Genomic DNA, 47988 nt, shown 5'->3' with positions numbered 1-47988 from the left:
GGGCGCGCCCCCCCCCCCCCCGGCCCCCCCCGGGGGGGGGGGGGCGGCGGGCCCCGGGCCCCCCCCCCCCCCCCCGGGGCGCCCCCCCCCCCCGGGGGGGCGGGGGGGGGGCCCCACGGCGGTCATCGGATCAGCTCCGGTCGGCGGTCTGCCCGGCTGACGTGCGACCGAGCGACGCGTCGATCATCTCGTCACGCGGGACGACCTTGACGCGCGCGCGGCCGTGCGGCTCGCCGAGGGCGATCTCGTGCGCGTCCAGCCGGTGCCACCCCTCGAGGTCCGTGAACTCCACGCCACGCTCGCGCAGCAACCTCGGGATCGCCTCCGGGGACGGGTCCTCCGGGGTCCACCAGCTCGCCTGGTCCCCCACGATGTGCTGCACGGTCTCCATCGCGTCCGACTTCGTGTGACCGATGAGCCCGACGGGGCCGCGCTTGATCCAGCCGGTCGCGTAGACGCCGGGGATCTGGTCGTTGTCGTCGTCGAGGACCTTGCCCTCGTGGTTCGGGATGACGCCGTGCCGCTCGTCGAACGGCACACCGGGGAGCTCGGACCCGAAGTACCCGACCGCGCGGTAGGCCGCCTGGATCGGGATCTCCCGGATCTCGCCGGTGCCCTCGACGCCGCCCTGCCCGTTCGGGCGGGTGCGCTCGTAGCGGATCGCGGTCAGCTTGCCGTCCTCGCCGACGAACTCGAGCGGCTTCGCGTAGAAGTGCAGGTGCAGCCGACGGCTGGCGGTGCCGGGCTCGCGCTTCCGCCACTGCTCGAGGACACGGTTGATGACCATGACCTGCTTGTTCGTCTGGATCGCCGTGAGCGACGCCTCGTCGTGGTCGAAGTCCTCGTCGTACACGACCATGTCGACGTCCGGCACCTCGCCCAGCTCGCGGAGTTCGAGCGGGGTGAACTTCACCTGCGCAGGGCCGCGGCGGCCGAAGACGTGGACGTCGGTGACCGGCGATGCCTTGAGTCCCTCGTAGACGTTGTCCGGGATCTCGGTCGGCAGCAGGTCGTCGGCGTGCTTGGCGAGGATGCGCGACACGTCGAGGGCGACGTTGCCGTTGCCGATGACCGCGACGCTCTCCGCGGTGAGCGGCCAGGTGCGCGGCACGTCTGGGTGGCCGTCGAACCAGCTGACGAAGTCGGCGGCACCGTACGAGCCCTCGAGGTCGACGCCGGGGATGTCGAGGTCGGCGTCCTTGATGGCACCGGTCGAGAACACGACCGCGTTGTAGTGCTTCTTGAGGTCGTCGAGGGTGATGTCCTCGCCGAAGCGGACGTTGCCGAAGATGCGGATGTCGCCGCGGTCGAGCACGTCGCGGAGTGCGTTCACGATCCCCTTGATGCGGGGGTGGTCCGGTGCGACGCCGTAGCGGACCAGGCCGTACGGCGCCGGCAGCTGCTCGAAGAGGTCGATCGACACGTCGTACGCGTGCGCTTCCCGCAGGAGGATGTCCGCGGCGTAGATGCCGGCGGGGCCGGCGCCGACGATGGCGAGGCGGAGGGTGGGCACTGATCGTCTCCAGTTTCGTTCGGGTGGGGTGCTCCCGTGGGCGTGTGGTCGGCTCGGCTAGTGCGTGCGGTCCACGACCGACTCGGCGAACCGGGTGAGGGCGCGCTTCACGACGCCGTCCGGCAGCGGTGCGAGGGCCACCACGGCTTCGTCCGCCCACTGGCCGGCCAGCGCGCGGGTCGCCGCGGTCGCCTCGTGGTCGCGGAGTGCCGCGACGGCCGACAGGTACGCGTCGGTGGTGACCGCGTCGTCCGGAGCTCCGGTGACGTCGCGCTCGATCCGCTCGACGAGCTCGGCAGCGCCGCCGTCGGTCGCGGCTCGGCGGCGGAGCTGCAGCAGCGGCAGGGTGTCGACGCCCGCGCGGAGGTCGTTGCCGGCGATCTTGCCGGTCTTGTCCTTCGCCGGGGCGAGGTCGATGACGTCGTCCACGAGCTGGAACGCGACGCCGACCTTCTCACCGAACGTTCCGACGGCGTCGAGGTAGGCGCGGTCCGCACCGGAGAACAGCACGCCGGCGCGGGCGGCGGTCGCGATGAGGGAGCCGGTCTTGTCGCTGAGGACCTGGATGTAGTGCTCGAGCGGGTCGTCGTCCGGCTGGGGGCCGGTGGTCTCGTGGAGCTGGCCCATGCACAGGCGCTGGAACGTCTCCGCCTGCATCCGGATGCCCTCCGGCCCGAGGTCCGCCGTGATGAGGCTGGCCCGGGCGAAGAGCAGGTCACCGGTGAGGATCGCGACGTTGTTGCCGTAGGTGACGTGGGCTGCCGGGACCCCGCGGCGCACCGGGGCCTCGTCCATGACGTCGTCGTGGTACAGCGAGGCGAGGTGGGTCGTCTCGACGCTCACCGCCGCCTTCACGACGTGGTCGGTCACCCCGTTGCCGAGCTGCGCGATGAGCAGCGTCAGCGTCGGCCGGATCCGCTTGCCCCCGGCCGAGAGCAGGTAGCGGCTGGTCGTGTCCGCGAGGGTGTCGGCGGAGCGCATCGCGTCCTCGAGCCCCTGCTCGACGAGCTCGAGCCCGTCGTCGACCGCGGTGATGAACCGACGCTCCGCCGGACTGGCGAACATCCGCTCGCCGATGCCGAGCGACGCTCGGAGACTCGGTGCTCGGCGTGCGACCGGGACGCTCGGGTTCAAGTGCTGCTCCGTGTTTCGGGGAAGTCCGTCTGGGTGGGGGCCGGTCAGCTGTCGGTCGGCTCGACGCTCGGCTGCTCGCCGGTCGCCTGGTGCTCACGACGGGCCTTCGCGCGCCGCGCGACGGACTCTCGGACCGTCCCCGCGACGGGCTTGCGTCCGCGGTGCAGTGCGACGATACCGGCCGTGAGGTTGCGGTAGGCCACCATCGTGAAGCCGACACCACGGAGCCACTGGCTGAGGACCTGCTGGTCCGGCCACGCCTCGATCGACTCGGCGAGGTACTTGTACGCCGCCGGGTTGCTGCTCGAGAGCTTCGCGATACCGGGCAGGACACGCTTGAGGTAGGTGCCGTACCCGAAGCGCAGGGCGGCGAGCGGCGGCGTGGAGAACTCGCAGATGACGACGCGGCCGCCGGGCTTCAGGACGCGGAGCATCTCGGTGAGCGCCTGCATCGGGTCGTTGACGTTGCGCAGGCCGAACGAGATCGTGACGGCGTCGAACGTGTCGTCCTCGAAGGGCAGGTGCTCCGCGTCGCCCTCGACGAAGGTGATCTCGGGGTGGCGCTCACGACCGACGGCGATCATGCCGGCGGAGAGGTCGAGCGCCGTGACGTCTGCACCCTTCTTGGCGAACGCCGCAGCGCTCGTGCCCGTCCCCGCGGCGATGTCGAGCACGCGCTCACCTGGTTGGGGGTCGACGGCGCGCACGGTCGCCACCCGCCAGAGCGGGGCGTTGCCGGCGGAGAGGATGTCGTTGGTGAGGTCGTACTTCTCCGCGACGTCGTCGAACATGGCCGCCACCTCGTCCGGCCGCTTGTGCATGTCCGCTCTACTCACCCGACCAATCCTAGAGGTCCGTCCCGTGCGTTCCCGGGACACGCGGCGCGGCGTTCTCCTCCATCCGGCGCGCGTACGATCGTCCCGTGACCCGAACCGCCACGGCGGCCCCGCCGCTCACGGTCTCGACCCGGATCCTCGACGACCCGGGCGCCGTGCTCCGCCACACGCTCCCCGACACCCCGCTCGCCTTCGTGCGCAACGGTGACGGCATCGTCGGCATCGGCGAGGCGCTCCGGTTCGAGTTCACCGGGCCGTCCAGGATGCGCGACGCGGCGGAGGCATGGAAGACCATCGCCGAGCGCGCGGTGGTCGACGACCCGGTGCAGCTCCGCGGGTCCGGTCTCGTCGCGTTCGGCGCGTTCGCGTTCGCCGACGACTCGGCCGCGACCAGCGTGCTGATCGTGCCGCGCGTCGTCGTCGGACGCCGCCGGGGCAAGGCCTGGCTGACCGCGATCGACACCACGGCAGACCCCGCTCCCCTGGCGTTCACCAGGACCTCGGTGCCCGTCCCGCACGTGGGACCACACCTGTCCGTCACGTTCTCCCCCGGGCGCATCGACGAGGACGCCTACGCCGCATCGGTCGCCGAGGCCGTCCGTCGGATCACCGCCGGCGATGCGCAGAAGGTCGTCCTCGCTCGGGACCTCGTCGGCTCGCTGCCCCCGGGTGCCGACCGCCGTGCCCTCCTCCTCGACCTCGCCGACACCTACCCGCAGTGCGTCACGTTCGCCGTGGACGGCCTCGTGGGAGCCACGCCGGAGACCCTCGCCCGCACCGACGGCACGCGGCTCACCGCCCGGGTGCTCGCCGGCAGCGCGGCACGCGGCACCGACGCCGTGTCGGACCGCGCCGCCGCCGAGGCCCTGGCATCGAGCGCGAAGGACGTCTCCGAGCACGCGTTCGCGATCAGGAGCCTCGTCGACGCGCTCCGCCCGCTCGCCACGGACCTGCGGGTCGACCCGGAGCCGTTCCGTCTGCAGCTGCCGAATCTGTGGCACCTCGCGAGCGACGTCCAGGCGACGCTGCCCGTCGGGACGACGTCGCTCGACATCGCCGACGCGCTGCACCCGACTGCCGCCGTCGCCGGGACCCCGACCGACGTGGCCGTCCGGCTCGTGGCCGAGCTCGAAGGCGTCGACCGCGGCCGCTACGCCGGGCCCGTCGGCTGGCTGGGCGCGTCGGGCGACGGCGAGTGGATGCTGGCGCTCCGGAGCGCGGAGATCGACCACGACGGCGCCGTGCGGGCATGGGCCGGCGCGGGCATCGTCGGTGAGTCAGACCCGGCGCGCGAGGTCGCCGAGACCGCGCTGAAGTTCCGCCCGATCCGCGACGCGCTGGCGTAGGGGCCTCTCCCCGACTCGGAACGACAGGATCGCTGTCGTACGACAACGGCGCTGTCGCTCCCACGCGCGCGCAACAGTTGCGCGCGCGTGGTTGCGACAGAGTTGCTGTCGTACGACAGCGACTCCGTCGCTCGTTGTGGACGCAACGAACGCGCGGTGCGGCCCCCGGCCCTGGTCGCGACCAGCGCCGGACTGGAGGCTCGGTGCCGGACGCGCGCCGAGCCTCCAGTCCGGTGGTCGGGACGCGCCCGCCGGCGGGAGCGATCCGAGGCTCAGTCGGCCAGCGGCACCTCGATGACCACCCGCTCGGCGGGGTCGGTGAGCACCTGCTCGAGGTCCCCCCACGTCGCGGCACGGCGGTACTCCCACCCGAGCCCCCTGACGACCTGCTCGACGTCGACGTGCTGCGGGGTCGTCATCATCCGGCGCATGTCCGCCGCCGGGGTGGTCTCGGCGACCTCGAGCCCGCGGAAGATCGCCCCGCCGGAGTCGTTGCCGACGACGACCTGCACGCGGCTGGTGCGTTCCTCGGTCCCGGTGACGAACGCCCCGAGGTCGTGCAGGAACGTCAGGTCCCCGAGGAGCACGCGGGTCGTCCCGCCGGCTGCCTGCGTCTGCTCGAGCGCAGCGGCGATCCCGAGCGCGGTGGACACCGTGCCGTCGATGCCGGCGAGACCGCGGTTGGCGTGCACGCGGATCTTCTTGCCGGGGACGCGACCGTCGGCCACGCGGATGATCTGGGACGCGCCGAGGACCAGCCGGTCGTGCGGCCAGGTCACGCCCCACACGGCGTCGGCGAGCATCGCCCGGTCGACCGGGCGGCGGCGCAGTGCGACTTCGTCGCGGAGGAACCGGTTGCGTTCGGCGCGGTCCTCCGACCGCTTCGCGTCCAGGTCCGGCCCGGCGTCGCCGTCGCCGAGCGCTGCACGGCTCGCGGCCACCCAGCGGCCCACCCACGCGCGGTGTTCCGGACGGGTCCGGCCCGTGACGGTGACGTCGGACACCAGCCGGGAGGCTCGGCTCGGGTCGTACGCGTCGGCTCCGGCCCCGCGGACGGTCACCACCTCGACGTCGTCGCGCTGCAGGAGCGCCGGGACCTCGCGGCTGAGCGTCGGGTGGCCGAGCACGACGGCACGGCGGACCCGGCCGCCGAACTCCGGGTCGCGCAGCAGCTCGCGGTAGGTCACGGCCAGGTTCCGCCCGAAGCGCGCTCCGCTCGACACCTCGGCCAGCAACGGCGCACCGAGCTCCCATGCCACGCGTTCGGCGTCCTCGCCGGCGTCGTGCCCGGCGATCACGACGGTCGCGGGCTCGTCGTCCGGCGTGAGCTCCACGGCGCCGAGCCCGGTGTGGACGCGGCGGGTGGCGAACCCGAGGTCGATCTCGTCCTCCGGGACACCCTCGACGTCGGTGAGCGTCGCGGAGAGCGGTTCGCGGAAGGCGACGTCCAGCTGCACGGGCCCTGGCTGCCCGGTGTCTCCCGACGCCGCGGCGACGGTCTCGCGGACGGTGCTCCGGATGGTGTCGCGGGTGCTGTCGTCGACGCCGTGCTGCGTCGGGGCCTCGACCTCGCGGACGAACGAGACCGCATGCGCGAAGATGCCGGACTGGACGGTGGTCTGGTTGCTGCCGATCCCGCGGAGTTCGGCCGGACGGTCGGCGGACACGACGATCATCGGCACGCCGGAATGGTGCGCTTCGAGCACGGCGGGGTGCAGGTTGGCGACGGCGGTGCCGGACGTGGTGACCACGAGCGCGGGACGACCGGTTTCGACGGCGAGCCCCAGCGCGACGAACCCGGCCGTCCGCTCGTCGAGTCGCACGTGCACGGTGATGCCGCCGGCACGTTCGAGGGCGACCGCCGCGAGGGCGAGCGCCTGGGATCGGGATCCGGGGCTCACGACGACGTCGGTGACGCCGGCGCGGGCGAACTCCTGCAGGAGGGCGAGGGCGAAGTCGGACGCCGGACTGCCGGAGCCCCGCGGCACGCCGTCAGCGATCGGTGCGGCCGTCGTCGTCGGTGTCGTGGAACTGCTCTTCGAGGTTGCGGAGGGTCGCGTCGTCCTGGTCCTTGTCCGTGCGGGGCCGCTCGGGAGTCTGCTCACCGAGGAAGTCCGGGTCGTCTTCGGGACCACGGTACCGGGCGACACGCTCCGGAGCCGCCGGGGCCCTGCCGAGCAGGAACCAGAGGACGCCGCCGAGGACCGGCAGGATGACGATCAGCAGGATCCAGAGTCCGCGCCCGAGGGACCGGATGCGGTGCTTCGGCATCGTGGCGCAGTCGATGAGCGTGTAGACCGTGAACGCCACGGCGGCGACGACGACGACGAGCCACAAGCGGACCATGCCGAGGAGTGTAGGTGCCCAGGCTGTGACCGACCTCACGGTTCGCGAGTCCGTAGACTTGCCGGGTGAAAGCGTGGCTCGTCTACACCCTCGCCCGTCTCGGGATCTTCGCGGCGGCGCTCGTCGTCCTGTTCGTGATCGGTCTCCCGTGGTACTGGGCGACGATCGGTGCGGCGCTCATCGGCCTGCTCGTCTCGTACATCGCGCTGCCGAAGCTCCGCTCGGAGGTCACCACCAGCATGGCGAACCGACGCGGCCGTCCGGAGCGGGACGCCGACTCGGACTTCGAGGACGACTTCGTCTCGGCGTCCGACACCGACGTGGACGCCCCGGTGTCGGACGCCGACCGTCACGCGGAGCGCCGCGCGCACCCCACCGACTGACCCGTTCCGCCCCGGCCTGCGGCTACGGCTGCAGCGCGAGCGTGACGCCGAGCACGACGCCGTAGGCCAACGATCCGAACGACGACAGCTGCAGCGCGGTGATGAGCTCGCGCGGCTTGCGGGACGACACCCCGATCGCGAGTGCCGGCAGCGCCAGCAGCAGCGAGAAGTACGTGAAGCCGGTCCGGAAGTACAGCAGCACGAACCAGATGAGCAGCACGTACGGCAGCAGCAGGAACAGGCCGTAGAGCACGCGGGCGATCGGCAGTCCGACGGTGACCGCCAGGGTCCGCTTGCCGGCGAGCCGGTCCTCGTCGATGTCACGGATGTTGTTGACCATCAGGACGGCGCAGGCGAAGAACCCGGCGGCGACGGCCGCTGCCCAGCCACTCGCGGTGACCCGGCCGATGAGCACGTACTCGGTCCCGAGCACGGCGACGAGACCGAAGAAGACGAAGACGAAGACCTCGCCGAGCGCGTTGTACCCGTACGGCTTCTTGCCGCCGGTGTAGAACCACGCGGCGACGATCGCTGCGGCGCCGACGATCAGCAGCCACCAGAGCTGGGTGAGGACCACGATGACGATGCCGGCGACGGCGGCGAGCCCGAAGAACGTCAGGGCGACCGTGAGCACCGTGCGGGGCTTGGCGAGGCCGGCGCCCGTGAGCCGGGCGGGGCCCACGCGGAACTCGTCGGTCCCGCGGACGCCGTCCGAGTAGTCGTTGCTGTAGTTCACGCCGATCTGCAGGAACAGGGCGACGAGGAGCGCGAGCACGGCGATGGTGAGGTGGCCGTCCTTCGCGAGGAAGGCGCCGAAGTCACCGGCGATGCCGCTGTCGACGAAGCCCACCGTGGTGCCGAGCACGACCGGGACGACACCGAGCGTCAGGGTGCGGAGCCGTGCCCCGCCGATCCAGTCGCGTGCGGTCGCGCGACCGCGGGTCCGTGCCGGGGCGGCCGCCTTGGCCGGGTTGCCCGACCTGCCCTGCTTGTGCGTCTCGTTCTTCGCTCGTGCCACGACCGTCAATCCTATTCGTGGGAGCTATCGATCGGCGACGAGTGCTCGGATCGCCCGCCGGTCGGGCTTGCCGGACGCGAGCATCGGCACGCGGTCGACGACCACGACCTCGGCGGGCCTCGCCGCGCGTCCGAGTGCCGCACCGACGTGGGCACGGACCGTGTCGAGGTCGAGCGGTGTCGCCGTCACGACGACGGGGACCTCGCCCCACTCCCCCGAGTCCCGACGGGTGACCACCGCGGCGTCCTGCCCGGGGAGCTCCCGGACGTGACGCTCGACCAGTCCGAGCGGGACCTTCTCGCCGCCCGAGATGATCACGTCGTCGAGCCGGCCGAGCACTCGGACCCGGCCGTCGTCGAGCGTCGCCGCGTCGCCCGTGCGGTACCACCGGAGCCCGTCACGCTCGACGAACGTCGCCGCGGTCCGGTCCGCGTCGCCGAGGTACCCCTCCGCGAGCATGGGGCCGTGCAGCAGGAGCTCGCCGTCGACGAGCTCCGTGCGGACGGTGCCGAACGGCTGTCCGTCGTAGACGCAACCGCCACTCGTCTCGCTCGCGCCGTACGTGGTGACGACGTGCACACCGGCCGCCACCGCGCGTTCCCGCAGCGGTCCCGGGGTCGACTGACCGCCGACGAGGACCGCGTCGAACCCCGCCAGCGCTGCCGTCGCACGAGGGTCGTCGAGCACGCGGGCGAGCTGGACCGGCACGAGCGACGTGTACCGACGCGGTGCAGCCGGACCGGTCGCGAGCCGATCGGCGGCGTCCGCGAACGCCCCGGCCTCGAAGTGCCCGGGAGCGACGACCGACGGGGTCGTGCCCGCCGCGATCGACCGCGTGAGCACGTTGAGGCCGGCGATGTAGTGGGTCGGCAGCGCGAGCACCCACCCGCCGGGTCCACCGAGGGCGGCGTCGGCTGCGGCCGCGCCAGCGAGGAGCGCCTCGGAGGACAGCGCCACACGTTTGCCGGTGCCGGTGGAACCGCTCGTCTCGACGACGAGGGCGACCCGCTGCTCGACGTCAGCCGGAGCCGGGGTCGGCAGGGCGGGAACGCCCTCGGCGACGGGGAGCAGTGCGGGACCGCCGGCGAGGGCAGCCTCCAGGCCGCGCAGCACGGTCAGCGGGTCCGACGCGTCGAGCCGGACCAGGGGGCGGGGCATCAGGGACGCCGCATCAGTAGTGCCAGGGGAAGGACGTCCACTCGGGCGCGCGCTTCTCGAGGAACGAGTCGCGGCCCTCGACGGCCTCGTCGGTGCCGTAGGCGAGGCGGGTGGCCTCGCCGGCGAAGACCTGCTGGCCGACCATGCCGTCGTCGACCGCGTTGAAGGCGTACTTGAGCATCCGGATCGCCGTCGGGGACTTGCCGAGGATGATCTCGCCCCAGCGGATCGCCTCGCGCTCGAGGTCGGCGTGCGGCACGACGGCGTTCACGGCGCCCATCTCGTACGCGCGCTGTGCCGAGTACTCCTGCGCCAGGAAGAACACCTCTCGCGCGAACTTCTGGCCGATCTGCTTGGCGTAGTAGGCGCTGCCGTACCCGCCGTCGAACGACCCGACGTCGGCATCGGTCTGCTTGAACTTCCCGTGCTCGGCGCTCGCGATCGTCAGGTCGCAGATGGCGTGCAACGAGTGACCGCCGCCGGCCGCCCACCCGGGGACCACGGCGATGACGACCTTCGGCATCATGCGGATCAGTCGCTGGACCTCGAGGATGTGCAGCCGACCCATCGACGCCTGGGCTGCTGCCGGGTCCACGCCCTCCGGCGGGGCGCCCTCGTCACCGACGTACTGGTAGCCGCTGCGACCGCGGATGCGCTGGTCACCGCCGGAGCAGAACGCCCAGCCGCCGTCCTTCGGGCTCGGGCCGTTGCCGGTGAGCAGGACGACGCCGACGCGGGGGTCTTGGCGGGCGTCGTCGAGGGCGCGGTAGAGCTCGTCCACCGTGCGGGGGCGGAAGGCGTTCCGGACCTCTGGACGGTCGAACGCGATGCGGACGATCCCGTGCGAGACGTGCTTGTGGTACGTGATGTCGGTGAACGACGCCGCTGCGGGGGCGGTCGTCCAGACGTCGGGGTCGAACAGGTCGGACACGGTGTCGGGCATGCACCCAACCTATCGCCGGAGCCCTACGCCCCGCCCTGTCGCCGAGGCGCTCACGCCCCCATGTCGGTGAGGAGCTCCGGGGCGACCATGACGACGAGCACGATGAGGATCACCGGGTTCGCGAAGAACGCGACCACGACGCCGATGGAGCCGTACCACCGGCCGAACCCGCCGACCGCGGCGATGAACCCGAGGACGGCGGCGACGAGCGTCAGGAACACGACGACGAAGCAGATGCCGAACGCGAAGGTCGTGTCGCCGCCCATGAACACCGCGAAGGCGCTGGCGTCGACGGCGGCCGAGGCGATGGCGAGGCCGAAGGCGATCTTGCCGACGAGGGGGTTCTTGCGGCGCCGTGTGGCGGTCTTCGCCCGGACGTCGACGGTGTTGCTGCGCATGAGGCGGGCGAACTCGTCGCTGCCCCCGCCGGGCGTGCTGCGTGACGACCGCTGGTGCGGGTTGGACGTCACGGAGCCTCCCTCTGGTCGCGGCGGATCGGAGCCGACCGAGGCCGACCGATGCATGCTAATGCTCTGCCCTGGCGGTCCCCTCCGAGGAACTGTGAGGTCCGCTGGACGAAGATGTCCGTGTGCTCCCCGCCCTTTCCGAACTCCTCGCCGACGCCCACGTCGTCGCCCTCCCGATGCGGGTCCGCTTCCGCGGGATCACCACGCGCGAGGCGATGGTCCTCCGCGGTCCGGCCGGATGGACCGAGTTCTCCCCGTTCGTGGAGTACGACGACGCCGAAGCGGCTGCCTGGCTGCGCGGAGCGATCGACTTCGGCTGGACGGAGCACGTCCCCGCCGCGGCGTCCGTCCCCGTCAACGCCACCGTCCCCGCGATCGAGCCGGGTGCCGTCGCCGGGCTCCTGGCGCGCTACCCCGGGTGCACGACCGCGAAGGTCAAGGTGGCTGAGCCCGGGACGACGATCGACGACGACGTGGCGCGGGTCGCCGAGGTCCGTCGGGTGATGGGCCGGGCCGCGTCCGTGCGGGTCGATGCGAACGGCCTGTGGACCGTGGACCAGTCCGCGGAGGCGCTCGAGCGGCTCGCCCCGTACGACCTGCAGTACGCCGAGCAGCCCTGCCGCACGGTCCCGGAACTCGCAGCGCTCCGATCGCGGATCGCCGGCCTCGGCGTGCCGATCGCTGCGGACGAGAGCGTCCGCAAGGCCTCGGACCCGCTGGCCGTCGCGCGGGCCGGGGCCGCCGACGTGCTCGTCGTGAAGGCGCAGCCGCTCGGGGGGATCACCGCGGCGCTGTCCGTGATCGAGTCGGCCGGGCTCCCCTGCGTCGTGTCCAGCGCACTCGACACGTCGGTCGGGCTCGGGATGGGGGCGTTCCTCGCCGCGGCCGCGATGTCACCCGGCTACGCCGCGGGGCTCGGGACCGCGGCGATGTTCGAGGGGGACGTCACGCCCGATCCGCTCCTGCCGGCGGACGGGAGGATCGGGGTGCGTCGCGTGGACGCCGCACCTCCCCTGGTGGCCCGGTTCGCCGCGTCGCCCGCGCGCACCGCGTGGTGGCGTTCCCGGCTCGAGCGGGTGCACGCCCTGCTCGTTGCCGCTCCGACCCGCTCTTGACGTCCCGCTCCTGACGTCCCGCCCCTGACGTCCCGCCCCTGACGTCCCGCCCCTGACCGGTCACGACACCCCGCTCACATCCCCTGGGCGGTCACCATCTGTCGGTCGCTGGTCCGCAGAACGACGGGCCCTGACCACTCGGCGACAAACCGACGGGGTGTTGCGACCACTCGGCGACAAACCGACGAGGTGTTGCGACCGCTCGGGCAGTCCCGAGCGACCACTCGGGCAGGCCCGAGCCGGGCCCGGAGGCGGACCTGCACCGAGCCTCCATGCCGGTGCGCCGCATCAGCGGCGGACGACGCTCACAGACCGGAGTAGCTGTGCAGGCCCTTGAAGAACACGTTCACGACGGAGAAGTTGAACATGACCGCCGCGAACCCGATGAGCGCCAGCCACGACGACCGCGCGCCGCGCCACCCACGGGTCGCACGCGCGTGGATGTACCCGGCGTAGACGACCCAGATGATGAACGTCCAGACTTCCTTCGTGTCCCAGCCCCAGTAGCGACCCCAGGCACGCTCGGCCCAGATCGCACCGGCGATGAGCGTGAAGGTCCAGAGGACGAAGCCGACGAGGAGCACGCGGTAGGTCAGGACCTCGAGCCGGTCGGCGTCCGGCAGCGTCTCCATGAAGCGGATCTTCTTGGACACGGCCGGGTGCCCGAGCCGGTAGGTCTGCACGAGCTGCGCCACCGCGAGCCCGGCGCCGAGCGCGAAGAACCCGGTGCCGGCGATCGCCACGAACACGTGGATGACGAGCCAGTACGACTGCAGCGCCGGCTGGAGGGGCACCACGGGCACGTAGTAGTTGACCGTCGCGATGCCGAGCAGGATGAGCGTGAGGCCCGTGATGAAGACGCCGAGGAACTTCAGGTTCTGCCAGAGCTGCACCAGCAGGAAGATCAGCACGATCAGCCCGGTGCCGGTCAGGGAGAACTCGAACATGTTGCCCCACGGCACACGGTCGGCCGCGATGCCACGGAGCACGATCGAGCCGACGTGCAGGATGAGCGCGAGGATCGTCATCGCCATGCCGACCCGTTCGAACCGGGTGCCACGACGGCCGGAGCCGGTCTTCGCCGGTGCCTCCACCCGCTCGAGCACGACGGTACCGCCCTGGACGGTGGCGACCGTCTTCGCGGCGCCCTGCTGCTGCGCCGTCACGGACTGCGTGTCGGTCGCGACGGACACCTCGCCCGCACGCTTGGCCATGTCCAGCGCGAACGAGATGAACGCGATCACGTAGACGGCCATCGCCGAGTACGTGAGCACGACCGAGTAGGTCGCGAGGTTCTCCGTCATGTTCACTGGGGCATCCTAACTCCGAGGTCCGACGTGTGCCGCGTGGCGATCTCGCCGACGGCACGCTCGAGATTGGGGTCCTCGCCGCGGGCGAGGCCCGCGTACTCGAGGTCGTACTCGCCGTTCGCCGCGCCCGTCCTGGGCACGACCTTCACCCAGACGCGACGACGCGGGACGAAGAGCGAGGTGAGGAGGCCGAGCACGGCGAGCACCGCGAAGCCACCGACGAAGAGCTGCGACGGGTCGTGGTGCACGTCGAGCGACACGTACCGCTTGACGCCGTCGAACGTGATCGACCCGGCGTCACCCGGCAGTTTCTTCGTCTGCCCGGGCTTCAGCTGGATGCTCGCGGTGTCCGCCTTGGTGCCGGCGATCTGTTTCAGCCCCTTGGTGTCGAGCTGGTAGACGCTCCGCGGCACACCGTCGTCGAGCCCGAGGTCGCCCGTGTAGACCTGCAGCGAGAGCAGCGGGTTCTCGATGTCCGGGTACGTCGAGGCGTACGCGCCGGTCGTCTGCTTCACCGCCGTCGGGTAGAAGAACCCGACCATGCCGAGCTGGTCCGGCGACGCGTCCGGGACCTTGATGACGCCGGTGGAGGTGTAGTTCGCGTCAGCGGGGAGGAACGGCACGACGTCCTGGAACGCCACGTTCCCGTCGCCGTCGCGCACGGTCACGTTCATCGCGTACCCGTTGCCGAGCAGGTAGACGTTCGTGCCGCCGATGGAGAGCGGTTCGTTGACGCCGAGGCGGCTGGTCTTCGACTCGCCGCCCTTCTCCTTGCTCGTCACCGTCGCCGAGTAGTCCGTCGCCTGGCCGAGGGCGTTGAGGTTCCGCTCCTCGTACTTCGTGACGAACTTGTCGAGGGTCAGGTTGTAGCCCTTGAGCTGCTCCTGGTTGAACCAGCGACCGGGATTGAACGAGTCGTACGAGCCGAGCACGTTCGAGAACGTCTGGCCTTCCACGAGGAGCCGCTGGCCGGTGTACCCGAAGCCGCCGCCGATGCCGACGGCGATCAGCACGCCGACGAGCGCCGCGTGGAAGACGAGGTTGCCCGTCTCGCGCAGGTAACCGCGCTCCGCGCTCACCGAGTCACCGAAGCGCTCGACGCGGTACCCGGAGCGCTTCAGGAGCGCCATGGCGCGCGTGACCGCGCGGTCGACGGACGGGAGGCCCGTGGCCGCGTCCGTCCCGGTCGCGCCGTCCGCCATCGTGTCCGGTTCGACCGCCACGGTGCGGAATCCAGCGAGTCGCGTCAGGCGGACCGGCGTCTTCGGTGGGCGGGTGCGGAGCGCCTGCCAGTGGTGCCGGGTGCGGGGCACGATGCAGCCGATGAGCGACACGAAGAGCAGCAGGTAGATCGCGGAGAACCACACCGAGGTGTAGGTGTCGAAGACCTGGAGCTTGTCGAGGATCGGGTAGAGCGTCGCGTGGTCGGCCTTGTACTGCACGACGCCGTTCGGGTCCGCCGTGCGCTGCGGCACGAGGGACCCCGGGATCGCCGCGAGGGCGAGCATCATCAGCAGGAACAGCGCGGTCCGCATGCTCGTCAGCTGGCGCCAGAAGAAGCGTACGTACCCGACGAAGCCGAGCTTCGGCTGGTTCACGCCGGCGTCGGTCGCCGCCGCCGCGGTGCCGTCGACGTGGTCGGACGGCCGCTGCGGGTCGGATGCGGTGTCGGCGCCCTCGTTCGTCGCCTGGTCGGTGCCGGTGAGGTCGTTCTCGGACTCAGACTGCCGGGACATAGCTCTGGATCACCGCCCCCACGCTCGACATGACGGCCGACCAGATACCGGTGACCATGAGCAGACCGATGACGATCAGGATCGCTCCTCCGATGATGTTGACGATGCGCATGTGGCGCTTGACGACGCGGATCGCTCCGGAGGCCCAGCCAGCGCCGAGCGCGACGAGCAGGAACGGGATGCCGAGGCCCAGGCAGTACGCGACGCCGAGCCACATCCCCTGCCAGGCGCTGCCGGACTGCACGCTGAGCAGGTTGATCGCGGCGAGCGTCGGGCCGAGGCACGGAGTCCAGCCGAGGCCGAACACGATGCCGAGGAGCGGCGCGCCGACGAGGCCGGTCGCTGGGGTCCACGACGGCTTCAGGGTGCGCTGGAGGAACGTGAAGCGGCCGACGAACACCAGGCCCATCACGATCACCACGACACCGAGGACCTGCGTGATGAGGTCGCGCCAGCGGACGAGCCAGAACCCGAGCGCACCGAACACCGTCGTGTAGGCGACGAACACCGCCGTGAAGCCGAGGACGAAGAGCAGCACCCCGAGCACGACGCGGCCGCGTCCCCGTCCGCCCTCGGCGACACCGCCGACGTACCCGAGGTACCCGGGGACGAGGGGCAGCACGCACGGCGACAGGAACGAGACGAGCCCGGCGAGCAGCGCCACCGGGAGGGCGACGAGCATCTGCCCGCTGAGGATCGCGTCGGCGAAGGGGTTGCTGCCCACGGCTCAGGAGGCCTTGCCGCTGAGCTCGTCCGACACGAGGGTGTCGAGGATGCTCGTACTGTCCACGGCACCGAGCACGCGGGCCGCGACCCGGCCCTGCTTGTCGAGGACGATCGTCGCCGGGACCGCGTTCGGGGCGATCTGCCCGGAGAGCGCGAGCTGCATCTCGCCCTTGTCGGCGTCGAGCACGGTCGGGTAGTCGACCTTGAAGGTGCGCTCGAACGCGGCGGCTGTGGCCTTCTGGTCGCGCACGTTGACGCCGATGAACTGGACCTGGTCGTCGGTGTACTTCTCGTGCACCTCGTTCAGGTACTTCGCCTCGGCACGGCACGGCGGGCAGCCGGCGTACCAGAAGTTCAGGACGACGACCTTGCCGCGGAGCGCCTTCGCCGTCAGCTCGTCACCGTCGGTGGTCGTCGCGTCGAAGTCGACCGCGTCCGTGCGCTTGTCCTGGGCGACCTCGGTCACCGCGCCGTCGCCGGAGATGTAGTTCTGCGTCGTCCCGCTGCCGTACTGCTGCGAGAGCTTGTCGCTGCTGCCGGACGAGCAGCCGGTGAGGGCGATCGCCGCGACCAGCGCGGTCGCTCCGACGGCGATGAGCCGCCCCTTCGTGCTGCGCTCGGTCACACTGCTCCTTCGTCGATCGCCGTCCCGCGGAGTTCCTCGGCCGGGTCGGCGTACCCGACCTCGGTGAACCGACCGCTCGGCGTGCCGGGGACACGCTCGAGGGTGGTGATGCTCGAGAGGTCGCAGCGACGCTTGCGCGGGTCGTGCCACAGGGGCTCCCCCGCGAGACGCCGGTGCACCATCCAGATCGGCAGCTGGTGACTGACGAGGACGACGTCGCCCTCGTCCGTGCTCTCCCACGCGGTGGCGACGGCGGCGAGCATGCGGTTCGCGATCGACTCGTACGCCTCCCCCCAGCTCGGGCGGAGCGGGTTCGCGATCCAGGGCCACTCGGCCGGACGACGGAGCGAGCGCTTCGTGAACCCGGGGGGCTGTCCCTCGTAGCGGTTCGTCGGCTCGATCAGGCGTTCGTCGAGCGTGACGTCGAGGCCGTACGCCTCGGCCCACGGTGCGGCGGACTCCTGCGTGCGCTGCAGCGGCGAGGCGATGATCCGGCGCACGTCGACGCCGGACTCCTTCCACGCGGCGGCGGACGCGGCGGCCATGGCCGTGCCGAGCTCGCTCAGTCCGAAGCCCGGGAGTCGGCCGTAGAGCACACGGTCCGGGTTGTGTACCTCGCCGTGCCGCACGAGGTGGATTCGGGTCGCGGGCATGGGTTCCAGTCTAGGTCGCTCAGCTGTTCCCACCGCCCGCACAGACGATCCACGGCTTCGGGAGCACTCAGTCGAGGTGACCGGAGAGCCTGCCGTGCAGCGCGACCGACCCGGTGTTCAGGTTCACGACCTCGACGGTCGAGCCGTGCTTGGCGAACCGCTGCTCCACGCCGTCGAGTGCCGCAACGGTGCTCGCGTCGAACACGTGCGCCTCGGACATGTCGATGACGACGTGCTCGGGGTCCTCGGCGTAGGAGAACCGGGTGACGAGGTCGTTCGAGGACGCGAAGAACAGCGCGCCGCGGACCCGGTAGCGGACGGTGTGCTCGTCGACGGGCTCCCGCACCACGGTGACGACGTGCGCCACGCGCCGCGCGAACACCAGCGCCGCGACGACGACACCCACGATCACCCCGGTGGCGAGGTTGTTCGTCAGCACGACGACGACCACGGTGATGACCATGACGGCCGTCTCGCCGAGGGGCATCCGACCGAGGGTCCTCGGGCGGATACTGTGCCAGTCGAAGGTGGCGACGCAGACCATCAGCATCACGGCCGTCAGCGCCGCCATCGGGATCTCGGCCACCACGTCGTGCAGCACGATCGTGAGCACGAGGACGGACGCCCCCGCGACGAACGTCGAGATCCTGGTCCGGGCGCCTGCGGTCTTCACGTTGATGACGGTCTGCCCGATCATCGCGCAGCCACCCGTGCCGCCGAAGAACGCCGAGACGACGTTGGCGATGCCCTGACCCCAGGACTCGCGCCATTTGCTCGAGCCGGTCTCGGTGATGGCGTCGACGAGCTGCGCCGTCAGCAGCGTCTCGATGAGGCCGACGATCGCCATGCCGAAGGCGTACGGCGCGATGATCGACAGAGTCTCGAACGAGAACGGCACCGTGATCCCGCTGAACCCGGGCAGCGCGGTCGGCAGCGCGCCCTCGTCCCCGACCGTGGGGACGGCGACGCTGAAGACGATGGTGATCGCGGTGATGACGACCACGGCGACGAGCGGCGCCGGGACCGCCTTCGTCAGGAACGGGAACGCGACGATGATCGCGACGCCGAGCGCCGTCAACGGCCAGACCACGAGCGGCACGTCGTGGCCGAACAGGTTCGGCAGCTGCGCCGTGAAGATGAGGATCGCGAGGGCGTTCACGAACGCCACGTTGACGCTGCGCGGGATGAACCGCATGAGCCGCGCGACGCCGAGGAAGCCGAGCACGAGCTGGATCACGCCGCCGAGCACGATCGTCGGCACGAGGTAGTCGATCCCGTGCTCGCGCACCAGCGGGGCGATCACGAGCGCGACGGAACCGGCAGCTGCGGACACCATCGCCGGGCGGCCGCCGACGATCGCGATCACCACGGCGATCACCACGCTCGAGATGAGCCCGACCGCCGGGTCGACGCCCGCGACGACCGAGAACGAGATCGCTTCGGGGATGAGGGCGAGCGCGGTGACGATCCCAGCGAGTACCTCGCGCGTCAGGATCCTCGGCGAACGGAGTGCGGACAGGACGCTCGGGGCCGCCGGCGCTGAGGTGAGGGTCGTCATCGCCGACGACTCTACCGTCACGTGAGGGTAGAGTTGTCCGCGATGAGCGACCAGGACGACGCGCACGAGACCGGGACGATGCACATCGGCGAGCTCGCCGACCGCGCAGGGATGTCGCTCCGGACGATCCGGCACTACGACGAGGTCGGTCTGCTCGTCCCCAGCGGCAGGACCACCGGCGGCTTCCGCGTCTACACCCCGCGCGACCTGGAGCGTCTGCTCGTCATCCGCCGGATGAAGCCGCTCGGGTTCTCACTCGAGGAGATGGGCGACCTGCTCGGCATCGTCGACGGGCTCCCCGGCGGTGATGCGGAGGACACGGCCGCACGCGCAGCGCGCCTCGATGCCTTCCTGGAGGACGCGAGGGCCCGCCACGCGAAGCTCGTCGAGCGGGCGGGCATGGCCGAGGAGTTCATCGGCACCCTCAGCACCCTCCGCGCCGCGCTCCCCTGACCTTGCCGGATCCTCGAGTTCCGCTCGTTCCGCGAGCTCCCTGCGCTCGCGGATCATCGCGCGGATCATCAGTTGGAGCCGTTCCTGCTCGGCGAGGACCTTCTCGACCTTCCATGGGCGGAACCGGTATCGCTTCTGGATCGCCTTCCGCCGTTGCTCCGCCCGGTACGCGTTCCACTCGTCCATTGCGATGCCCATGTGGCGTCCCCTTTCTCGAAGCCGATGATCTCGGACACGATGCTCACGAACTGGACGTCCTCATCGCGAGCAATCTGCATGTCGTACACCGCTCGGAACGCGTCGCGACCGATCTCGTTGCGCCCGACGTCGTCGGCGCAGAGGAGGTCGACCGCCCAGACGATCCGCGTCCACGCCCGGTCCCGCTCTTCGCGGTGGACGTCGCGGCGCCACCGCACGATCGCCCAGCAGCCGCCGACGACAGCACCGAGCAGCGTCAGCGCCGCGGCAGCGAGCGCGGACACCACCGTCGCGACCGCCGCAGGTGGCCAGGCCGCGAGTGCTTCGATCCCCTCCGTCATGAGGACCTCCTCCCCGCTCGCGACCCGGCCACATCGAGAACGCTACGAGCGCGGCGGAGGCGATCCGAGCCTCCAGACCGCATCTGTGGACGACCACCGGACGCAACCGGGCTGTGGAGAACCGGCGGCCCGGTAGACTCGACGACCGTGATCGAACGCACCCGCATCAGCGACCTCGCCGCCCTCCCCGACGGTCCCGTCTCCGTGGCCGGATGGGTCGAGACCGTCCGCGATCAGAAGAAGGTGCAGTTCGTCGTGCTGCGCGACGAGACCGGCGCCGTCCAGCTCGTCAACCCCGCGACGCGCGAGGCGACCGAAGGCGACGACGCCTCGGCGGCGGCACTCGCCACGACCGAGGCGATCTCGGGTCTGGCGCACGGCTCCTTCATCCACGTCACCGGCACCCTGAAGCACGACGAGCGCGTCAAGCTCGGCGGCCTCGAGGTCAAGGTCGGCGAACTGACCCTCATCAGCGCAGCGATCCCGGAGACCCCGATCGCCGACGACTCCTCGCTCGACAAGCGACTCGACTGGCGCTTCCTCGACCTCCGCAACCGGAAGCAGAACCTCATCTTCCGCGTCCAGACGACGATGGAGCACGCGTTCCGCTCGTACTGGGTCGAGCGCGACTACATCGAGATCCACACCCCGAAGCTGATGGCCTCGGCGTCGGAGTCCCGCGCCGAGCTCTTCCAGCTCGAGTACTTCGAGACGACGGCGTACCTCGCGCAGTCGCCGCAGAACTTCAAGCAGATGGCGCAGCCGGCCGGCTTCGGCGCCGTGTTCGAGATCGCCGACGCGTTCCGCGCCGACCCCTCGTTCACCAGCCGTCACGCCACCGAGTTCACCTCCGTCGACGCCGAGTTCTCGTGGATCGACTCCCACGAGGACGTCATGGCGATGCACGAAGAGGTCCTCGTGGCCGGCATCTCCGCGGTCAAGGCGAAGTACGGCAAGGACATCGAGGAGGTCTTCGGCTTCGAGCTGCAGGTCCCGACCACGCCGTTCCCCCGGGTGACCCTCGCCGAAGCCCGCAAGATCGTGGCCGACAGCGGCCACGACGTCGTGCGCGCCGACGGTGACCTCGACCCGGAGGGCGAGCGCCGTGTGTCGGCCTGGGCGAAGGAGCACCACGGCTCGGAGTTCGTCTTCGTCACCGACTACGACGCCTCGATCCGGCCGTACTACCACATGCGCCACGCCGACGACCCGACGCTCACGAACAGCTACGACCTGCTGTTCAACGGCGCCGAGATCTCCACGGGCGCCCAGCGCGAGCACCGCGTCGACGTCCTCACCGCCCAGGCGGAGGAGAAGGGGCTCGACGCCACCGAGCTCGGCTGGTACCTCGACTTCTTCCGCTACGGCGTCCCGCCGCACGGTGGGTTCGGCATGGGCCTCGCGCGCGTGCTGATGCTCATGCTGGGTGAGCCGTCCATCCGCGAGGTCACGTACCTGTTCCGCGGCCCGACGCGCCTGACCCCGTAGGTCGACCCGCGGGCGGCGCCGTCGGCCGTGTCCGTCCACGCAACCGAAAGCGGCTCGCACCACGGATTCCCGTGGCGCGAGCCGCTTTCGGTTGTGCGAGGGCGGTTTGCACCGGCACGCGCGCGGCGGAGGGGAGGCTCGGTTCAGCTCTGCCAGTCGATGGCGGCCCGCCCCGTGACGAGTCCACGGATCTCGGCCGCGGCCGCCTGGTGGTCCGGGTGCACCTGGTACTCGTCGAGCCCGGCGAGGTCGTCGAACGTCGCGACCACGGCGACGTCCTGGTTCTTCCCGGGGTAGGCGACGTTCTCGACGACCTGCAGCGTGCGGATCGACGGCACGACGCCGATCAGTCCGTGCAGGAGCGTCCGGATCCGGTCGATGGAGGACGCCCGGTCGAGGTCCTCCCGGAGTGTCCACGAGACGACGTGCTGGATCATGCGGAGGCTCCTGCCTGCTCGAGTGCGCGGACGAGGCGGCCCTCGTCGACGCGCCAGTTGCTGTGGACGCGACCGTCGATGAGCACGACGGGGATGTCCTCCGCGTACTCGAGTCGGAGCGCGTCGTCGTCGAGGATCGACGTCTCGGTGAGCGTCACCCCCGGATGCGCTGCGACGACCCGTTCGACGACGGGTCGGGCGTCGTCGCAGAGATGGCATCCGGGCTTGGTGAGGAGCGTCACGGCTGGCATGCCCCCCAGCGTAGTCAGCACCACTGGTGCCAACGCAAAAGCCCCGGCGAACCGGGGCTTCACGACGGTCTTGCGACCTACTTCTTGTTGCGACGCTGGTGACGCGTCTTGCGAAGGAGCTTGCGGTGCTTCTTCTTCGCCATGCGCTTGCGACGCTTCTTGATGACAGAACCCATGTGGACCTCGCTCGGACTGATGCTGATGTACGGACACCGGGCCGATGAAGCCGCGGAAAATCAACCTGCCCGATCCTACCGGAGGGCCGCTGTGATGTCGAACGGACGAGTCCGGCGGGACCCGATCGGGTCAGCCGACGTCCGCGATCCCACCGCGCAGCACCGCTGCGACCGCGGACTCCGGCACCCGGAACGACCGGCCGAACCGGATGGCGGGGAGCTCGCCTGCGTGCACCATGCGGTAGACGGTCATCTTCGACACGCGCATCATCTCGGCGACCTCAGCGACGGTGAGGAAGCGCACGTCGTCGAAACTGCCGGTCATGGTCCGCCTTCGGGTGGGCTCGCGCTCGGTCCCGAGCGCGGGAGTTCATGTGTGACCTGAGTGGTCACTGGTAACTGTAGGGGCGCGTGAGCCCCCGTGTCCAGCATCGTCGAGGTCGCTGGACGGACGGTGCGGAACACCGCACAGCACGCCGTGCCAGACCACCCGGAACGGGTGAGGTCAGTCGTCCTCGCCGCGCTTCGTGAACCGCCGTCGCGAGCTCTCGACGACCCGCTCCCAGCCCTGCTGCGCGCCCGAGAACGCCGCGGTGGCGCGGTACGACGCCTCGGCCATGACGCGCCCGAGCTCGGTGCCGACCTCGACCGTCGCCTTGCCGGCCGCGCCGTTCCGGCGGACCGAGACGGGCTGCCCGTCGAGGGTCCACGCCGTCGTCGCCGGGGTGCCGTCGGCGTCGACCGCTCCGGTGAACGGCACGACCCACTCCTCGATGTGCAGGAGCGGTTCCGGGTCGAGCCGGTAGTAGCGGTGCTGCCCTTCCTCACGACTCGTGACGAGCCCGATGTCCCGGAGGACGCGCAGGTGCTTCGAGACGGTGGGCTGGCTGACCCCGAGCTTCTCGACCAGCTGACCGACGCTGAGCTCTCCGCCGGTCGCGTCGGCGCCGTAGGCCGAGAGGAGGGCCCCGAGGAGTTCCCGCCGCGTCGGGTCCGCGACCACGCTGAAGATGTCGGCCATGGGGAAAGGCTAACCGGCCCGGCGCGGATGTACCATGCGATGCGTCCCGCCCATGTCCCCGGAGGCATACGATGCTCGACCGCACGGAGCCGCCGACCGTCTCAGCGAGCCCTGCCCGGCGACGGGTCTCCCGGATCGGGACCGTGCTCCGTTCCTCGCCGTCGCGGCTCGCGATCATGGTGTTCGTCGCGCTCATCCTCGTGTTCACGTTCCTGTTCATGACGCCGATCGCCGCCGCCGATCGCCAGTCGACGCACTTCGCGGACGCGCTCTTCACCGCGGCGTCGGTCGTCTGCGTGACCGGACTGTCCACCGTCGACATGGCCACGCACTGGTCGGTGTTCGGCAAGACGCTCGTGGTGATCGGGACGCAGATCGGTGCGGTCGGGGTGCTCACCTTCGCGTCGATCCTCGGGCTCTTCGTGACCAGGAAGCTCGGGCTCCGCGCGAAGCTCATGGCGGCAGGCGACTCGAACCCGCTGCGGACGCACCACGGTGCCGTCCCGGAGGGGCAGGCCGTCCGGCTCGGTGAGGTCGGCACGCTGCTCGCGACGGTCGCGGTGAGCACCCTGTCGATCGAGATCGTGCTCGGGCTCCTGCTCCTGCCGTCGGTGCTCATCGCCGGCATCCCCTTCTGGACGGCCGTCGGCGACTCCTTCTACTACGCGGCCATGGCGTTCACGAACACCGGGTTCGCGCCGAACGCCAGCGGCCTCGACCCGTTCGCGCACGACTACTGGTTCCTCTCGCTGCTGATGGTCGGCGTCGTCGCCGGCTCGATCGGCTTCCCGGTGATCCGCGCACTCACGAAGCAGCTCCGCACGCCGCGGAGGTGGCCGATCCACGTCAAGCTCACGCTGGCCACCAGCGCCGTGCTGCTCGTCGGCGGGGCGATCGTCTACATCGCGCTCGAGGCCTCGAACCCGACCACGTTCGGTGAGGAGGGCGCCGGCCGCACCGCGTTCCAGGCGCTCTTCCTGTCGACGATGACCCGGTCAGGCGGCTTCTCGCTCGTCGACTTCGACCAGCTCAACGGTTCGAGCCTGCTCGTCACCGACATGCTCATGTTCATCGGCGGCGGCTCGGCATCGACCGCTGGTGGCATCAAGGTCACGACGCTCGCGGTCCTGTTCCTCGCGGCGGTCGCCGAGGCGCGTGGCCGGCAGAGCATGGAGGCGTTCGGCCGACGGATCCCGAGCGACGTGCTCCGCGTCGCCGTGGCCGTCGTGCTGTGGGGCGCCACGATCGTCGCCGTCGCCACGGTCGTGCTGCTGCAGATCACGCACGAGTCCCTGGACCGAGTGCTGTTCGAGGTGATCTCGGCCTTCGCCACGTGCGGCCTGTCATCCGGGGTCTCCGCCGACCTGCCAGAGTCCGGCAAGTACGTCCTCGCGGCCACGATGTTCCTCGGTCGTGTCGGTACAGTGACCATCGCCGCAGCACTGGCCGCCAGCCAGAGCCGGCAACTGTTCCGCCGCCCAGAGGAGAGGCCGATCGTTGGCTGACCGAACCCACCAGCAGCACCCGTTCGGTGCCGTCAGCCACGACGCCCCGGTGCTCGTCATCGGTCTCGGTCGCTTCGGCGCCGCCACCGCCGGGCAGCTCGAACGGCAGGACCGCGAGGTCCTCGTCGTGGACACCGACGCCGGGCTCGTCCAGAAGTGGTCAGACCGCGTCACGCACGCGGTCCAGGCCGACGCGACGGACATCGACGCGCTCCGGCAGATCGGCGCCCAGGACTTCCCGATCGCGGTCGTCGGGACCGGCAGCGACCTGGAGTCGAGCGTCCTCATCACCGCGAACCTCGTGGACCTCGGCATCCCCCAGATCTGGGCGAAGGCGATCAGCCGCTCGCACGGGACGATCCTGTCCCGCATCGGCGCGAACCACGTCGTCTACCCGGAACGCGAGGCCGGCGAACGCACCGCGCACCTGGTCTCCGGCCGGATGCTCGACTTCATCGAGTTCGACGACGACTTCGCGGTCGTCAAGATGTTCCCGCCGCGCGCGGTCCGGGGGAAGGACCTCGGCACCACCGCGATCCGGACGCGGTTCGGACTGACGGTGCTCGGCATCAAGCCGCCCGGTGAGGCCTTCGTGCCGGCGACGCCGGACAGCGTCATCGGCGAGCACGACGTGATCATCGTGTCCGGGTCGACGACCGCGCTGGAGCGGTTCGCGGCCCTGGAATAGGGCGAAGACGGACGGGAGGCTCGTGGCGGCGCCGCCACGAGCCTCCCGTCCGCCTGCTGGTTCCGTCTAGAGCTTCGACAGCTCCTCGGCGCGCGCGATCGCCGCATCCGCGGCACGGCGGAGCGTGTCCGCCAGGTCCGCCTCCTGCAGCACCGCGACGGCGCGCTCGGTGGTGCCCTTCGGACTCGTCACCGCGCGCCGGAGCTCCGACGGCTCCTTGCCGGACCGCTCGAGCAGCTCGACCGCGCCGCGGACGGTCCCCTGCACCATCGTCTCCGCCTGCTCGGGCGTGAAGCCGAGCGACTCGGCGGCGCGCTGCCACTCCTCGACGAACAGGAACACGTACGCGGGACCGGAGCCGGACACCGCCGACAGGGCGTCGAGCTCGTCCTCTGGCACCTCGATGACCGAGCCGGACACCTCGAAGAGGCTCGAGGCGAGCGCGACCGCCTCCGCGTCGGCGGACGCACCACCGCTGATCCCGGTGACGCCGTGACCGACGCCGATGGGGGTGTTCGGGAGGGCGCGGACGACCCGCACGGTGTCGGGCACCCTCGCCTCCATCGCGCTCGTCGTCACACCGACGGCGACGCTCACGACCACGGCACCCGGCTCGAGGTCGCCGGCGATCTCGTCGAGGACGTCGCCGATCGCGAACGGCTTCACGCCGAGCACGACGAGTGCCGCGCCGCGGACGGCCGCGCGGTTCGCGTCGGCGTCGGTGTCGCTCGCGTGGGCGTCGAGTCCGCGCTCCCGGTGGGCGGCGGCGGACGACTCGGACTTCGTCGTCACGACCACGGTGTCCGGGGACAGTCCGGCGGCGAGGAGCCCGTCGAGGACCGCGCCGGACATGGATCCGACGCCGACGAGGGCGGTGCGAGGGAGTTCGATCGTCATGCCCAGACCCTACCGATCGACCGGCTGCGTAGGATCGTGCAGCAGATCAGGAGACAGGGGTCACAGTGAGCGCTTCCGGAGGCAACCGGGCCATCTTCGCCGCACTCGGCGCGAACGTCGGCATCGCGATCGTGAAGTTCGTCGCCGCGGCGATCAGCGGATCGGCGTCGATGCTCGCGGAGGGCGTGCACTCGCTCGCCGACTCGGCGAACCAGCTCCTGCTGCTCCTCGGCGGACGACGCGCCCGGCGCGCTGCGGACGAGGAACACCCCTTCGGGTACGGACGCGAGCGCTACGTGTACGCGTTCGTCGTGTCCATCGTGCTGTTCTCCGTCGGTGGCGTCTTCTCCCTGTACGAGGGCATCGAGAAGCTGCAGCACCCGCACCCGCTCGAGAACTGGTGGCTGCCGCTGGTGGTGCTCGTCATCGCGATCGGGCTCGAGGGCTTCTCGCTCCGGACCGCGCTCAAGGAGGCGAAGCCGCACAAGGGCGCGCTGTCGTGGGTCCAGTACGTCCGCCGGGCCAAGGCTCCCGAGCTGCCCGTCGTCATGCTGGAGGACACCGCGGCGCTCTGCGGCCTCGTGTTCGCGTTCTTCGGCGTCGGGCTGACGGTGCTCACCGGCAACGGGGTGTTCGACGCCATCGGCACGATCCTCATCGCGGTGTTGCTCATCGCGGTCGCGCTCGTGCTCGGCGTCGAGACGAAGAGCCTGCTCGTCGGCGAGGGTGCGACGGCCGCCGACGTCCAGCGCATCAAGGCCGCGGTGCTCGACGGCCCCGAGGTCGAGTCGATCATCCACATCAAGACCCTGTACCTCGGCCCTGACGAGCTGATGGTCGGCGTGAAGGTCGCCGTCGACGGGGACCGCCGGCTCGGTGACGTCGCCGCCGGGATCGACACCGTCGAACAGCGGGTCCGCGCGGCCGTGCCGATCGCGCGGGTCATCTACGTCGAGCCGGACGTGCTCCGCACCGGTCCGCGTCCGCCCACCGAGGCGATCGTCATCAGGGCCGCCGACTGAGGTTCCCCTTCGTGGCGGAGCCGTCGGGCGGTCCGCCACGATGGAGCCATGTCGGTGCTCTTCAACGTCCTGCTCGTCCTGCACTTCATCGGCCTCGCGGCCGTGATCGGCGCGTTCCTGGTGCAGATGCGCCGCAAGGGCGGCTTCCAGACGTTCTGGGTGATCACCGGTCTCGTCACGCAGCTCGTGACCGGCCTCGGGATGATGGGCGTCATCGACGCGACGAGTGACGGCGGGGCGAACCACGCCAAGCTCGGCGTCAAGCTCGTCATCGCCGCCGTGGCGCTCGTGCTGGCGTTCGTCGCTCGTGCGCGCCAGAAGCGGGCGGACGCCGGGACCGCGAAGGCGAAGGCGGCGCTGCCGTTCTTCCACTCGGCCGGTGCGCTCGCGATCGTCAACGTGCTCATCGCGGTGCTCTGGAAGTAGCGCGTCAGCGGCGCTGCTGGAAGAAGTCGTCGAGCAGCGCCGCGCACTCCGCCTCGAGGACACCGGCGACGACCTCGGACCGGTGCGGCAGACGACGGTCCCTGGCGATGTCGTAGACGCTGCCGGACGCTCCCGCCTTCGGGTCCCACGCGCCGAAGACGATCCGCGGCACGCGCGCGGCGAGGATCGCACCAGCACACATCGGGCACGGCTCGAGCGTCACGACCAGGGTGTGCCGTTCCAGGTGCCAGTCCCCCGTCGCCCGTGCGGCTGCCCGGAGCGCGAGCACCTCGGCGTGCGCCGTCGGGTCCTGCGTGGCCTCGCGCTCGTTACGGCCGGTCGCGACCACCGCGCCGTGCTCGTCGAGCACCACGGCGCCGACGGGGACGTCCGCCGTCGCCAGACACGCCCTGGCCTCCTCGAGCGCGCGTTCCATCGCGGCGAGGTACGGGCGGGCTGCCGGCTCTTCCACGGGACCTCCTGGCGGTTGGCGGCACGGTAGGCTCGACCCTATGCGAGTCCACGTCGCCGACCACCCGCTCATCACCCACAAGCTCTCGGTGCTCCGCGACCGGACCACACCCTCCCCGACGTTCCGGGCGCTGACCGAGGAGCTCGTCACGCTCCTCGCGTACGAAGCAACGCGCAACGTCCGGGTCACGGCGACCCCGATCTCGACCCCGGTGGCACAGACGATGGGCGTCTCCATCGCCAAGCCCCGCCCGCTGGTCGTCCCGATCCTGCGTGCCGGGCTCGGCATGCTCGAGGGCATGGTCAAGCTCGTCCCCACCGCAGAGGTCGGCTTCCTCGGCATGGCGCGCAACGAGGAGACCCTCGAGCCGCAGACCTACGCCGAGCGCCTGCCCGACGACCTCACGGGCCGACAGTGCTTCGTGCTCGACCCGATGCTCGCGACCGGTGGCACCCTCGCCGCGGCGATCGACTTCCTCTTCGCCCGCGGCGCCGAATCCGTCACCTGCGTGTGCATCCTCGGCGCCCCGGAGGGCCTCAAGGCCGTCGAGGACGCCGTCGCCGACCGCGACGTCACCATCGTGCTGGGCGCGCTCGACGAGCGGCTCGACGAGAACGGCTACATCATCCCGGGACTCGGCGACGCCGGCGACCGTCTCTACGGCCTGGCCGAGTAGCGCCGGGCGGGGCGGACCGTCCGCTCGGACGGTTGACAGCGGGTTGGTATACCGCCGATACTCATGGACATGACTGCAACCGTGTCCACCCGCGTCTTCTCCAAGGCGTGCTCCTCCGCAGGGGCAGTGGGGACCGCCGGCACGATGATGCCGGCGATGGCCGTCATGCGTTGTCGAATGTGTGCCTGATCGGTACCCGTTCCAGCCGGATCCCCCGCGACACCACCCCGGTCGCGGGCGAGTGATCCCCAGGTGACGACCACCGGCGACGCGCACGTTCGTCGCGAGGTCGATCACCAGTACCCCCGGGTCCGCCCCGGTCCGCAGCAGGACCGCAGGGCGCATCGACATTCCGTCGATCGGCACAGCCGTACCCGGGCCGACGCATTCGACACCTTCATCGCCCGGAGAACCACCATGTCGCTCACCATCGCCCAGCCTCGTACCTCGCTCCGTACCGCCGCCCCGGCGCCGGTCGACCTCGGCACGGTCACGCCGATCCGTCCCCGCCGTGGCGCCGTCCAGCCGGAGGCCACGACCATCCCGACGAGCCCCGTCGTCGCCCCGCAGCGCAACCGCGCCCTTCCGGAGGGCACCGAGGCCCGCGGCTTCGCGCTCTACGTCGGCATCGACGAGGAGAAGGCCGCAGCCGCCGGGACCACGCTCGCTGCGGTCGTGGAACAGCTCAAGGCGCTGACCGCGCAGCTGGTCCCCACCGCCGAGACCTACGCGGCAGTCGCCGTCGCCGCCGAGAACTCCGGCGGACGCGACGTCGACGTCGTCCGCCTGGCGCTGCAGGACCGTTCGGCCGTCGCCGCCCGCAAGCAGGCCGAGAAGCCCGAGCCCGAGGAGACCGGTGTCGTCATCGACATCTCCCGGAAGCGTGTGGTGCTCGACGGTGAAGCCGCTCCCCTGACGTACAAGGAGTTCGAGCTGCTGCAGTTCCTCGTCCTCCGCGAGGGACGCACCGTCGACCGCTCGGCGATCATCGAGGGGCTCTGGTCGGACGGCGAGGACGAGACCCCGAACGAGCGCACGATCGACGTGCACGTGCGGCGCCTCCGGTCGAAGCTCGGCGCGTTCGAGGAGATCGTCCGCACGGTCCGTGGCGTCGGCTACCGGTTCGACCGCCACGCGGACGTCGCCGTGCGCTACGCGTCGACCCCGTCGCCCGACCTCTTCTGAGCCATCGGGGGCGCACACACCCGACGTTTGTGCCCCTCTTGGTGAACTCGCAGCGAACGACGGCACTTCCGGCTGGCGCCCGTTACCGCTTCGTTATACAGTCGTTCGTGCAGACGGTGTTTGCTGTGGCAGCGTCTGCGGAATGTGATTGCAGGACACTCTTGGTGCAAGGGAGAGGGCCGGTCGCTCGATGAGCGACCGGCCCTCGTGCATCTGTCGGAAGCGCATGACGGAGGCGCATGTCCGTACCCCGGTGTCGGAGGCCGTCGGTAGGCTGGAGGACCACCGGACAGAGGGAGTGACAGCGTGAACGACAAGGCGCGCGTCAGCGACAAGGCGACCGCCGTGGCCGCATGGGAAGCGCTGTTCCGCGCCCAGGTCACGGTGATGCGGAACCTCAACTCCGAGTTCCCCGGCGGGGAGATCTCCTTCAACGAGTACGACGTCTGCTTCAACCTCTCCACGCAGCCCGGACGACGCTGCCGGATGCGTGACCTCACCGGGCACCTGCTCCTGACGCAACCGAGCGTCAGCCGCCTCGTCGACCGGCTCACCGCGCGCGGCATCGTCGAGAAGCAGCCGGACCCGACCGATGCACGCGGTGTCATCGTGGCCCTCACGCCGCTCGGGTTCGACGTCTACCGTGCCGTCGCCGTCCAGCACGCGGCGAGCATCGCCGCCCAGGTCGGCGCCGGGCTCACGGAGTCGGAGCAGCGGACGCTGACCGACCTCTGCACCAAGTTGCGCGTCGCCTCGGCGGACGCCCCACCTGCCCGACGCATCGACCGGGCCGTGCCCCAGACCGATCCGGCCACGGTGTGACGGGCGCGATCGTCTGGCTCCGCGACGACCTGCGTCTCGCGGACAACCCCGCCCTGCGCGCCGGGATCGACCACGGCGGACACGTCACGGTGGTCTACGTCCTCGACGACGAGAGCCCCGGCGTCCGCGCGATCGGTGCCGCCGCTCGGTGGTGGCTGCACCACTCCCTCGCCGCGCTCGACGCCGAGCTGCACGACCGCGGCTCACGGCTGGTGCTCCGCCGAGGAGCGGCCGCTGACACGATCGACCAGCTCGTCGCGGACACCGGAGCAGAGGCGGTCTACTGGAACCGCCGCTACGGGGCTGCCGAGCGAGAGATCGACGCCGGCATCAAGTCGTCGCTGACCGACCGCGGGATCGACGCGCACAGCTTCGCGGCGAACCTGCTCTGGGAACCGTGGACCGTGCTCACCGGGCAGGGCGAGCCGTTCAAGGTCTTCACGCCGTTCTGGAACGCAGCGCAGGCGATGCCGGAGCCGCGGCACCCGCTGCCGAAGCCACGCGACCTCCCGTCGCCGGCACGTGCGACGGGCGACTCCCTCGGCGACTGGGACCTCCTGCCGACCACGCCCGACTGGGCAGGCGGGCTCCGCGACACGTGGGAGCCCGGCGAGCAAGGTGCCGCACGCCGACTGGAGCACTTCGTCGACCACGCGCTCGAGGACTACGACCAGCGCGACGAGCCCTCGATGGACGCCACGAGCGGACTGTCCCCGCACCTGCGCTGGGGCGAGATCAGCCCGTACCAGGTGTGGCACCGACTGCACGAGCGACTCGAGCCAGACCAGCGCAAGCAGGCACCCGGGTTCCTGCGGCAGCTCGCGTGGCGCGAGTTCAACTGGAACGAGTACTTCCACTGCGACGACATCGCGACGGTCAACGTCCGTCGCGAGTTCGACGCGTTCCCGTGGCGACGTGCATCCGCTTCGGAACTCGAACGCTGGCAGCAGGGCAGGACCGGGATCGACCTCGTCGACGCCGGGATGCGCGAGCTCTGGCACACCGGTGCGATGCACAACCGGATGCGCCTGGTGACCGCGAGCTTCCTCGTGAAGAACCTCCTGGTCGACTGGCGTGTCGGCGAGCAGTGGTTCTGGGACACCCTGGTGGACGCCGACGCCGCGAACAACCCCGGCAACTGGCAGTGGGTCGCCGGCTCCGGGTTCGACGCCGCACCGTACTTCCGCGTCTTCAACCCCGAGCGCCAGCTCGAAAGGTTCGACCCGCACCGGGAGTACGTGCGGCGGTGGGTCCCGTCGGACGAAGACCGTCCCGAGCCGATGGTCGACCTCAAGGAGACCAGGAAGCGGGCGCTCGACGCCTACGACAGGATGCGGCACGCATGACGATCGACTCCGCCACGATCGAGCAGATCGACGCGCTGTTCCGCGACCGGGTCGAGCGCGGCGTCGCGCCGAGCTCCGTGTGGGGCGTGTTCGACGCGGACGGACTCGTGGCCTCCGGCGGACACGGTGACCGCGGGGACGGTGCCGCGCCGGACGCCGACACGGTCTACCGGATCGCGTCCTGCACGAAGAGCGTCACCGCCGCCACGCTCCTCGGCCTGGTCGCTGACGGCCTGGTCTCCCTCGACGCACCGATCACCGATTTCGTCCCGGCGTTCGCCGACGTGCAGCTCCCGACACCGGACTCCCCCGTCCCCACGCTCCGGATGCTGCTGACCATGTCGGCCGGGTTCCCCACCGACGATCCGTGGGGCGACCGGCAAGAGCCGATCTCCGACGACGCGCTCGACGCGGTGCTCCGCACGGGCCTGTTGTTCGACTCCGTCCCCGGCACCTGCTTCGCGTACTCGAACCTCGGCTACGCCCTGCTCGGCCGCGCGATCGCCGTCGTGGCCGGTCGCCCGTTCACCCAGGTCGCCTCGGACGCCGTCCTCCGCCCACTCGGTCTGGACGACACCGTCTTCGCCGCTGCCGACGCCCGCCGGTTCGTCGTGGTCGGGGCCCGGCCACACGACGGGTCGTGGGAACCCCTCCCCATCTCGGGCCCTGGTGCCTTCTCACCGATCGGTGGGCTCTTCTCGACCGTCGCCGACTTGTCGCGGTGGGCGCGGCACCTGTCGTCGGCGTTCGCCCCGATCCGCGCCGGTGACGCCGCCGAGGCCGGGCCGGTCTCCCCCGCCGATCGCCGACTCATGCAGCAGGCGATGCGCCGGATCCCCGGGAGCGCGTTCCCGAGCGCGAAGCGTCCGATCGGCTACGGCTTCGGACTGTTCGTCGAGCACGACGACGAACACGGCTCGATCGTCTCCCACTCCGGCGGTTACCCGGGCTTCTCGGCACACATGCGGTGGTCCGTGCAGACCGGCCTCGGTGTCGTCGCCTTCGAGAACGCGACCCAGGCGAAGGTCTCCGTCCCGACCGAGACCGCGCACGACCTGCTGCTCGCAGCGGGGGCCGCCACGGCGGGTACCACCGGCCGGTCACCCGTGACGGTGCTCCCGGAGACGCGAGCCGCGCAGGGTGCCGTGTCGCGCCTCCTGTCCGACTGGAGCGACGACCTGGCAGACGCGATCTGCACCCCGAACGTCGCGCTGGACGTGCCGTACGATCGCCGTCGCTCGGCGATCGCCGAGGCGGTCCGCACCGTCGGCGCCGACCTGTCGGCCGCGCCGGTGGCGGAGCAGTCGTCCACGCCGACGCACCTCCGCTGGTGGTTGCCGGGGACGAACGGCCGACTCCGTGTAGAGATCCGGCTGGCGCCGCTCGCCGCCGGACTCGTCCAGACCCTGATCTGCACGGCGGAGCCCACCGAACGCTGACGGGCAGCGACCGCCGAACGCCGGCCAGCGGCGCTCGAACAGCCCAGCGGGCCGCGGCCGACGAGCCACTCGGTCACACCGGCGGGCGGCCCCCGACGAACCCGACGGCGCGAGCGGCCACGCGGGTGCCCTCCCGTGCGGCCGCCCCGACGCGGACCGGATCGGTCGCCCATGCGCGGATGAACCCGGCCGCGAACGCGTCGCCGGCGCCGATCCCGTCGACCACCGTGGCCGGGGTCGCCGGGACCCGCTGCGGGGTGCGCCCCGGACGCCCGACCAGCACGCCGTCCACCCCGAGCGTCACGACGACCAACGGGACGTGGCGGGTGAGCACCCGAACGGCGTCCTCCGGCTCGTCCGCTCCGGTGAGTTCGAGCGCCTCGGCACGATTCGGGACGATGAGGTCGACGCCGCGCACCGCCGCGAGGAACGCGGGACCGCCGACCAGGCGCACGGCCGCGATCGAGGACGGGTCGAGCGAGACCCGCGCGGCGCCCGTCCGCGCCCGGGCGACGAGGTCCACGAGGCGGTCGGTCCCGCCGGACCCGAGCATCGCCTCTCCGGTCAGGTGGACGATGTCGGCACGTGCGACGAGTTCGATCGGCACGTCGGCGGCGGACAGCAGCGCGCTCGCGGCTCCGTCCGTCATCGACGTCCGGCCGCGCTGTCCCCGCACCGACACGAGCGCACCGGTCGACGTCCGCGCGTCGTACCGGATGTGCGGTCGGACGCCGGCGTCCTCGAGCGCGCGCTCGTGTCGGTAGACGTCGTCGACGCCGACCCGACCCACCATGTCGACCTCGGCACCGAGCCACCCGAGCCACGTCGCGGTCGTGCCGGCAGCTCCCGCGGGGCGGTGTCGGATCACCGCAGCGGGGTCGTGGTCGCCGGCCGCCGCTGCCCGGGTCTGGACGAGGACGCCGTCGAGCAGGTCCCCCACCACCAGGAACCGCTTCCCGACGCCGCGACGGCGCCCACCGACCCGGCCTCCACCGCTGGCCCTGGCGGCGCTCGGAGCGGCCGCGGAGGGCTCGGGCGGTGATGTCATCGCCCTCAGTGTACGTGAAGGCGAGTAAATCTCCACTTTGAGAGCGTTTACCTTGCGCGTGTTATCAAATCTCACAGCCCGATGTCGGACTCTGCCGCTAATATACCCGTGAGTCGCATTCCAGCGGCCAGCCGAGATCACCGCCGGAGACGACATGCCGCGCAAGCCAGACCCGACCCTGAAGCCCGCCATCGTGCGCAAGGTCGCGCAGCACCTGCAGGACACGAAGATCGAAGACGTGTCCGTGCGCAGCCTCGGGCGCGTGCTCGGTACCAGCGCGTACCCGATCGTCTACCACTTCGGGACGCGCGAGGCCCTGATCGGCGCGGTGGTGGAGCACCTCGCGGCAGCGACGGCCGACATCGCGCTCGACCCGGACGCCGACGATCTCGCACTCACGTCCTACCTCATGCAGGTGTTCGGCGGCCTCGACGACCCGGAGCGGTCCCTGGCCGCACGGCTCACCTTCGAGCTCGGCGCCGTCGAGTCGCTCGACGGCCGCGACAACGAGCGAACGGTGCACCGGGCGCAGATCGCGTCCATCGCCGACTGGTGCCGTGCGCACGGCTACGGCGAACACGATGCCGACCGTGCCGCACAGGCGGCAGTGCTCCTCGCGCGCGGCATCCAGTGGGGTGCGATCGTGGACCGCGAACACGCCGATCCCGACACCGCCCTCCGCGACCTCGCGCACAAGCTCGTCGCCGGCGCGACCCTCACCTCGGCCTGACGCGACCCCGTGACGGACGGGAGGCACGGTGCCAGCTGGCACCGTGCCTCCCGTCCGTTCTGCCGTCAGATCAGAGCGTGACTCTGCCGTCAGGTCAGAGCGTGACGAAGCGCTGCGACTTCGCGTTCGCGAAGCGAGCCGCGACGTTCTCCCAGTCGACGATGTTCCACACGGCCTTGACGTAGTCGGCCTTGACGTTGAGGTAGTCGAGGTAGAAGGCGTGCTCCCACATGTCGAGCATGAAGATCGGGACGAGCCCGAAGGGCACGTTCGCCTGCTGGTCGAACAGCTGGAACGTCGTCAGCTTCTGGCCGACGGTGTCCCAGGCCAGCACGGACCAGCCGGAGCCCTGGATGCCGGTCGCGACGGCGGTGAACTGGGCCTGGAACTTCTCGAAGGAGCCGAAGAACTCGTCGATGGCCGCGGCGAGCTCGCCCTCCGGGACCTTCGTGTCCGGGCCGAGGTTGGTCCAGAAGATCGAGTGGTTGACGTGACCGCCGAGGTTGAAGGCGAGGTCCTTCTCGAGCTTGTTGATCGCCCCGAGGTTGCCCGACTCGCGCGCTTCCGCGATCTGCTCGAGCGCGGTGTTCGCACCCGTGACGTAGGTCTGGTGGTGCTTGTCGTGGTGCAGCTGCATGATCTTGCCGCTGATGTGCGGCTCGAGTGCGGCGTAGTCGTACGGCAGCTCCGGCAGGGTGTACTCAGCCATGTGAGTTCCTTTCGATCAATGGATGGGCGGATGGTGCTCCGCGGCTCACGAGAGCCGGGAACGATCGGTGAGGGAGTGGAATTCCCGGTTGTGGTAGACCAGCGGCTCGCCACGTTCGTCCCCGATGACGATGTCGAGCACCTCGGCGACGACGACGGTCGAACTGCCGATCGGCGTCGTGGACAGCGGTCGGCACCGCAGCGCGGAGGCGGCGGAGGGCAGGTACCGGTCGCCCGACGGGAGCGTTCCCCAGATCGGGTCGTCGGCCGCGGGGCTGCCGGTGGACGCGAAGCGCCTCGCGAGGGCGACGCCGTGCGAGTCCATGAGGTGGACCACGAACACCGGAGCCCCGAGGACGGCGCCGGCCGAGCCCGAGTTCGTCGAGAGCGAGAACACCAGGACGGGTGGGTCGATCGCCACGCTCGCGACGCTGGACGCGGTGAGGCCGGTCGGTCCGTCCGGCCCCTCGGCGGTGATGACGGCGACACCGGCGGGGTGACCACGGAAGGCCGACTTGTAGGCGTCCGCGATGTTCGACGGCACGGCGTTCGCCGGTGTTGCTTCGGGCATGGGAGTCGTTGGTTCGTTCCTCGTTCGGATCGGTGTGGCTCACCCCTCGGCGGCCATGTCCCAACGTATGACCTCAACCAAGGTTGAGGTCAACGATTCCCAGGTTCCACGTATCCCGGGCGCGCCGTCACGCCGTCGTCCACGCTCGGAGCCGCATCGAGGGGCGACGCATGGCGACGCCGTCAGCGGCGGCGGAGCATCACGACGGCACCGGCAGCGGCGACGACCATCAGCACCGCGGCGACGCCGGCCGTGATCGTGACGCCGGAGTCGAACGCCGCCCGCGCCGACTCGAGGAGCACCTGCCCCGCCGACCCGCCGAGGTCCGCAGCCGCCGACACCGCTCCGCCGAGGGTCTCCTGCGCCGCGACGTGCGCCGACGAGGACAGCCCGTCGGGGACGACGACGTGTGCCCGGTAGGTCGTCGCGAGGATCGTCCCGAGCACCGCCGTCCCGAGCACCGCACCGATCTCGTACGCGGTCTCGGAGAGCGCTGACGCGGCACCGGCCTTGTCCGCGGGCGCCGTGGAGATGATGAGGTCGTTCGTGACCGTCTCCGATGCGCCGATCCCGATGCCCAGCAGCACGAACGCGAAGGCCAGCGCGACGATCGACGCGTGGTGCCCGAGCACGGCGACCATCGCGTACGCGGCCGCCGAGAACAGCAGCGCGACGGCGACGACCCACCGCGGGGCCACCCGGCCGACGATCGGCACCACGACGAGCCCTGCGACGATCGTGAGCACGGAGCCCGGGATGAGCACGACACCGGACGTGAAGGGGTCGAGCCCGGCGACGAGCTGCAGGTGCTGGGCGATGAAGAACAGGAACCCGGTCAGCGAGAACATCGCCGCCATGTTCATCAGCACGCTGCCGGTGAACGCCGTGCTGCGGAACAGCCGGAGGTCGAGCATCGGCGTCCGGGAACGCAGCTGCCGGCGGACGAACGCGATGCCGCACAGCACCCCGACGCCGAGCATCGCGATCGCGAGCCCGCGTTCCTCGACGTGCACGACGGACTTGATCGCCCAGGCGATCGGCGCGAGCGTGCCGAGCGACAGCAGCATGCTGAGCACGTCGACCGGGCCGGGGTTGCGGTCCTTCGACTCCGGCACCCAGAACGCCACGCCGACGAGCATCAGCACGAGGATCGGCACCGCGACGAGGAACACGCTCCCCCAGTGGAAGTGTGCGAGGAGCGCCCCACCGACGAGCGGACCGAGCGCGTTGCCCGCGGCGAACATCGTCGACCACACGGCGAGGGCCATCCGTCGCTCGGTGGCATCGGTGAACACGTTGCGGATGATCGACAGCGTCGCCGGCATGAGCATGGCGCCGAACACGCCCATCGCGATGCGCGCGGCGACGAGCATCCAGGCGTCGGTGGCGAACGCGGCTGCGACGGACATCGCTGCGAAGCCTGAGGCGCCGATGACCAGGATGCGTCGGCGGCCGATGCGGTCGCCGACACTGCCCATCACGACGAGGAGCCCGGCGAGGACGAGCGGGTACGCGTCGATGATCCAGAGCTGCGTGGTGGCGTCGGGGTCCAGCGCGCGCGAGATAGACGGCAGGGCGAAGCTCAGGATGGTGTTGTCGACCGAGATCAGCAGGACCGGCAGCATGAGCACGGCGAGCGCCAGGAACCGTCGCGGGCGGCTGGTGGTGACCCGCGTGGCGATGGGACTGGTGAGGAGTGCGGACATGGTGGTGCTCCACGGACTTCGAGGGTGGTGCCCCGGGCGCGGAAGTCGTCACGCAGCCCGGCAAGACCCCTCTACTGTACCGTCTGGACGGGTATGTTGCAAATACAACCAAAGGACGGACTGGAGGCTCGTGGCGGGCCCGCCCCGAGCCTCCAGTCCGCCTGGTGGTCGCCCCGGACCTACGCCGACTCGCGGAGCAGCAACCGGTGGCGCACGCTGCGCTGCACCGCGGCACCGGAGCGCGGCAGGTCACCGGCGAGCATGCCGAGGGCGAGCTCGAGCGCCTCGCGCGCGACCGCGTCGAGGTCGACCGCGAGCGTCGTGAGCGTCGGGGACACGAGCCCGCCGAGCGGGAGCCCGTCCACACCGACCACGCGGACGTCACCGGGGACGTCGACGCCCGCACGGCGGCACGCCTGCAGCACGCCGAGGGCCATCACGTCGTTGAAGGCGATGATCGCGTCGAGTCGGCGCTTCCGACCGAGGATGCGCACGGTCTCCTCCGCCCCGCACTCGGCCGTGCCGTGCGGTGCGTGGACGACCTCCGGCAGGTAGCCTCGTCGACGCAGGGCGTCCAGCATGAGCACGCCGCGGACGCTCGTGTCGTCCGGCGAGGAGTTGTCGAGCACCACGGGATGGCGCACCCCGGTCGCGACGAGGTGGTCGGCGAGCACCTCGATCCCGTCGGCGGGGTCGATCCACACCGCGGCGGTCGGCGGGTCGGACGAGGGGTCCAGCTCGACCATCGGGACCGATCCGAGCAGGTCGTTCCAGCGCTCGCGACGGGAGCCGAAGTACCCGATGACCACGTCCGTCTGCGCGCCGAGCGCCGTCACCATGCGGTCGGGGTCGCTCGCCAGGTCGACGTCGGCGAGCATGACGTTCCACCCCTGCTCGGCGGCGAGCTGGAACACCGACGCGGCGAGCTGCGGCGTGTACGGGTTCCTGAGGTCGTTCACCACGAGGCCGAGCTGGTGGTCCCCACCCGTGACGAGCCCGCGGCCGAAGCGGGACGGCCGGTAGTGGAGCTGCTCGGCGACCGCGAGCACCCGCTCCTTGGTCGCCGCGCTGATCCCGGACATGCCGTTCATCGCCCGCGTGACCGTCTGCCGGGACACCCCGGCGGCCGCGGCGACGTCGATGATCGTCGCGCGGCCGCCGGGTGCTGGGACCGGTTTGGCGGCGTCGGTCAGTCGCGGAGGTCCAGCCATGCCACCTGTTCGGGAGTGAGGTCGACGGAGAGGCCGGTCATGGACGACCGGGCTTCCGCGATCGTACGCGGTCCGAAGAGCGGGAACGTCGGGAACGGCTGGTTCAGGACGTACGCGAGCGCGATCGCGGTCGCGGGCACCCCGAACTGCTCGCCGAGCTCGCGGGCGCGGCGCAGTCGCTCGAAGTTCTCGTCCGAGTAGTAGCAGCGCACGAGCTCGGCGTCGCTGGTGTCCTCGGGCGTCGCGCGTCCGGTGAAGAACCCACGGGCCTGGGACGACCACGGCAGCAGGGGCACCTGGCGCTCCGCCAGCCACTCCTTCGACGCGGCATCGGTCGCGTGGCGGCAGCCGGCCCACGGCACGTCGTACGCCTCGGCGAGCCCGAAGTGGTTGCTGAGCACCTCGAACTCGTGCTTGCCGTTCGCACGGGCGTAGGCGTTCGCCTCGTCGAAGCGGGCGAGGCTCCAGTTCGAGCCGCCGTACACGCGGATGCGGCCGGCGCGACGGTGCTCGTCGAGGACGTCCACGAACTCCCCGACGGGGATGTCCTCGTTGTCGCGGTGCATCATGTAGATGTCGGCGTAGTCGGTGCCCTGGCGCTCGAGGCTCTCGAGCAGCTGTCGACTGAGGGACTCGGGGTCGCAGTACGGCGTGTGCGCGCCCTTCGTGATGACGACCACGTCCTCGCGGATCCCCCGGTTCTGGATCCACTTGCCGAGTCGGCCCTCGAGCACGCCCCCGCCGTAGATGTACCCGGTGTCGAAGACGTTGCCGCCCTGCTCGACGAAGAGGTCGAAGATCGCGCTGGCGTGTGCCAGGTCCGGCTGGTTGTCGACGCCCATCACCAGGCGCGACAGGCGCTTGCCGACGCCGGGGATCTCGCCGTACTGCATCGGGTTGTCCGCCTGCACGGTCAGCGGGCTCCCGCTCACCGTGGGGATGTCGGCGGTCTCGGCCTCGAACGGGTAGCGCAGGCCGATCGCCGCGCGCCACTTGTCCAGGGTCCTGGCGGTGGCGAGGGACTCGTCGAGCGTGTACTCGGAGGCATCGACGCGTCCGGCGGCCAGGGCAGCGGTGGTCGCGTCGGCCTCGAGCGCGTACGGCTTCGCCCCGCCGAACGACAGGGTCCTGGGGTCCTCGTCGACGGTGCGGATCTCGATCGTCGGGTCCTCGCCGAGGGTCCACGGGTCGGTCAGCGTGATCTTCCCGCTCGTGCCGTGGATCGTCACCGCGTTGTCGTCCTGCACGCGGACGCCGGTGCGGACGTCGGCGGTGATGCCGCCGCGGTAGGTGAGCTGCGCGGTGGTCCACTCGTCGACCCCGGTCGGGCCGAGCGTCCCCGTCGCGGTGAGCTCGGTCGGCTCGGCGACGGCCACACCGGTCGCGGCCTGCACGACCGCGGCGGCCATCGTCACCGGGTAGCCGCCGACGTCGAGGATGCCGCCACCGGCGGTGTCGACGTCGAACAGCCGGCCGCTGCGGGACCCCGCGCGGAACGCGAACGACGCGTCGATGTGTGTGATGTCGCCGATCGCCCGCTGCCGGACCAGCTCGAGGAGTGCAGCGGTCTGCGGGTGGAAGCGGTACATGTACGCCTCCACCAGGGGCAGCCCGGCCTGACGGGCGGCGTCGGCGAGCGCCATCGCGGTGCCGTGGTTCGGCGCGAGGGGCTTCTCGCAGAGGACGGCCTTGCCCGCGGCGAGCGCCGCGAGGACGAGCCGGGCGTGCCCGGTGTGCACGGTGGAGACGTAGACGGCGTCCACGCGCGGGTCGGCGAGGACCTCGTCGTACGTCGCCGCGGTGACGTCCGCGAAGCCGTGCTCGACGGCCTCGTCCGCGAACGCCTGCGCCCGCTCGACAGCGGAGCTGCCGGCCGCGACGAGTGTGCCGCCCGCTTCGCTCGCCGACAGCTGGGAGAGGAACCGGCGGGCGATGCCGCCAGGGCCGAGGACCGCCCAGCCGGGGGTGTCGTTCGTCGCTGCGGTCGGGGTGCCGGTGGTGGTCGCGGTCTGCGCTGACATGCGGATCCTGTTCGTCTCGTGAACCTTCACGGTCGGGTCGACGCTAACGCGCTCGGCCCGTTGCCGCAATGCAGATGATGCTTGACACGGCGTGTCGGGCAGAGCATGCTCTGACCCAATTCGTGAGCGTTCACGGTCGATCGCTCACGGACTCCCCGATCTCAACGACGAGAGCAGGCATCCCCGTGACAGCAGCACCATCGATCAGTCTCAGCCGGCGGGGTTTCCTCGCCGGTGCCGGCGCACTCGGCGCCGCAGCGCTCCTTGCCGGGTGCTCCACCGGCACCTCCATCTCGAAGGACCCCGACGAGCTCGTCCTCTGGTACTGGAACCGGTCGCTCGACCCGAAGTTCCTGAAGCAGGCGGCCGCGGGCATCGACGGGCACCGCCCGATGCGCCTCCGCCCCGACCTCATCGGCGGTGCGTCCTACGACACGAAGTTCCGGACGGCGTTGGCGGGCAACGCGTTCATCCCCGACGTCCTCATGGTGAACTCGAACTGCTGGCTGTACTTCCCCGACGAGGACCTGTTCACGGACTTCGACGACCACGGCGGCGCGGCGAAGAAGTCCGAGTACTACGACTGGAAGCGCGCCCTCGGCACCACCCCGAGCGGACGGCAGTGCTTCTGGCCCGTCGACACCGGACCGACCGCGTTCTTCTACCGGCAGGACGTCCTCGCGAAGGCCGGCCTGCCGACCGACCCGGACGAGGTGTCGGCGTCGATCAGCACGTGGGACGACTTCCGGACGTTCGGGTCGACCCTCCGGAAGAAGGCCGACGTGGCCACGGTCATCACGGCCAACCAGCTCTTCAACCAGTACGTGTACGCCAGCCCCACGCGGTACTTCGACCGTGACGACCAGCCCGTCTTCGAGCAGGACGACAGCAGCATCCGGAAGGCGTGGGAGAACGCCGTCGCGTGCGCGAAGTCCGGCGTGACCGGGAACCTGCAGTCCGGCACCGACCAGAACGCCGGATGGGTGTCCGGCCGCGTGGCGGGACAGATCGAGGGCGCGTGGTGGACCCAGGTGATCCACGACACCGCACCCTCGTCGTCGGGTTCGTGGCGGATCGCCCGGCAGCCGGAACGCCCGGGTAACAGCGGCGGCTCGTTCCTCGCCGTCCCGAAGTCGTCGAAGGATCCGGCGGCCGCAGCGGCGTTCGCGATGTGGATCACCTCTCCCGAGGTGCAGTCCCACACCTACAACGACATCCAGCTCTTTCCGTCGACGCCGTCGTCGTTCCGGAACGGCCTCATGCAGAAGCCGGGCGATTTCTTCGGCGACCAGGACCCGCTGGCGTTCTTCAGCGCCACCGCGTCCGACGTCCCCGTCACGTACATCTCGAACAACGAGCGCTTCATCGGCGCCTTCGCGACCGAGATCACCAACGTCGAGGCAGCGGGCAAGGACCCGGACCGGGCCTGGCAGGACGCCGTCGACCAGACGAACCGGGTCCTCGAGAAGCGCGGGGTCACGGCATGAGCACCAAGCAGGCACCGCCCACGACGAGCATCCCCGCCGTCGTCGGGACGCCCACCGCGTCGATCACGACCGCGGCCACCGGCAAGCGGTTCGGCCTCCGTCGGTTCTGGCCGCAGTACGTCGCGATCGCCCCCTTCTACGTCCTGTTCCTGGTGTTCGGGCTGTTCCCGATCGTGTTCTCGATCGTGCTGTCCTTCACCGACTGGGACGGCATCGGCAGCCCCACGTGGGTCGGCTTCGCGCAGTACCAGTACCTGCTCGGCGACCCGCGGTTCTGGAACGCCGTCGGGAACACGTTCCTCATCTGGATCATGTCGACGCTCCCGATGCTCTTCCTCGCACTCGTGCTCGCGTTCCTGCTGCACGGCAACATCCGGGCCAAGGGCTTCTACCGGGTGGCGTTCTTCATCCCGAACGTCACGAGCATGGTCGCGATGGCGATCGTGTTCGGCTCCGTCTTCTCGGACGGGTTCGGACTCGTGAACGCCGCGATGCGTGCACTCGGCGCCGACCCCGTCGGGTGGCTGTCGTCGTACTGGGGCATCAAGGTCACGATCTCCGTCATGGTGATCTGGCGCTGGACCGGGTACAACGCGATCATCTACCTCGCCGGGCTGCAGTCGATCCCCACCGAGCTGTACGACGCCGCCAAGGTCGACGGTGCGAACACGTGGCAGATCTTCTCGAGGATCACCGTCCCGATGCTCCGGCCGGTCATCCTCTTCACCCTGATCACGTCGACCATCGGCGGGCTCGGGCTCTTCACGGAGCCGCAGATCCTGTTCAACGGCGGCGCGGTCGGTGGTCCGGACGAGGCCGGCATGACGATCGTGCTGTACCAGTACGAGCAGGCGTTCAACCAGTTCGACTTCGGGTACGGCTCGGCGATCGCCTGGGTGCTGTTCATCTTCTCCGTGGTGTTCGCGATCATCAACTGGCGCTTGCTCAGCGAACGCGACGGCCTCAAGACACCCAGGCGGCTGCGCACGGCGCGCACCGTCACCGTCCGCACCACGAAGAAGGGCGTCGACGCATGACCGCCACCGAGACCACGACCACGAACACCGCCGCTGCGCTCGGTCGCCCCGGTGCCGCCGAGTCCGACCACCGCCACGGGTTCCGCCGAGGCTGGATCGGGACGCTCGTCACGCACGTGTGCCTGGTCGTCGGGGTCCTGCTGTCGATCTTCCCGTTCTACTGGCTGCTCGTGATGTCAACGTCGACGAACGCGGAGATCTTCGGGTACCCGCCGTCGCTGTGGTTCGGCGACAACGCGTTCGCGAACATCGCGAGCGTGTTCGGCAGCGTCGACATGCTCCGGGCACTCCTCAACACGGTGATCGTGGCCGGCGGCACGGCGGTCCTCGTCATGCTGTTCGACTCGCTGGCGGCGTTCGCGTTCGCGAAGTACGAGTTCCCGTTCAAGCGCGCGCTGTTCACGGTGATGCTCGCCACCTTCCTGGTGCCCGGGAGCCTGTCCCTCGTCCCGAGCTTCGTGCTCATGGCGAAGCTCGGGTGGATCGGTGGGCTGCAGGCGCTCATCATCCCCGGCGCCGCGAACGCGTTCGGCATCTTCCTGCTGCGGCAGTTCGCGACGACGTCGATCCCGAACGAGCTCATCGACTCCGCCCGGGTGGACGGTGCCGGGTTCTTCCGGACGTGGTGGTCGGTCGGTGTGCCGATGCTCCGCGGTGGGCTGGCGTTCCTCGGGATCTTCACGTTCATCACCGCCTGGAACGACTACGTCTGGCCGCTCATCGTGCTGATCGACCCGAAGGGGCAGACCCTGCAGGTGGCCCTCGCCGGCCTGAGCTCGGTGAACGCGACCGACCTCGGCGCCGTGATGGCCGGCGCGGTGATCAGCGTGTTCCCGCTGATCGGGGTGTTCATCATCGGGTCGCGGCACTTCATCGCGAACATCGCGGCCGGTGCGTTGAAGGGCTGAGACACGGACGGCGGCGCGGGTTCCGCGTCGCCGTCCTGGCACTCCTAGACTCACCCCTATGGCAAGTGCACCCCGATGCGCGCTGCACCGTGTCCTCGACGCCTCCTAGACTCACCCCTATGGCAAGTGCTCGCGACCGTGTCCTCGACAGCTTCGTCGCCATCGTGTGCGAGGAAGGCGAGCGCACTGCGACCCTCGACGCCGTCGCCGCCCGCGCCGGCGTCTCGAAGGGCGGACTGCTGTACCACTTCGGCTCGAAGGCCGCGCTGGTGGAGGGCCTGTGCGACCGGCTCGCCGACCTCTCCGCCGTCGACGTCGACCGCATGCGCGAGGCCGAGGACGGCCCTGCGCGCTACTTCGTCCGCAACTGCCAGTACGTCGGCAGCGAGCTCGACCTCGCCCTGCTCGCCGCGAGCCGCCTGCAGCAGGCCGGCTACGAAGAGGCCGGCCGCACCCTCGACGAGACCGAGAACGCCTGGCTCGCGACGCTCGTGGACGCGCTCGGGGACGTCCCCACCGCGCAGGCGATCAAGCTCATGGGCGACGGGCTGTACCACGCTGCGTCCCTCGGTGCCGCGAGCGACGGTCGCCCCGACCGCGCCTCGGTCGAGATGGAGCCACTGCTCGTCGTCGTCGACCGTCTGGTGTCCACGAAGCCCGTGGCGTGAACCAGCACACCCCGACCTGGGGATAGACTGGGGCCGATCCACCCGCCTGATTCCGGAGGTACCACTGTGGGCCGCGTCATCGCCGCTGTTTTCTCGATCCTGCTCCTGCTGGTGTCGATGTACCTGTTCGGCGTCGCGTTCCAGGTGAGCTCGGGTCAGGCATTCGTGTTCATGGGCGGCATCCTGCTCATGTGCATCTCCTTCTTCCTGCCGATCCACGTGTTCGGCAAGCGGTAGTCACACACCGCACGGCAACGGGCCCCGCACCACATCGGTGCGGGGCCCGTTTCGCGTCCGGTCCGGACTGGAGGCTCGGTGCGGGTCAGGCGGGGACGGTCGCGGCGCGCAGGCTCCGCAGCACCACGGCCGTCGCGATCGCGGCGTGCGCCGCCTCGGCGCCCTTGTCCTCCTTCGAGCCGGGCAGCCCTGCACGGTCGATGCCCTGCTGCTCGTCGTCGAGGGTGAGCACGCCGAAGCCGACGGGCTTGCCGGTCTCGATCGCGACCCGGGTGAGGCCGCTCGTCGCCGCGTCGGACACGTACTCGAAGTGCGGCGTGCCCCCGCGGATGATCACGCCGAGGGCGACCGCCGCGTCGAACCCGTTCTCGAGTGCCGCCTTCGCGACGACGGGCAGCTCGAAGCTCCCGGGGACGGGCAGCACGGTGGCGTCGGCGCCGAGGCGCTCGACCTCGCGCTGGGCCCCGGCGAGGAGTCCCGCCGCGATCGTGTCGTGCCACTGCCCGGCGACGATCGCCACCCGGATGCCGCTGCCGTCGACCTGGTCGCGGTCCGCCGCGCCTGCTCCGCTCATCGTGTCGTTCCTTCCGTGGGCGCGGCGTCCGCCGCTGCCCGGTCTGCCGCGTCCAGCCACTCGGCGAGTGCGGCGATGGTGATGACGGGCACGCCCTCGCGCGCCCCCAGTTCGACGAGCCGCGGCAGCCGCATCATGCTGCCGTCCTCGTCGACGATCTCGCAGATCGCCGCCGCGGGCCGCAAGCCCGCCGCGGTGACCAGGTCGATCGCTGCCTCGGTGTGCCCGGCGCGCTCCCGCACCCCGCCGGGTCGCGCACGCAACGGAACGACGTGCCCTGGACGGTGCAGGTCGCCGCGGACCGATGCCGGGTCGGCGAGCACCCGGAGCGTCCGGGCTCGGTCGTGGGCACTGATCCCGGTCGTGACTCCGACGGCCGCGTCGACCGTCACGGTGTAGGCGGTCCCGCGGACGTCCTCGTTGTGGGCCACCATCGGCGGCAGGTCGAGCGTGTCCGCGATCGCGGCGCTGACCGGCGCGCAGATGAACCCGGACGAGTGCGCCACGGTCCAGGCGATCCACTCCGGCGACGCGAGCTCGGCGGACAGGATGACGTCGCCCTCGTTCTCGCGGGACTCGTCGTCCGCGACGATCACCGGCCGGCCGGCCGCGATGGCGGCGACGGCGTCCTCGATCGTCGACAACTCGGCCACGTGCCCTGGTGCTGCCACGTCGACGACGTGCGGGGCGTCGGCGACCATCACTGAGCCTCCAGTTCGAGGACCTGCGCGGCGGCGTCGAGCCGCAGCATGCGCCGGACGTGCCGGGCGAGGACGTCGGTCTCGACGTTGACCCGGTCGCCGGGGACCCGGTCACCGAGCGTCGTGGCGGTGAGGGTCTCGGGGATCAGGCTGACCTCGAACCAGGCATCAGCCGGGTCGGTCGTCTCCGGGGAGACGGCGCTGACGGTGAGCGAGACGCCGTCGAGCGCGATCGAGCCCTTGTCGACGACGAGCGGGCTGAGCTCCGGCGTCAGGGCGAACCGGACGCGGCGCCATCCGTCACCGTCCGCGCTCTCGAGCACCGTCGCGGTGCCGTCGACGTGGCCCTGCACGATGTGGCCGCCGAGCCGGTCGCCGACGGAGGCCGCGCGCTCGAGGTTCACCGGGTCACCCACCCGCAGCGAGCCGTGTGCGCTCATGTCGAGCGTCTGCTTCATGACGAAGGCGGTGAACGTCTCCGGGGTCTGCTCGACGACGGTCAGGCAGACGCCGCTCGTCGCGATGGAGTCGCCGTGCTTCGCGTCCGTGACCACGAGCGGGCCACGGATCGTGAGCGCGACGGAGTCGCCCTGGGGGTCGACGGCGGTGACGGTGCCGAGTTCCTCGATGATGCCGGTGAACACTGGTGTCCTCTCAACGGGACTCCGGGG

51 protein-coding genes and 1 pseudogene are annotated in these 47988 nt (G+C 70.8%); 20 read left to right on the top strand and 32 right to left on the bottom strand.

The window, feature by feature from the left end; all coding sequences use genetic code 11:
* Positions 1-130: 130 nt before the first annotated feature.
* The 3 genes from ACIPJ2_RS15525 to ACIPJ2_RS15515 are packed head-to-tail and all read right to left on the bottom strand — an operon-like array spanning position 131 to position 3483.
* Positions 131-1513 (bottom strand): FAD-dependent oxidoreductase, encoded by a 1383-nt coding sequence (locus tag ACIPJ2_RS15525; protein WP_402729565.1) that lies wholly within the window; start codon positions 1511-1513, stop codon positions 131-133.
* A gap of 57 nt (positions 1514-1570) precedes the next feature.
* Entirely contained in the window at positions 1571-2647 is a 1077-nt protein-coding gene (locus ACIPJ2_RS15520) for a polyprenyl synthetase family protein (protein ID WP_402729564.1), read from the bottom strand.
* Positions 2648-2691: 44 nt separating this feature from the next.
* Complete coding sequence (locus ACIPJ2_RS15515) at positions 2692-3483, bottom strand: demethylmenaquinone methyltransferase (protein ID WP_281265142.1); 792 nt, start codon at positions 3481-3483, stop codon at positions 2692-2694.
* Positions 3484-3569: 86 nt separating this feature from the next.
* On the opposite strand from ACIPJ2_RS15515, the gene ACIPJ2_RS15510 reads away from it, so the two are divergent.
* A complete protein-coding gene (locus ACIPJ2_RS15510; protein WP_402729563.1) occupies positions 3570-4829 on the top strand; it encodes an isochorismate synthase MenF in 1260 nt (419 codons plus the stop codon).
* A 272-nt stretch (positions 4830-5101) separates the two neighbouring features.
* On the opposite strand, the gene menD is transcribed toward ACIPJ2_RS15510, so the two are convergent.
* Both menD and ACIPJ2_RS15500 read right to left on the bottom strand, forming a co-directional pair.
* Positions 5102-6817: a 2-succinyl-5-enolpyruvyl-6-hydroxy-3-cyclohexene-1-carboxylic-acid synthase gene (menD, locus tag ACIPJ2_RS15505; protein WP_402729562.1), complete on the bottom strand. Its 1716-nt coding sequence runs from the start codon at positions 6815-6817 to the stop codon at positions 5102-5104.
* A gap of 4 nt (positions 6818-6821) precedes the next feature.
* On the bottom strand, positions 6822-7175 hold the full coding sequence (locus ACIPJ2_RS15500; protein ID WP_402729561.1) for a PLD nuclease N-terminal domain-containing protein: 354 nt from the start codon (positions 7173-7175) through the stop codon (positions 6822-6824).
* A 65-nt stretch (positions 7176-7240) separates the two neighbouring features.
* Here ACIPJ2_RS15500 and ACIPJ2_RS15495 point away from each other — a divergent pair, with 65 nt between their 5' ends.
* A complete protein-coding gene (locus ACIPJ2_RS15495) occupies positions 7241-7558 on the top strand; it encodes a DUF4229 domain-containing protein (RefSeq protein ID WP_402729560.1) in 318 nt (105 codons plus the stop codon).
* A gap of 22 nt (positions 7559-7580) precedes the next feature.
* Here ACIPJ2_RS15495 and ACIPJ2_RS15490 read toward each other — a convergent pair whose 3' ends face one another.
* The 4 genes from ACIPJ2_RS15490 to ACIPJ2_RS15475 are packed head-to-tail and all read right to left on the bottom strand — an operon-like array spanning position 7581 to position 11147.
* Positions 7581-8576 (bottom strand): 1,4-dihydroxy-2-naphthoate polyprenyltransferase, encoded by a 996-nt coding sequence (locus tag ACIPJ2_RS15490; RefSeq protein ID WP_402729559.1) that lies wholly within the window; start codon positions 8574-8576, stop codon positions 7581-7583.
* A gap of 24 nt (positions 8577-8600) precedes the next feature.
* Positions 8601-9734, bottom strand: coding sequence for an AMP-binding protein (locus tag ACIPJ2_RS15485; RefSeq protein ID WP_402729558.1), 1134 nt, complete (start codon positions 9732-9734; stop codon positions 8601-8603).
* Positions 9735-9747: 13 nt separating this feature from the next.
* The gene (locus tag ACIPJ2_RS15480) at positions 9748-10677 is read right to left on the bottom strand and encodes a 1,4-dihydroxy-2-naphthoyl-CoA synthase (protein WP_402729557.1); all 930 of its coding nucleotides are present in this window, start codon (positions 10675-10677) and stop codon (positions 9748-9750) included.
* 50 nt (positions 10678-10727) lie between these two features.
* Positions 10728-11147 carry a hypothetical protein gene (locus tag ACIPJ2_RS15475; RefSeq protein ID WP_402729556.1) on the bottom strand — a complete coding sequence of 140 codons (420 nt, stop codon included), beginning with the start codon at positions 11145-11147 and terminating at the stop codon, positions 10728-10730.
* Positions 11148-11266: 119 nt separating this feature from the next.
* Between ACIPJ2_RS15475 and ACIPJ2_RS15470 the strand changes: the two genes are divergently transcribed.
* Positions 11267-12259 (top strand): o-succinylbenzoate synthase, encoded by a 993-nt coding sequence (locus tag ACIPJ2_RS15470; protein WP_402729555.1) that lies wholly within the window; start codon positions 11267-11269, stop codon positions 12257-12259.
* Positions 12260-12564: 305 nt separating this feature from the next.
* Here ACIPJ2_RS15470 and ccsB read toward each other — a convergent pair whose 3' ends face one another.
* From ccsB to ACIPJ2_RS15440, 6 genes are all read right to left on the bottom strand, one after another.
* Positions 12565-13563 carry a c-type cytochrome biogenesis protein CcsB gene (gene ccsB / locus ACIPJ2_RS15465; RefSeq protein WP_281267611.1) on the bottom strand — a complete coding sequence of 333 codons (999 nt, stop codon included), beginning with the start codon at positions 13561-13563 and terminating at the stop codon, positions 12565-12567.
* Between the two features lie 2 nt (positions 13564-13565).
* Positions 13566-15305: a cytochrome c biogenesis protein ResB gene (locus ACIPJ2_RS15460; RefSeq protein ID WP_402729554.1), complete on the bottom strand. Its 1740-nt coding sequence runs from the start codon at positions 15303-15305 to the stop codon at positions 13566-13568.
* Positions 15289-15987, bottom strand: a complete 699-nt coding sequence (locus tag ACIPJ2_RS15455; RefSeq protein ID WP_281267612.1) for a cytochrome c biogenesis CcdA family protein — start codon at positions 15985-15987, stop codon at positions 15289-15291. The genes ACIPJ2_RS15460 and ACIPJ2_RS15455 overlap by 17 nt, the downstream gene beginning before the upstream one ends.
* A gap of 45 nt (positions 15988-16032) precedes the next feature.
* Positions 16033-16656: a TlpA family protein disulfide reductase gene (locus ACIPJ2_RS15450; protein WP_402729553.1), complete on the bottom strand. Its 624-nt coding sequence runs from the start codon at positions 16654-16656 to the stop codon at positions 16033-16035.
* Positions 16653-17309 (bottom strand): histidine phosphatase family protein, encoded by a 657-nt coding sequence (locus ACIPJ2_RS15445; RefSeq protein ID WP_402729552.1) that lies wholly within the window; start codon positions 17307-17309, stop codon positions 16653-16655. Before ACIPJ2_RS15445 ends, ACIPJ2_RS15450 begins: the two co-directional genes overlap by 4 nt.
* A gap of 67 nt (positions 17310-17376) precedes the next feature.
* Entirely contained in the window at positions 17377-18867 is a 1491-nt protein-coding gene (locus ACIPJ2_RS15440; protein ID WP_402729551.1) for a SulP family inorganic anion transporter, read from the bottom strand.
* Positions 18868-18909: 42 nt separating this feature from the next.
* Between ACIPJ2_RS15440 and ACIPJ2_RS15435 the strand changes: the two genes are divergently transcribed.
* Positions 18910-19320, top strand: a complete 411-nt coding sequence (locus tag ACIPJ2_RS15435) for a MerR family transcriptional regulator (RefSeq protein WP_402729550.1) — start codon at positions 18910-18912, stop codon at positions 19318-19320.
* A 68-nt stretch (positions 19321-19388) separates the two neighbouring features.
* On the opposite strand, the gene ACIPJ2_RS15430 is transcribed toward ACIPJ2_RS15435, so the two are convergent.
* Positions 19389-19859: a hypothetical protein gene (locus tag ACIPJ2_RS15430; RefSeq protein ID WP_402729549.1), complete on the bottom strand. Its 471-nt coding sequence runs from the start codon at positions 19857-19859 to the stop codon at positions 19389-19391.
* A 147-nt stretch (positions 19860-20006) separates the two neighbouring features.
* Between ACIPJ2_RS15430 and aspS the strand changes: the two genes are divergently transcribed.
* Positions 20007-21347 (top strand): aspartate--tRNA(Asn) ligase, encoded by a 1341-nt coding sequence (gene aspS, locus ACIPJ2_RS15425; RefSeq protein WP_402729548.1) that lies wholly within the window; start codon positions 20007-20009, stop codon positions 21345-21347.
* Between the two features lie 143 nt (positions 21348-21490).
* Here aspS and ACIPJ2_RS15420 read toward each other — a convergent pair whose 3' ends face one another.
* The 5 genes from ACIPJ2_RS15420 to ACIPJ2_RS15400 all read right to left on the bottom strand — a co-directional run bounded on the left by ACIPJ2_RS15420 (position 21491) and on the right by ACIPJ2_RS15400 (position 23232).
* On the bottom strand, positions 21491-21784 hold the full coding sequence (locus tag ACIPJ2_RS15420) for a Dabb family protein (protein WP_281265158.1): 294 nt from the start codon (positions 21782-21784) through the stop codon (positions 21491-21493).
* Entirely contained in the window at positions 21781-22035 is a 255-nt protein-coding gene (locus ACIPJ2_RS15415) for a glutaredoxin family protein (protein WP_402729547.1), read from the bottom strand. Before ACIPJ2_RS15415 ends, ACIPJ2_RS15420 begins: the two co-directional genes overlap by 4 nt.
* Positions 22036-22112: 77 nt before the next feature.
* Complete coding sequence (locus ACIPJ2_RS15410) at positions 22113-22211, bottom strand: 30S ribosomal protein bS22 (RefSeq protein WP_003792170.1); 99 nt, start codon at positions 22209-22211, stop codon at positions 22113-22115.
* A 130-nt stretch (positions 22212-22341) separates the two neighbouring features.
* A complete protein-coding gene (locus tag ACIPJ2_RS15405; protein ID WP_281265160.1) occupies positions 22342-22536 on the bottom strand; it encodes a helix-turn-helix domain-containing protein in 195 nt (64 codons plus the stop codon).
* 180 nt (positions 22537-22716) lie between these two features.
* Positions 22717-23232 carry an ArsR/SmtB family transcription factor gene (locus ACIPJ2_RS15400; protein WP_402729546.1) on the bottom strand — a complete coding sequence of 172 codons (516 nt, stop codon included), beginning with the start codon at positions 23230-23232 and terminating at the stop codon, positions 22717-22719.
* Between the two features lie 71 nt (positions 23233-23303).
* Between ACIPJ2_RS15400 and ACIPJ2_RS15395 the strand changes: the two genes are divergently transcribed.
* Together ACIPJ2_RS15395 and ACIPJ2_RS15390 are read left to right on the top strand one after the other, a co-directional pair.
* Positions 23304-24737 carry a TrkH family potassium uptake protein gene (locus ACIPJ2_RS15395; RefSeq protein WP_402729545.1) on the top strand — a complete coding sequence of 478 codons (1434 nt, stop codon included), beginning with the start codon at positions 23304-23306 and terminating at the stop codon, positions 24735-24737.
* Positions 24730-25425 carry a TrkA family potassium uptake protein gene (locus ACIPJ2_RS15390; RefSeq protein ID WP_281265163.1) on the top strand — a complete coding sequence of 232 codons (696 nt, stop codon included), beginning with the start codon at positions 24730-24732 and terminating at the stop codon, positions 25423-25425. The genes ACIPJ2_RS15395 and ACIPJ2_RS15390 overlap by 8 nt, the downstream gene beginning before the upstream one ends.
* A gap of 66 nt (positions 25426-25491) precedes the next feature.
* Here the strand turns inward: ACIPJ2_RS15390 and proC are convergent, their stop codons facing one another.
* Positions 25492-26322 carry a pyrroline-5-carboxylate reductase gene (gene proC / locus ACIPJ2_RS15385; protein ID WP_402729544.1) on the bottom strand — a complete coding sequence of 277 codons (831 nt, stop codon included), beginning with the start codon at positions 26320-26322 and terminating at the stop codon, positions 25492-25494.
* Positions 26323-26387: 65 nt separating this feature from the next.
* Between proC and ACIPJ2_RS15380 the strand changes: the two genes are divergently transcribed.
* Both ACIPJ2_RS15380 and ACIPJ2_RS15375 read left to right on the top strand, forming a co-directional pair.
* A complete protein-coding gene (locus ACIPJ2_RS15380; RefSeq protein WP_402729543.1) occupies positions 26388-27344 on the top strand; it encodes a cation diffusion facilitator family transporter in 957 nt (318 codons plus the stop codon).
* A 48-nt stretch (positions 27345-27392) separates the two neighbouring features.
* The gene (locus ACIPJ2_RS15375; protein WP_402729542.1) at positions 27393-27770 is read left to right on the top strand and encodes a hypothetical protein; all 378 of its coding nucleotides are present in this window, start codon (positions 27393-27395) and stop codon (positions 27768-27770) included.
* A gap of 4 nt (positions 27771-27774) precedes the next feature.
* Here the strand turns inward: ACIPJ2_RS15375 and ACIPJ2_RS15370 are convergent, their stop codons facing one another.
* Complete coding sequence (locus ACIPJ2_RS15370; protein WP_402729715.1) at positions 27775-28206, bottom strand: nucleoside deaminase; 432 nt, start codon at positions 28204-28206, stop codon at positions 27775-27777.
* Positions 28207-28282: 76 nt separating this feature from the next.
* On the opposite strand from ACIPJ2_RS15370, the gene upp reads away from it, so the two are divergent.
* The 5 genes from upp (at position 28283) to ACIPJ2_RS15345 (ending at position 33710) form a co-directional block, all read left to right on the top strand.
* Positions 28283-28918 (top strand): uracil phosphoribosyltransferase, encoded by a 636-nt coding sequence (upp, locus tag ACIPJ2_RS15365; RefSeq protein ID WP_402729541.1) that lies wholly within the window; start codon positions 28283-28285, stop codon positions 28916-28918.
* A gap of 417 nt (positions 28919-29335) precedes the next feature.
* Positions 29336-30103 carry a winged helix-turn-helix domain-containing protein gene (locus ACIPJ2_RS15360; RefSeq protein ID WP_281265168.1) on the top strand — a complete coding sequence of 256 codons (768 nt, stop codon included), beginning with the start codon at positions 29336-29338 and terminating at the stop codon, positions 30101-30103.
* Between the two features lie 306 nt (positions 30104-30409).
* A complete protein-coding gene (locus ACIPJ2_RS15355) occupies positions 30410-30925 on the top strand; it encodes a MarR family winged helix-turn-helix transcriptional regulator (protein WP_402729540.1) in 516 nt (171 codons plus the stop codon).
* Positions 30922-32271: a cryptochrome/photolyase family protein gene (locus ACIPJ2_RS15350; protein WP_402729539.1), complete on the top strand. Its 1350-nt coding sequence runs from the start codon at positions 30922-30924 to the stop codon at positions 32269-32271. Before ACIPJ2_RS15355 ends, ACIPJ2_RS15350 begins: the two co-directional genes overlap by 4 nt.
* The gene (locus ACIPJ2_RS15345) at positions 32268-33710 is read left to right on the top strand and encodes a serine hydrolase domain-containing protein (protein ID WP_402729538.1); all 1443 of its coding nucleotides are present in this window, start codon (positions 32268-32270) and stop codon (positions 33708-33710) included. Before ACIPJ2_RS15350 ends, ACIPJ2_RS15345 begins: the two co-directional genes overlap by 4 nt.
* A gap of 73 nt (positions 33711-33783) precedes the next feature.
* On the opposite strand, the gene ACIPJ2_RS15340 is transcribed toward ACIPJ2_RS15345, so the two are convergent.
* Complete coding sequence (locus tag ACIPJ2_RS15340) at positions 33784-34758, bottom strand: carbohydrate kinase family protein (protein ID WP_402729537.1); 975 nt, start codon at positions 34756-34758, stop codon at positions 33784-33786.
* 154 nt (positions 34759-34912) lie between these two features.
* Between ACIPJ2_RS15340 and ACIPJ2_RS15335 the strand changes: the two genes are divergently transcribed.
* Positions 34913-35488 (top strand): hypothetical protein, encoded by a 576-nt coding sequence (locus tag ACIPJ2_RS15335; protein WP_402729536.1) that lies wholly within the window; start codon positions 34913-34915, stop codon positions 35486-35488.
* Between the two features lie 94 nt (positions 35489-35582).
* Here the strand turns inward: ACIPJ2_RS15335 and ACIPJ2_RS15330 are convergent, their stop codons facing one another.
* The 5 genes from ACIPJ2_RS15330 to ACIPJ2_RS15310 form a co-directional block, all read right to left on the bottom strand.
* On the bottom strand, positions 35583-36197 hold the full coding sequence (locus tag ACIPJ2_RS15330) for a superoxide dismutase (RefSeq protein WP_402729535.1): 615 nt from the start codon (positions 36195-36197) through the stop codon (positions 35583-35585).
* Between the two features lie 45 nt (positions 36198-36242).
* Positions 36243-36767, bottom strand: a complete 525-nt coding sequence (locus ACIPJ2_RS15325; protein ID WP_281265175.1) for a flavin reductase family protein — start codon at positions 36765-36767, stop codon at positions 36243-36245.
* A gap of 182 nt (positions 36768-36949) precedes the next feature.
* Positions 36950-38473, bottom strand: coding sequence for an MFS transporter (locus ACIPJ2_RS15320; RefSeq protein WP_402729534.1), 1524 nt, complete (start codon positions 38471-38473; stop codon positions 36950-36952).
* Between the two features lie 179 nt (positions 38474-38652).
* A complete protein-coding gene (locus ACIPJ2_RS15315; protein WP_402729533.1) occupies positions 38653-39684 on the bottom strand; it encodes a LacI family DNA-binding transcriptional regulator in 1032 nt (343 codons plus the stop codon).
* Positions 39663-41705 carry an aldo/keto reductase gene (locus ACIPJ2_RS15310; protein WP_402729532.1) on the bottom strand — a complete coding sequence of 681 codons (2043 nt, stop codon included), beginning with the start codon at positions 41703-41705 and terminating at the stop codon, positions 39663-39665. Before ACIPJ2_RS15310 ends, ACIPJ2_RS15315 begins: the two co-directional genes overlap by 22 nt.
* A gap of 185 nt (positions 41706-41890) precedes the next feature.
* Here ACIPJ2_RS15310 and ACIPJ2_RS15305 point away from each other — a divergent pair, with 185 nt between their 5' ends.
* The 5 genes from ACIPJ2_RS15305 (at position 41891) to ACIPJ2_RS15285 (ending at position 46042) form a co-directional block, all read left to right on the top strand.
* Entirely contained in the window at positions 41891-43192 is a 1302-nt protein-coding gene (locus ACIPJ2_RS15305) for an ABC transporter substrate-binding protein (protein WP_402729531.1), read from the top strand.
* A complete protein-coding gene (locus ACIPJ2_RS15300) occupies positions 43189-44229 on the top strand; it encodes a carbohydrate ABC transporter permease (RefSeq protein WP_402729530.1) in 1041 nt (346 codons plus the stop codon). The genes ACIPJ2_RS15305 and ACIPJ2_RS15300 overlap by 4 nt, the downstream gene beginning before the upstream one ends.
* On the top strand, positions 44226-45137 hold the full coding sequence (locus tag ACIPJ2_RS15295; protein ID WP_402729529.1) for a carbohydrate ABC transporter permease: 912 nt from the start codon (positions 44226-44228) through the stop codon (positions 45135-45137). Before ACIPJ2_RS15300 ends, ACIPJ2_RS15295 begins: the two co-directional genes overlap by 4 nt.
* Positions 45138-45256: 119 nt before the next feature.
* Positions 45257-45805 (top strand): TetR/AcrR family transcriptional regulator, encoded by a 549-nt coding sequence (locus ACIPJ2_RS15290; RefSeq protein ID WP_281265182.1) that lies wholly within the window; start codon positions 45257-45259, stop codon positions 45803-45805.
* 66 nt (positions 45806-45871) lie between these two features.
* A complete protein-coding gene (locus ACIPJ2_RS15285) occupies positions 45872-46042 on the top strand; it encodes a hypothetical protein (protein WP_281265183.1) in 171 nt (56 codons plus the stop codon).
* Between the two features lie 85 nt (positions 46043-46127).
* Here ACIPJ2_RS15285 and ribH read toward each other — a convergent pair whose 3' ends face one another.
* The 3 genes and pseudogenes from ribH to ACIPJ2_RS15270 all read right to left on the bottom strand — a co-directional run bounded on the left by ribH (position 46128) and on the right by ACIPJ2_RS15270 (position 47961).
* Entirely contained in the window at positions 46128-46616 is a 489-nt protein-coding gene (gene ribH, locus ACIPJ2_RS15280) for a 6,7-dimethyl-8-ribityllumazine synthase (RefSeq protein ID WP_402729528.1), read from the bottom strand.
* A gap of 17 nt (positions 46617-46633) precedes the next feature.
* Positions 46634-47317: pseudogene (gene ribB / locus ACIPJ2_RS15275) on the bottom strand (3,4-dihydroxy-2-butanone-4-phosphate synthase); the annotation flags it as partial.
* Complete coding sequence (locus tag ACIPJ2_RS15270) at positions 47317-47961, bottom strand: riboflavin synthase (protein ID WP_402729527.1); 645 nt, start codon at positions 47959-47961, stop codon at positions 47317-47319. The gene ACIPJ2_RS15270 and the pseudogene ribB, both read right to left, overlap by 1 nt.
* Positions 47962-47988: the final 27 nt, after the last annotated feature.

It is taken from the genome of Curtobacterium sp. NPDC090217 (genome assembly GCF_044746705.1).
In the GTDB taxonomy this organism is placed as follows: Bacteria; Actinomycetota; Actinomycetes; order Actinomycetales; family Microbacteriaceae; genus Curtobacterium.
Note: the sequence above shows the minus strand (reverse complement) of the source record. Positions and strands in the feature narration are given on the sequence as shown.

Excerpts from the sequence above, each read along its gene's own strand:
- ACIPJ2_RS15395 (WP_402729545.1), top strand. The coding sequence starts at position 23,304 with ATGCTCGACCGCACGGAGCCGCCGACCGTCTCAGCGAGCCCTGCCCGG.
- ACIPJ2_RS15345 (WP_402729538.1), top strand. The coding sequence starts at position 32,268 with ATGACGATCGACTCCGCCACGATCGAGCAGATCGACGCGCTGTTCCGC.
- ACIPJ2_RS15325 (WP_281265175.1), bottom strand. The coding sequence starts at position 36,767 with ATGCCCGAAGCAACACCGGCGAACGCCGTGCCGTCGAACATCGCGGAC.
- ACIPJ2_RS15340 (WP_402729537.1), bottom strand. The coding sequence starts at position 34,758 with ATGACATCACCGCCCGAGCCCTCCGCGGCCGCTCCGAGCGCCGCCAGG.
- ACIPJ2_RS15310 (WP_402729532.1), bottom strand. The coding sequence starts at position 41,705 with ATGTCAGCGCAGACCGCGACCACCACCGGCACCCCGACCGCAGCGACG.
- ACIPJ2_RS15440 (WP_402729551.1), bottom strand. The coding sequence starts at position 18,867 with ATGACGACCCTCACCTCAGCGCCGGCGGCCCCGAGCGTCCTGTCCGCA.
- ACIPJ2_RS15405 (WP_281265160.1), bottom strand. The coding sequence starts at position 22,536 with ATGACCGGCAGTTTCGACGACGTGCGCTTCCTCACCGTCGCTGAGGTC.
- proC (WP_402729544.1), bottom strand. The coding sequence starts at position 26,322 with ATGACGATCGAACTCCCTCGCACCGCCCTCGTCGGCGTCGGATCCATG.
- ACIPJ2_RS15410 (WP_003792170.1), bottom strand. The coding sequence starts at position 22,211 with ATGGGTTCTGTCATCAAGAAGCGTCGCAAGCGCATGGCGAAGAAGAAG.
- ACIPJ2_RS15480 (WP_402729557.1), bottom strand. The coding sequence starts at position 10,677 with ATGCCCGACACCGTGTCCGACCTGTTCGACCCCGACGTCTGGACGACC.
- ACIPJ2_RS15375 (WP_402729542.1), top strand. The coding sequence starts at position 27,393 with ATGTCGGTGCTCTTCAACGTCCTGCTCGTCCTGCACTTCATCGGCCTC.
- ACIPJ2_RS15300 (WP_402729530.1), top strand. The coding sequence starts at position 43,189 with ATGAGCACCAAGCAGGCACCGCCCACGACGAGCATCCCCGCCGTCGTC.
- ACIPJ2_RS15435 (WP_402729550.1), top strand. The coding sequence starts at position 18,910 with ATGAGCGACCAGGACGACGCGCACGAGACCGGGACGATGCACATCGGC.
- ACIPJ2_RS15335 (WP_402729536.1), top strand. The coding sequence starts at position 34,913 with ATGCCGCGCAAGCCAGACCCGACCCTGAAGCCCGCCATCGTGCGCAAG.
- ribH (WP_402729528.1), bottom strand. The coding sequence starts at position 46,616 with ATGAGCGGAGCAGGCGCGGCGGACCGCGACCAGGTCGACGGCAGCGGC.
- ACIPJ2_RS15400 (WP_402729546.1), bottom strand. The coding sequence starts at position 23,232 with ATGGCCGACATCTTCAGCGTGGTCGCGGACCCGACGCGGCGGGAACTC.
- ACIPJ2_RS15415 (WP_402729547.1), bottom strand. The coding sequence starts at position 22,035 with ATGCCAGCCGTGACGCTCCTCACCAAGCCCGGATGCCATCTCTGCGAC.
- ACIPJ2_RS15430 (WP_402729549.1), bottom strand. The coding sequence starts at position 19,859 with ATGACGGAGGGGATCGAAGCACTCGCGGCCTGGCCACCTGCGGCGGTC.
- ACIPJ2_RS15370 (WP_402729715.1), bottom strand. The coding sequence starts at position 28,206 with ATGGAACGCGCGCTCGAGGAGGCCAGGGCGTGTCTGGCGACGGCGGAC.
- ACIPJ2_RS15500 (WP_402729561.1), bottom strand. The coding sequence starts at position 7,175 with ATGGTCCGCTTGTGGCTCGTCGTCGTCGTCGCCGCCGTGGCGTTCACG.
- ACIPJ2_RS15485 (WP_402729558.1), bottom strand. The coding sequence starts at position 9,734 with ATGCCCCGCCCCCTGGTCCGGCTCGACGCGTCGGACCCGCTGACCGTG.
- ACIPJ2_RS15330 (WP_402729535.1), bottom strand. The coding sequence starts at position 36,197 with ATGGCTGAGTACACCCTGCCGGAGCTGCCGTACGACTACGCCGCACTC.
- ccsB (WP_281267611.1), bottom strand. The coding sequence starts at position 13,563 with ATGACGGAGAACCTCGCGACCTACTCGGTCGTGCTCACGTACTCGGCG.
- upp (WP_402729541.1), top strand. The coding sequence starts at position 28,283 with ATGCGAGTCCACGTCGCCGACCACCCGCTCATCACCCACAAGCTCTCG.
- ACIPJ2_RS15315 (WP_402729533.1), bottom strand. The coding sequence starts at position 39,684 with ATGGCTGGACCTCCGCGACTGACCGACGCCGCCAAACCGGTCCCAGCA.
- ACIPJ2_RS15320 (WP_402729534.1), bottom strand. The coding sequence starts at position 38,473 with ATGTCCGCACTCCTCACCAGTCCCATCGCCACGCGGGTCACCACCAGC.
- ACIPJ2_RS15460 (WP_402729554.1), bottom strand. The coding sequence starts at position 15,305 with ATGTCCCGGCAGTCTGAGTCCGAGAACGACCTCACCGGCACCGACCAG.
- ACIPJ2_RS15295 (WP_402729529.1), top strand. The coding sequence starts at position 44,226 with ATGACCGCCACCGAGACCACGACCACGAACACCGCCGCTGCGCTCGGT.
- ACIPJ2_RS15360 (WP_281265168.1), top strand. The coding sequence starts at position 29,336 with ATGTCGCTCACCATCGCCCAGCCTCGTACCTCGCTCCGTACCGCCGCC.
- ACIPJ2_RS15445 (WP_402729552.1), bottom strand. The coding sequence starts at position 17,309 with ATGCCCGCGACCCGAATCCACCTCGTGCGGCACGGCGAGGTACACAAC.
- ACIPJ2_RS15420 (WP_281265158.1), bottom strand. The coding sequence starts at position 21,784 with ATGATCCAGCACGTCGTCTCGTGGACACTCCGGGAGGACCTCGACCGG.
- ACIPJ2_RS15290 (WP_281265182.1), top strand. The coding sequence starts at position 45,257 with ATGGCAAGTGCTCGCGACCGTGTCCTCGACAGCTTCGTCGCCATCGTG.
- ACIPJ2_RS15455 (WP_281267612.1), bottom strand. The coding sequence starts at position 15,987 with ATGCTCGTCGCCCTCCCGGTGGCGCTGCTCGCCGGGCTCGTCTCGTTC.